Consider the following 57,671-nt stretch of genomic DNA (forward strand, 5'->3'; position numbering starts at 1 on the left):
AGAAGTGAAACGCCGTAGCGCCGATGGTAGTGTGGGGTCTCCCCATGCGAGAGTAGGGAACTGCCAGGCATCAAACAGAGAACCCCCGGTTAGCGCCGGGGGTTTTTTTATGCCTGCAACCCGGGCGGCCGCGTCAATCTTCCGGGTAATCATCTCTGCTACTACCTCAATTAGTCAGATACCTTTCTTTTGGCGCAGCCAATCCCGGATGAATACTGCTACCTGTTGTGGTTGGTTCAGATCCAGACAAGGCCTGAGAAGCGTTAATGGTACATCGCTGGCGATAGCCAGCGTGTGGTCATCAATCTCCATCACTTCATTATTTCCAGACTTATGGCGGTAAAGCAGGATTTTATCGACAGACTCATGCTTGAAACCTTCTACCAGAATTAAATCCAGCTTTGAACTATCCATTTTGCTGGCCAAAAAAAACAAGTCGGGTTCCTGTTGTTCTGGTGTCTCCGTCATCAATGCCCAGCGAGTATGACTGGCAACCAGTGTTTGATCGGCACCGGCTTTGCGCAGTTCATAGCTGTCTTTACCTGGTTTATCGATGTCCATATCGTGATGAGTGTGTTTGATGATCCCCACCCGGATCCCCATGGTGTTCAACAGAGGGATCAGTTGTTTCAGTAGTGTGGTTTTACCCGTACCGCTGTGAGCGGCAATAGCCAAAAGCGGGACATCAGTCATGTGCATTCCCCTGCCAGTGAGCGAGATCCTCTGGTGTATTGAGATTACGGAATGATAAAGGCTGATCGGCAAAAGAAACGGCTTTTGCCGCGACCTGCTCCAGGAATAACATCAGTTTTCGGTCACCGCGATTCAGATAGCTTTCCAGCTTTCCGGTCAGGGATGTGTGGATCAACAAAAGTGTCGGGTGCTCGCGTTCTCCATCGGTAGCATAGGCGGCGCAATGATTGTCACTGGATTGATTGCCACAGGATTGCCGCAGCCGTGAGACTAAATCGCAGGGTAATGCCGGTACATCACAAGGGGCGAATACCACCCATTCTGTGTTGGCGACACTTAGCCCGGTAAAAATGCCAGCCAAAGGACCGGAAAAATCACGATTAGTATCGCCGATCACCGGATAACCGCTTTGCTGATAACAAGCCTGATGGCGATTGGCGTTAATGAGCAGAGTATCAACCTGTGGTTTCAGACGAGCCAGAACATGTTGATAGAGCGGCTTACCTTCCAGCTCAATCAATCCCTTATCATTTCCGCCCATGCGGGATGACTGACCCCCAGCCAGAATCACACCTGTTATCATCGTATTGGTATCCGTAATGATTTAATGCGTTATTGTCGGAAAACTATGGCGTAAGGCCAAGACCTTTCCCCATACTAGATAAACAATCATCAATATTTGAGGTCATGATAATGAAGTGCCATCGTGTAAATGAATTGATTGAGTTACTGCATCCAGCCTGGCAAAAAGAGCCTGATTTGAATTTGGTGCAATTTTTACAAAAACTTGCACAGGAAGCCGGGTTTGAGGGGGCGCTTAGTGATTTGACTGATGATATCCTTATTTATCATCTTAAGTTACGTGACGCAGATAGCGCACAGCCTATCCCTGGCTTGCAGAAGGATTATGAAGAAGATTTCAAAACTGCATTACTGCGTGCCCGCGGCGTTATTAAGGATTAACGGCCAGGATTTGATGCCATGGAGCTATGCTTACCATGCATGATGCCGTATTCAATTTTCATACACTGTCGCCGGATGTCATCATGGACGCACTCTGGTCTGTGGGGATCCGCGTTGACTCCGGCCTGACAGCACTTAACAGCTATGAAAACCGGGTTTACCAGTTTAGCGATGAAGACAGTAAGCGTTATGTGGTGAAGTTTTATCGACCGCAACGTTGGGATGCTGCCCAGATTAATGAAGAGCATCGCTTTGCGGCTGAGTTGTCTGATGATGAAGTGCCGGTGGTTGCCCCGCTGGCCTTACAATGCAATACGCTGCATGTGCATGATGGTTTCTGGTTTGCCGTGTTCCCAAGCGTTGGTGGGCGTCAGTATGAAATGGACAATGATAACCAGTTGGAGGAAGTCGGGCGCTATCTGGGCCGAATTCATCAGACTGGTAGTCGAAATCTGTTCTCAACGCGTCCTACTATCGGGGTGCAGGAATACCTTGATGACCCACTGCTCACATTAACGGACAGCGCTCTGATCGCTGATGCGCAGAAAGCGCCCTTTCTGGCCGCGACAACCCGGCTTATCGAGGACGTGAAATTACACTGGCATACCCACTGGCAAGCCAGACGCCTGCATGGTGACTGCCATCCTGGGAATATTCTTTGGCGCGATGGTCCATTGTTTGTCGATCTGGATGATGCGCGTAATGGCCCGGCTGTTCAGGATCTGTGGATGTTGCTGCATGGTGAGCGTCAGGAGCAGCGTATTCAATTGGATATTTTGCTGGATGCTTACAGCGAATTTGCTTCGTTTGATGAGTCAGAATTGGCGCTGATTGAGCCGCTACGTGCCATGCGAATGGTCCATTATCTGGCCTGGGTGACCCGCCGCTGGCACGACCCGGCTTTTCCCCGTAGTTTTCCGTGGATGCAAGACGCTGATTTTTGGGCAAAGCAGACCGCTATTTTTACTGAACAGGTCAGGCTGTTGCAGGAACCACCGTTGCAGCTGGCGCCGATGTACTGACAATTATGGAGATAACCTTGATATGAAGAAAATATGGCTTGCGCTGGTTGGTGTGGTGTTGGCGTTCAGTGCGTCAGCTGCTGATTTTTCCGATGGTAAACAGTTCACTACCCTGGATAAACCGGTTCCCCAATCCCCTCAGGTGCTGGAATTCTTCTCATTCTACTGCCCACACTGCTACCAGTTTGCTCAGGTTTACCACATTCCTGAGGCTATTCAGAAAGCCTTACCGGCTGACGCTAAGTTGACCAAGTATCATGTCGACTTCCTGGGCCCATTGGGTAAAGAGTTGACCCAGGCGTGGGCGGTTGCGATTGCGCTGGGTGTGGAAGACAAAGTCAGTCCGTTGATGTTTAATGCTGTCCAGAAAACTCAGACGGTAAAAACGACTGAAGATATTCGTCAGGTCTTTGTGGCTGCGGGTGTAAAAGCTGAAGACTATGACAGTGCGTTGAATAGCTTCGTGGTGAAATCGTTGGTCGCACAACAGGAGAAAGCGGCTGCCGATTTGCAACTGCGTGGTGTACCGGCGGTATTTGTTAGCGGTAAATACATGGTGAAAAGCGACGGGCTTGATACCAGTTCTATGGACAGCTATGTCAAACAGTATGCTGATGTAGTGAAATTCCTGCTCTCTCAGAAATAAGCTTTCCGCTTTATCCATACGCCATACGCCATATGCCTTAACGCATATGGCGTTTTTATTTCCGTCTACTGCTAACGTCTGGACATTTCTGCTTACTGCCGGGCTTGGTGGTTTCATATCTATCCACATTAACAACAACGTTTTGATATAACTACAATATCAATGATTTTTTGTTAACGTATTGATTAATAATGAAATACATATAACAAACAATTCTGGTGATATCGCTGTTAATTATCTTTCAATTTCTATACACAAAGTTATCCACAGAATTTTTGCGAGACGTTGTGCAAAAAGCGTAATGAACGATCGTTAGTATTCGTCTCTGATTGCCAGCTATGGCATCCTTACCCCCATGGCAGAAAACAACGATCACGAAATATCATGGTTCAAATAGCAGAAAACCCTCTCATTCTGGTTGACGGTTCATCGTACCTTTACCGCGCTTACCACGCCTTCCCTCCCTTGACTAACGCTGCTGGCGAGCCGACCGGGGCGATGTACGGGGTGCTCAATATGCTGCGTAGTTTGTTGCAGCAGTATCATCCCAGCCATGTGGCGGTGGTGTTTGATGCGAAGGGGAAGACATTTCGTGATGACTTGTTTGAACACTACAAATCTCATCGCCCGCCGATGCCGGATGATCTGCGTGCGCAGATTGAACCATTACATCGTATGGTGAAAGCGATGGGGTTGCCGCTGCTTTCTGTTTCCGGTGTTGAGGCTGACGATGTGATTGGGACACTGGCACAACAGGCGGAGCGCGCTGGTAAACCTGTGTTGATCAGCACTGGCGATAAAGATATGGCCCAACTGGTGACGCCGCAGATAACCCTGATCAACACCATGAATAACACTATTCTGGGGCCGGATGAGGTGTGTGCCAAATATGGTATTCCTCCCTCTCTGATTATCGATTTTCTGGCGCTGATGGGGGATTCCTCCGACAATATTCCCGGCGTGCCTGGTGTGGGTGAGAAAACTGCGCAGGCATTACTGCAAGGTGTGGGTGGGCTGGATGCGCTCTATGGCAATCTGGATAAGATTGCTGGCCTGACCTTCCGTGGTGCTAAAACCATGGCTGCGAAACTCGAGCAGCATAAAGATGTGGCTTACCTTTCTTACCAGTTGGCAACGATTAAAACCGATGTCGAGCTGGAACTCGGTTGCGAACAACTGACGGTGAATGAGCCGGATGCAACGGAACTGCGTGAGTTATTCGCCCGTTATGAATTCAAACGCTGGCTGGCAGATGTGGAAGATGGCAAATGGTTGCAGGGCGGTAAAAAGAGTCCGGCTGCGGTGCCGTTTGTGAAACCAGACACTGAAGATGCACCTAAAGAGGCGTCCAGCGTATTGTCTCAGGATGGTTATGTGACCATTCTGGATGAGTCATACTTGCAGGACTGGATTGCCAGAATCAACGCGGCTGGTCTGTTTTCGTTTGATACCGAAACCGATGGCCTCGATACACTAACGGCTAATCTGGTGGGTATCTCTCTGGCTATCAAACCCGGTGAAGCCGCTTACCTGCCATTAGGTCATGATTACCTCGATGCGCCGACACAGTTGGATAGAGATACCGTGTTAGCGCGATTAAAACCACTGCTGGAAAATGAAGCCATCGGTAAGATCGGGCAAAACCTGAAGTTCGATAAAGGCGTGATGGCTCGTTACGGTATTGATCTGCGCGGGATTGTGTTTGATACCATGCTGGAGTCCTATGTGCTTGATAGTGTGGCGGGTCGGCACGATATGGATAGCCTGTCAGAGCGCTATCTGCAGCATAAGACCATCACCTTTGAAGAGATCGCTGGTAAGGGCAAGAACCAGTTAACCTTCAATCAGATCCCACTGGAGCAGGCGGCGGTCTATGCCGCGGAAGATGCTGACGTGACGTTGCGTTTGCATGAAACGTTATGGGCGAAGCTGGAGCCGCAACAGGATCTGTGCAAGGTATTCAAGAATATCGATATGCCGCTGGTGCCAGTGTTGTCTCGTATGGAACGCACCGGTGTGCTGATCGATACCACGATTCTGGCCGAACACTCGCAGGAGCTGACGCAACGTCTGGCGGAACTGGAAGTTCAGGCCCATGAGCTGGCGGGTGAGGCTTTCAATTTGGCTTCGCCTAAACAGTTAGGCGCCATTTTGTACGAAAAGATGCAGTTGCCGGTTATTAAGAAAACGCCGAAAGGCGCGCCTTCGACCAATGAAGAAGTGCTGGCTGAGCTGGCGCTGGATCATCCGCTACCGAAGTTAATTTTAGAACATCGTGAGTTGGCTAAACTGAAATCGACTTACACGGATAAGTTGCCGCAGATGATTAACCCGTTGACTAAACGGGTGCATACCTCTTATCACCAGGCGGTAACGGCTACGGGGCGTCTGTCCTCCAGTGATCCTAACTTGCAAAACATTCCCGTGCGTAATGAAGAAGGGCGCCGTATTCGTCAGGCGTTCATTGCTCCGCAAGGATACCAAATTCTGGCGGCTGACTACTCGCAGATAGAGTTACGCATTATGGCGCATCTGTCGCGGGATGCCGGATTACTGAAGGCGTTTTCCGAAGGTCTGGATATTCACCGTGCTACCGCTGCCGAAGTATTCGGTTTGCCGCTTGATAAAGTGACGACGGAACAGCGCCGCAGTGCCAAAGCCATCAACTTTGGCCTGATTTACGGTATGAGTGCTTTTGGTTTGTCCCGCCAGTTGGGCATTGCGCGTAATGAAGCGCAGAAATACATGAATCTCTATTTTGAGCGCTATCCAGGGGTACAGGAATACATGGAGCGCACTCGCCAGCAGGCGGCAGAGCAAGGGTATGTCTCCACGCTGGATGGCCGACGTCTCTACCTGCCGGATATTCATTCCCGTAATGCCATGAGCCGTAAAGCCGCAGAGCGGGCTGCTATCAACGCACCGATGCAGGGAACCGCCGCAGACATCATTAAAAAAGCGATGATTGCCATTGATGACTGGTTGCAGCAGGAAAAACCATTAGCGACGATGCTGATGCAGGTACACGATGAATTGGTGTTTGAAGTGCACCACTCTGTACTGGATGAGGTCAGTGCGAATATTCGTAACCTGATGGAAGGCTGCATGCAGTTGGATGTGCCATTACAGGTGGATATCGGTACCGGCAGTAACTGGGATCAGGCCCATTAATGTCTTCGGTGAAAAAACGGGGCTGACGTATTCGTGATTTATCGGGCGTTTAGCTGTAAATGCTGACAGAAATAGCGCTTTCCTTTTTCTGTTGGTTTTTTCGGCTGGGGTATGGTCCATTATGTAATTAAGCTACATGATTGTGTGACCTGGTTTGGGTTTGTTTAATTCATCGCCATTTTTTATGAAATTAAACAACAAAAAATGCTTTTTTCCAGAAAAGAAATGGAGTAGAGTTAAACACGTAGGGTACAGAGGTAAGATGTTCTATCTTTCAGACCTTTTACTTCACGTAATCGGATTTGGCTGAATGTTAGCCGCCCCGGTCAGGTTTCTGACCGGGGCGTTTTTTATTGTTCCGATAATAAACTTTCGGGATAACGAACGCTTATGCTACCGGCAAAAAAATTTACCGGTAGTGGAGTGGACAAGGATGGCATTTCAGAAAGCTCGCACGTTCTTGATGGAGACGTTACTGCTCAGACTCGGCAAGAGAGGACTCATCGGCGGGTGGTAATGTGCTGAACCAGTTATCTAATTTCTGACGTAATTTATCTACACCGGTTTTTTTCAGCGAAGAAAACGTCTCAACCTGAATATCTCCCATAAAGGGCAACACGGCTTCCCGCACCATGTTTAGCTGGGATTTCCGGGCTCCCTGGGCCAGTTTGTCTGCTTTAGTCAGTAACACCAGTACCGGCAACCCGACATCAACAGCCCATTCCAACATCTGCTGGTCCAGATCTTTGAGCGGATGACGGATATCCATTAATACCACCAGCCCTTTTAGACAGTTACGCTTTTGCAGATACTCGCCAAGCGCTCTCTGCCATTTGCGTTTCATTTCTTCTGGTACTTCGGCATAGCCGTAACCAGGCAAGTCGACCAGACGTACTCCCTCAGCGACTTCAAACAGGTTGATGAGCTGGGTACGCCCCGGCGTTTTACTGATACGGGCCAGGCTCTTTTGGTTGGTCAGCGTGTTGAGGGCGCTGGATTTTCCCGCATTGGAGCGGCCGGCAAACGCGACTTCAATACCGCTGTCGGCAGGAAGATGACGAATGTCCGGCGCGCTGGTGACAAAATGAGTCACATGATAGTTGTATTGCTGGGTCACAGTGTGCGTCTCTGTCTGGATCACGGTTTTATATAGCTGATTATACCTGTAACGGATGAGAAAGGCGGCGTTTATCTGTTTTGTACGGGTGTTAGCGCGGTAACAGACTGAAAAAATAAAACGGGTACAGAGCGCCTGGAGCACTTTTTTATTGGTATGCTTTCTGCTAGATTCCGCCGCAATTCTCCCTATATTTGCTCATCCGAACCTGAGATTGACGCTATGAAACAACCATCACAAGGGGCGGGACGCAAAGCTCCTGTTCCAAAGGCCAAAAGAAAAAGTCGCGAGCAGTTGGATCTTGAAGCTCGCGATCGCAAACGCCAGAAAAAACACCGTGGTCATGCTGCAGGCAGCCGCGCGCAGCCGTCTGGTGGTCATCAGCACAATGCCTCCTCTGGTCAAGGTAAAGACCCGCGTATTGGCAGTAAAAAGCCGGTAGCGCTGCTGCCGGAAAGCGCCGTTGCGCCGACCAAACCGGTAACTATGCCGAAAGAGAAACCGGTTCGCCTGTCACCACAGGAAGAGCTGGAGATGCTGGAAAATGATCCGCGTCTTGATGACCTGTTGGACAGGCTTGAGAAAGGTGAAACATTGCCAGCTAAAGAACAGTCCTGGCTGGATGAAACGCTGGATCGCATTGATATCCTGATGGAACAGCTGGGGATTAGCCTGGACGATGACGACGAAGATGAACAGCAGGAAGAAGATATGCTGCAACTGCTTCGTCGTGGTAATCCGAAAGACGGTTATTAATGTTAAAAGCGCTGTTTCTGCTCATAACCCTATTGGTTCTGTGTTTTTTGGGTGGCCTGTTGGTTAAACTGTGGTGTCTGTCGAAACGGAAAGGCAGATTACAGCGTGCCGTATTGGCTGGGCAGCATCGGTTGCCCCGGCGTCGTACGGCGAGGACCGGTTACAGGAAGGAGTGAGCTCTATGTCCGAACAGACTATCGACTGGGATTTATCCCTGATCCAGAAATATAACTATTCGGGGCCACGCTATACTTCCTACCCTACCGCGCTGGAATTCAGCGACAGCTATGACGACGCGGCGTTTGCCCAGGCGGTGGCCCGTTATCCCCACCGCCCGTTGTCGTTGTATCTGCATATCCCGTTTTGTCACCGCCTGTGCTACTTCTGTGGTTGCAATAAACTGGTAACCCGGCAACTGCATAAAGCCGATGAGTATCTCGATCGGCTGGCGCTGGAAATTCATCAACGCGCACCGTTATTTGCCAACCGCACGGTCACCCAAATGCATTGGGGCGGCGGAACGCCCACGTTCCTGAATAAAGCACAGATTAGTCGGCTGATGGCGCTGCTTCGCCAGCATTTCCATTTTTCTGAGCACGCCGAAATGTCGCTGGAAGTGGATCCGCGGGAAATTGAGCTGGATGTGCTCGATCATCTGCGCGCCGAAGGATTCAACCGCCTTAGCATGGGTGTGCAGGATTTCAATAAAGAGGTGCAACGGCTGGTTAACCGCGAGCAGGATGAAGCGTTCATTTTTGCGCTGATTGAGCGGGCCAAGACGTTAGGGTTTACCTCGACCAACATCGACCTGATTTATGGTCTGCCCAAACAAACGCCGGACAGTTTTGCGTTTACCTTACAACGGGTAGCCGAGCTACGCCCGGATCGCCTGAGCGTATTTAACTATGCCCATTTACCCAGTTTGTTTGCCGCACAGCGAAAAATTAAAGAAGCGGATCTGCCGGATGCGGAACAAAAACTGGCTATTTTGCAGCAGACCATTCAAAGCCTGACGGCAGCGGGTTATCAGTTTATCGGTATGGATCATTTCGCCCGGCCAGATGATGAACTGGCGGTAGCGCAGCGAGAAGGTAAATTGCACCGTAATTTCCAGGGGTATACCACACAAGGCGATACCGATTTGCTGGGGTTGGGCGTGTCTGCCATCAGTATGATTGGCGACAGTTATGCGCAGAACCAAAAAGAATTGAAGCTGTACTACGCAGATGTTGAACAACGTGGTCATGCATTGTGGCGCGGTTTGTCCCTGACTCGTGATGATTGTATTCGCCGTGATGTCATTAAAGCGCTGATTTGTCATTTCCAACTGGAGTTTGCGGCGATTGAGCAGGCCTATGACCTGTCATTTGGCGATTACTTCCGTGAGGACCTGGCATTGCTGGCACCGATGGCCCAGGATGGACTGGTAGAAATTCAGGCCGACGGTATTCGGGTGACGGCGAAAGGACGGCTGCTTATTCGTAATATTTGTATGTGTTTTGATGTGTATTTCCGCAACAAAATGCGTGAGCGCCAATTTTCCCGAGTCATTTAATTCCACCGGGTAATTCCTGCGGGAATCGAAAATGTGTTGGCCACCGAATCTGGCATGACCTTGTTATGGTAGATGGGAAGTGGTTAGAGATAAAAGAAAAGAGCCAGTCATATGACTGGCTCTTTTCTTATTGTGTCAGCGTGTGTTAGCTGAAGAAATTGATCAGTGCTGCGCACAACACGGCTGCAATCGCAGTTTGCGATGATGGACCCATCGCACTACTGATTTCAGCGCCGTGCGTTACGGCAGAAAAAATGGATTCCAGCATGGTTACCCTCTCCAGTCAGCGACATGATCATACTGCTGGCGCGGCGCAAGTAAAGTACAAAATATATCCATGGTGACGTAAATTGCAGATGTGTGGGTTTCATAACGCAACCCATCCGTGGGCGCTGTTCCTTGTGATGAATGGTAACGGGAAAAAGGCAGAGCGCCGTTATTCCATGCCCAGTTCCTTAAGCTTACGCGTCAGCGTGTTTCGCCCCCAGCCCAGCAGTCTTGCTGCTTCCTGTTTATGTCCTTGCGTATGGCGTAGCGCGGTTGTCAGTAGTGTGCGTTCCATTTCCGGTTGCGCTTCGGCCAACAGGTTTTGATGACCGGAACGCAGCGCACGGTCGGCCCACTGTGCCAGCAGCGTCGCCCAGCTATCAGGCATGACATGTACGGTAGCGTCTGGTGCTGTTGTTTCAAACAGCTCCGGTGGCAGATCCTGAATCAGCACTTCCTGTCCCGCTGCCATCACCGTCAGCCACCGGCAGGTATTTTCAAGCTGGCGCACGTTACCCGGCCAGGGTAGACGGGTGAGCGCCGCTTCAGTTTCCGGGTGCAGGTTTTTCGGTTCGACACCCAGTTCTTTAGCCGTTGCCTGCAGGAAGTAGCGCGCCAGACGTGGAATATCTTCCCGACGTTCACGTAGCGGCGGTAAATGAACACGAATCACGTTCAAACGATGGAACAAGTCTTCGCGAAATTTGCCTTCCTGAACCCGCAATTCCAGGTTCTGATGCGTGGCGGCGATAATGCGCACATCCACTTTCACGGCTGCATAGCCGCCGACACGATAAAACTGACCGTCAGCCAGTACACGCAACAGGCGGGTTTGCACATCCAGCGGCATGTCGCCGATTTCATCAAGGAACAGCGTTCCGCCATCTGCCTGCTCAAAACGCCCTTGCCGAATTTGGTTTGCACCGGTAAACGCGCCTTTTTCATGGCCGAACAGTTCTGATTCGATCAAATCCTTAGGGATTGCCGCCATATTCAGCGCGATAAAAGGGGCTTTGGCGCGTGGGCTGTGGCGGTGTAATGCATGGGCGACCAGCTCTTTACCGGTGCCGGATTCACCGTTGATCAGTACGCTTATTGATGAGCGTGAGAGGCGACCGATAATTCGAAACACATCCTGCATAGCCGGTGCTTCACCGATAATATCGGTGGTCGGCCCACTGATGGGCTGACTGCGTACCGGTTGCTGCTGTTCCAGGTAATGGCTGATGGCGCGTTCAACCAGCGCTACCGCTTCATCAATGTCGAACGGTTTGGGCAGATAATCGAAAGCCCCCTGCTGGTAAGCGCTAACCGCTGCGTCCAAATCGGAATGTGCGGTCATGATGATAACGGGCAGCATCGGGTGGCGCTGTTTGATTTGTTGCAGCAATGCCAGCCCGTCCATACCGGGCATACGGATATCGGACAGCAGGACATCCGGTGTTTGCGTGGTCAGCGCGTTTAACGCCTGGGTACCGTTATCAAAGGTTGCGCAGGTTAATCCCGCCCCGGTAAGCGCACGTTCAAGCACCCAACGGATGGAGCTATCGTCATCGACAATCCAGACTATCCCTCGTTGCATCGTGAACCTCACTGGCGAATGGGCAGATACACCGAGAATTCGGTATGACCTGGCCAACTGTTAAATTCAATTTTTCCGGAATGTTGGTCGATAAGGTTACGGGCAATCGACAAACCCAACCCGGTGCCGCCTTCACGACCACTCACCATGGGATAGAACAGCGTGTCTTGCAGATGGGCTGGCACGCCGGGGCCGTCGTCTTCGATATCGATACGGGCCACCAGACGGTAGCGTACGCCATGTAGCGTCAACTGAAACGCGGTACGGGTACGGATGGTGATGGTACCGCCTTCCTCTCCCAGCGCCTGCATGGCGTTACGAGTAATGTTCAGCAATACCTGTTCAATCTGATCCGGGTCGTGCATCAATTCCGGCAGGCTGGGGTCGTAGTCGCGCACCAGCGTCACGTTGTCGGCTTTTTCCATCGAGACTAACTGGAATACCCGTTCGGCGACCTGATGGATGCTCTGGGTGACATGCAACCCGGGCTGTTGCGGGCCGAGCAAACGGTCTACCAGATTACGCAGGCGGTCTGCCTGTTCGATAATGACTTTGGTGTATTCCATCAGCGCCGGGTCCGGCAGGGCTTTGGACAGCAACTGTGCCGCGCCACGCAGGCCGCCAAGTGGGTTCTTTATTTCATGCGCCAGACCGCGTACCAGATCGCGTGCCGCCTGTTGCTGGGCATGTTGTAGCTGTTCCTGACTGAGACGGCGCTGGTTATCCATCGGCGCCATTTCCAACAGGATAAAATCGTGCTGAATGCGCTGAGCTGTCAGCGACATAATATGTGCCCGACCATCTACCACGAGGGTGACTTCGTTATCGGTAAAACCTTGCCCAGAGTCGAGGCTTTCCCGCATCAGGTCGAGATTTAACGAAAAGTAACCGAGCAGATCCGGCAGGGGCGTTCCAGACAGCTTACGTGAACTTTGAGCCAGAAGTTGTTGCGCCGCTGGGTTTGAGTAGTGAATAGCCAGATCTTTATCCAGCAACAAGATGCTGTTTATTAAAGAATTAAGGATCTGCCCAGCATCGGGCAGCGTGCCTGTTGCCATAACGCAGACTCCCGCACTATTTTAGTGCACACTATTCTCGATTGTAGTTTAAGTCGCAACGGTAATATGTCTTGTGGAGAAAAAAGCCCATCCGAAGATGGGCTGAAAAGTTTCCACGGCAACAAAAATAAACATAAATAAAAAACAGCTATCTGACGGCAGTATGAACATCATTTTCTTCGTCCTGCCGTCAAGCGCGTAGGAGGTTACACGCTGTAGTACAGTTCGAACTCAACCGGGTGCGGCGTCATGCGAACGCGGTCGTTTTCAGCAGTACGCAGTTCGATGTAAGCATCGATAGCTTCGTCAGTGAATACGCCGCCACGGGTCAGGAACTCGCGGTCTGCGCTCAGCGCGTTCAACGCTTCTTCCAGAGAGCCTGCTACGGTTGGGATCTCTTTCGCTTCTTCCGGCGGCAGATCGTACAGGTTCTTGTCCATGGCATCGCCAGGGTGGATCTTGTTGATGATGCCGTCCAGACCAGCCATCAGCAGTGCAGCGAAGCACAGGTACGGGTTAGCCGCCGGGTCCGGGAAGCGCACTTCGATACGACGTGCTTTCGGGCTCGATACCACCGGAATACGGATGGAGGCAGAACGGTTACGGGCAGAGTAAGCCAGCATAACCGGCGCTTCGTAACCTGGGACCAGACGCTTGTAGGAGTTGGTGGTCGGGTTGGACAGCGCGTTGATTGCTTTAGCGTGTTTGATAACACCGCCGATGTAGTACAGCGCGGTTTCAGACAGGCCGCCGTATTTGTCGCCGGAGAACAGGTTAGTACCGTCTTTAGCCAGAGACATGTGGCAGTGCATGCCGGAACCGTTATCGCCGAACATCGGTTTCGGCATGAAGGTTGCGGTTTTGCCGAAAGCGTGTGCCACGTTGTGTACGACGTATTTGTAGATCTGGATTTCGTCGGCTTTCTTGGTCATGGTGTTGAAGCGGGTAGCCACTTCGTTCTGACCAGCGGTCGCGACTTCGTGGTGATGTGCTTCAACTACCAGGCCCATCTGCTCCATAGTCAGACACATGGCGGAACGCAGGTCCTGCGCAGAGTCTACCGGCGGAACTGGGAAGTAACCGCCTTTCACAGCCGGACGGTGGCCTTTGTTGCCTTCTTCGTATTTGGTGCTGGAGTTCCAGGCACCTTCGATGTCGTCGATAGCAACGTGAGAGCCGGAGATGCTGCTGCCGAAACGTACGTCGTCAAACAAGAAGAATTCCGGCTCTGGCCCGAACAGTACGGTATCAGCGATACCGGAAGAGCGCAGGAAGTCTTCAGCGCGTTTAGCGATGGAGCGCGGGTCGCGGTCATAACCCTGCATGGTGCCCGGTTCCAGAATGTCACAACGGATGATCAGAGTCGGTTCTTCGAAGAACGGATCCATAACCGCAGTAGTCGCGTCCGGCATTAACACCATGTCGGATTCGTTGATGCCTTTCCAGCCGCCAATCGAGGAACCATCAAACATTTTACCGTCTTCGAAGAAGTCAGCGTTAACCTGGTGGGCCGGAATAGTGACGTGCTGTTCTTTGCCTTTGGTATCCGTGAAGCGAAGGTCAACAAACTTCACTTCATGCTCATTCAGCATCGTCAAAACGTGTTCTACTGACATACTTGGTTCTCCCGATTGTGTCATTTATCGTCGTGGAACGAATATCGTTGTGGAATGATGTTGTTACCGTACAAAACATATAGCTAAAACTGTGCCAACTATTAAAGAATAGTTTGAAACAGCATTCCTGCTGGTTTTTTGTCTCCTCCTGAGCTGCACCAAGATAGTTAACTGCACCAAAACTGTGCACCATTTTGGTGTTATTGCACTTAATTGGTGCTCTGAGTTTGTGGGGTGCTGCTTTATTGCACCGTGAAAGGGATCACAGACCCGTAATTCGCAGGTTGTTTGTGGAAGATGATTGTGATCTTGTTCAGTCGCTCGATTAATACGTGTACAATAGCGCGCTATTTCTAAAATGCCTGAGGCAAAGCTGTGATCGAAAATTTGCGTAACATCGCTATTATTGCGCACGTTGACCATGGAAAAACAACCCTGGTTGATAAGTTGCTGCAACAGTCCGGTACGTTGGGTGAGCGTAATGACGCCACTGAACGTGTTATGGACTCCAATGATTTGGAAAAAGAGCGCGGAATTACCATCCTCGCTAAAAATACCGCCATCAACTGGAATGACTACCGCATCAATATCGTGGATACCCCAGGGCACGCCGACTTCGGCGGCGAGGTAGAACGCGTGATGTCCATGGTGGACTCTGTACTGCTGCTGGTAGACGCGATGGACGGCCCGATGCCGCAGACGCGTTTCGTGACCCAGAAAGCTTTTGCCTATGGCCTGAAGCCGATTGTTGTCATTAATAAGGTTGACCGTCCTGGCGCTCGTCCTGACTGGGTGGTCGATCAGGTATTCGACCTGTTTGTTAATCTGGGTGCTACCGACGAGCAGTTGGACTTCCCGATTGTTTATGCGTCCGCGCTGAACGGCATCGCCGGTCTGGACCATAACGATATGGCCGAAGACATGACCCCGCTGTTTGAAGCCATCGTGAAACACGTTGAAGCGCCGAATGTCGACCTCGACGGTCCGTTCCAGATGCAGATCTCCCAGCTGGACTACAACAACTATGTTGGCGTTATCGGTATCGGCCGTATTAAACGCGGCGTGGTGAAACCGAACCAGCAGGTCAGCATCATCGACAGCCAAGGCAAAGTACGCAACGGTAAAGTGAGCCAGGTGCTGGGCCACCTGGGTTTGCAGCGTATTGAAAGTTCACTGGCAGAAGCGGGCGATATCATTGCTATCACCGGTCTGGGTGAACTGAACATTTCCGACACTATCTGCGATACGTCCTGCGTGGAAGCGCTGCCGGCGCTGTCGGTAGACGAACCGACCGTGACCATGTATTTCTGCGTTAACACCTCGCCGTTCTGCGGCAAGGAAGGCAAATACGTCACGTCACGTCAGATTTTGGATCGTCTGCGTAAAGAGCTGGTGCACAACGTGGCGCTGCGTGTAGAAGAAACGGAAGATCCGGATGCGTTCCGTGTATCTGGCCGTGGTGAACTGCACCTGTCCGTTCTGATCGAAAACATGCGTCGTGAAGGTTTCGAACTGGCGGTATCCCGTCCGAAAGTTATCTTCCGTACCATCGATGGCCGCCGTCAGGAGCCGTTCGAGCAGGTGACCGTGGATATCGAAGAGCAGCATCAGGGCTCGGTGATGGAAGCGCTGGGTCTGCGTAAAGGCGAAATGCGTGACATGATCCCAGACGGCAAAGGTCGCGTACGTCTGGATTACGTGATCCCAAGCCGTGGCTTGATCGGCTTTCGTACCGAGTTCATGACCATGACCTCCGGTACCGGTCTGCTGTACTCCACCTTCAGTCACTATGATGACATCCGTCCGGGTGAAATCGGCCAGCGTCAGAACGGTGTGTTGATCTCCAACGGTCAGGGTAAAGCAGTTGCTTATGCGCTGTTTAGCTTGCAGGAGCGCGGTAAGCTGTTCCTGGGTCACGGCGCTGAAGTGTACGAAGGCCAGATCATCGGTATTCATACTCGTTCTAACGACCTGACTGTTAACTGTCTGACTGGTAAGAAGCTGACCAACATGCGTGCTTCCGGTACTGACGAAGCTACCGTACTGGTACCGCCGGTGAAAATGTCGCTGGAGCAGGCGCTGGAGTTCATTGATGACGATGAACTGGTTGAAGTGACGCCGACCTCGATTCGTTTGCGTAAACGTCACCTGACGGAAAACGATCGTCGTCGTGCTAACCGCTCTGCCAAAGAAGAATAATTCACTATCTTAGTGATACATCAGGTGGAATGCGGTACTTGACCGCGCTGCCTTGCGATAAGGCCCCTTTATGGGGCCTTTGTTTTTTAGACCGTTGTCCCCTGCCCTTGCGTCTGGCCCTCCTCCTTCATAACCTTATTATGATCCTGCTTATCCTCCCTATTCAGCACGGATTTTTCTCGCTACAGTGAAAACTCTACTGGCCTGTCTGGAGGACTCATGCTGTATATCTTTGACTTAGGTAACGTCGTAATCGATATCGACTTCAATCGTGTTCTGGGGGTGTGGAGCAATCTGAGCGGCGCACCGCTGGCGACCTTGCGTAAGCGTTTTGAGCTGGGACACACCGTTGAGCTGCACGAACGTGGTGAAATCAGCGATGAAGAATTTGCGTCGCGGTTGTGCCATGAGTTGGGGATGTCACTCAGTTTTGAGCAGTTTTCGACCGGTTGGCAGGCAATTTTCATCGGTGTGCGCAAAGATGTGATCGATATCATGCATCGGTTGCGGCAGGAAGGCCATCGCGTGGTAATACTCTCCAATACCAATCGCCTGCACTGTCAATTCTGGCCGGGCGAATACCCCGAAGTACAGCAAGCTGCCGACAGGCTTTATTTGTCTCAGGATATCGGTATGCGAAAACCCGAAGCGGCGATTTACCATCATGTGTTGCGCGAAGAGGGATTTGCAGCCAGTGATGCGCTCTTTTTTGATGACAATGCTGCCAATGTAGACGCGGCAAATGCACTGGGCATCCGTTCTATTCTGGTCAGTGATCGGCAGGTGGTGCCGGATTTTTTTGCCAGCCAGGTTTTTAAGCAGGAGTCGTAAGGCCGTTATGATCGCATTAATTCAGCGAGTCTCCTCCGCCAGTGTGGCGGTAGAAGGCGCGATAGTCGGGGAGATAAACCACGGGCTGTTGGTTTTACTGGGTGTAGAGCAGGGCGATGATGAACAAAAGGCAACCCGTTTATGTGAAAAGGTGATCGGCTATCGGATTTTCAGTGATGATAACGGCAAGATGAATGTGAATGTTCAGCAAGCGGGTGGCAGTGTGCTGGTGGTGTCGCAGTTTACGCTGGCGGCGGATACGCAAAAAGGAATGCGCCCCAGTTTTTCCCGTGGTGCCGCGCCGGCAGAGGCCGAGCGTCTGTATCAGTATTTTGTCGGTCAATGCCGTGAGCATGGCCTGACGACGGAAACCGGTCGTTTTGCTGCAGACATGCAGGTTTCTCTGGTGAACGACGGGCCTGTGACGTTTTGGCTGCAGGTATAGTTTAGCCACAGGTCTGGCCTGGTTGCCGGGTTAAGCAGCAATATTACGCTGCAAACTGCAATATGAGTATGCGTTGAGAAGGGGCGGTTATGTACTACCTGAGAGTACCGGAAAGCGCTGAAGAGCTGGACGCTTATTACCAGTTTCGCTGGGAAATGTTGCGTAAACCGCTGCATCAGCCACTTGGCTCCGAACGGGATGCCTATGATGCGCTGGCGCACCATCAAACCATTGTCGATGGGCAAGGTAATTTGGTGGCGGTTGGCCGTCTCTCAATCAATGCTGAAAATGAAGCATCGATACGATTTCTGGCGGTTCATCCGGATGTTCAGCGGAAAGGGCTTGGAACCCTGATGGCGATGGCGCTGGAGTCGGTGGCGCGTCAGGAAGGCGTAAAGCGGGTGGTATGTAGCGCCCGCGAGGATGCGATGGCGTTTTTTTCCCGCCTTGGTTTTGTGAATCAGGGTGAAATTACCACGCCGATGACCACACCGGTGCGCCATTTTCTGATGATTAAGCCGGTGGCAACGTTGGATGACATTCTGCATCGCCCAGACTGGTGTGGTCAGCTACAGCAGGCATGGTACAACCATATCCCGCTGAGTGAAAAAATGGGTGTACGCATCAGCCAGTACACCGGTCAGAAATTTATTACCACGATGCCGGAAACGGGGAACCAGAATCCGCACCATACGCTGTTTGCCGGTAGCATGTTTTCACTGGCGACCCTGACCGGGTGGGGGCTTATCTGGTTGCTGCTGCGCGAACGGCAACTTGGCGGCACCATTATTCTGGCGGATGCGCATATTCGCTACAGCACACCGGTAACCGGTCGTCCCAGCGCGGTGGCGGATTTAGGATCGCTGAGTGGTGATTTGGACCGGCTGGCTCGTGGCCGTAAAGCACGGGTTCAGTTACAGGTAGAACTGTTCGGCAATGATAAAAAAGGTGCCGTATTTGATGGTACCTACATTGTGTTGCCGCCAGATCAGAATGAATCGCTGGAGCAAGGCGGTTCCGCCATTCGTTAATGCAACGTCGACGATAAGCGATGACGACGAATATGAAACAGCCACCATGACGGTGGCTGTTTGTGTTTATGCGCCTTGGTGCTTACTGTGCGACAGGCGCTGTTGGTGTCGAGGCCGGTTCGGAGGATGCCGGGGAGGCGGCGGGCGCACTGTCCGCCACTGTTCCCTGATGCATTGCCTGATTGATGGGGTGTCCGGCGCTGTCTATACCTTGCAGCGTACCGCTGAGTGTTGGTTTAAGCGGGCTTGCCGCTTCCAGTCGACCATTCAGATGTAACTGCAGATTGGTGTTGCCGGTGGGGGCGTTGGCGGGTGTTGGCCAGCCCCAGCGCGTCAGAATATCAAATGCGACGGCTTTGCCGTTCAGGTCCAGCGTAAATGCTCGCGTGGGCTGCTGCGCGATCACCGCTTTGGCTTCCAGTAAGCCGGTTTGGGTAAACGCGCTCAGGTCTGTTAACGTGATTTGGTTGTCGTTAGCGTTTAACGCCAGTGAGGGACGACGAACATCCACCTTGTTGAAGGTGGCGTCACTGGCATTCAGGTTCAACGTGCCTTGCCACACACCCCACTGATGGTTACGTGCCAGCAGCAGATTATTGCCAAAGCCGTCCAGGGCGGTGAGCTGGAACGGGAACGCGGGGTTAATATCAATCAGCAGGTTGTGGTTGGCGCTGAATTTCCGTAGTTCCACTTCTGACAGCCAGTCAGGTAGCGTCTGTTGCCAGCGTTGGCGCCAGTCCTCCGGTAGTGTGTATTCCATGCCTGCCACCACCAGCTCATCGAGCGTCAGTCGTTGATTGCTGCGTTGCCAGTTGCCGCTGGTGCGTAGCAAGCCGCCTTCCCAACGGGTGGAGAACTGTTTGATGTTCACACCCTGTTTTGACAAGTCCAGACTGACGATCGGGTCAACCAGATGCATGTTGCCATTGACGATATCGGTGGCGTTGAATGACAACGAGCCGTCGTCACTCTGCCAGCTGTTTTGCCGGAATGTCACATTCTGCAGAGTGACGTCCAGATCAGTAAATGCCCAATTTTGTCCTTCGATGCGGGCATCAATCAGGTCAAAACGATTAACGGTGACGGCAGGCAGACGAGTGACAGGTTGCCAGAAATCCGCCATCGACTGTCGGGTTTGCAACCGGACATTGCTCAGTCGCAGATTATTGACCAGCCAACTGCCGTCCGCCGCTCGGGATGCATTTCCCGTCAGTTCCCCACGCGCCACGTCGGCACCGAAATTCTCCAGCGTCAGTTGCTGGTTGGCAAACTGACCTTGTACCAAGACCTTGCTGGCGGGCAGATCATTAAGCAATAAAGAGTGGGCGCTAAGCTGGAAAGCGGCTTTCTTACCCAAAAGGTAGCCGGGCTCCGGCTGCCACGGGGTTATCCCCCCGGTGACTTGCTCGCCTTTCAGACGCCAGTCGCCATCTTGTGCATGCAGCGCCATGGTTTTCAATTGCAGAACGTCGGCTTCAATCGGCAAGGTGAAATCGGTCTGTCCCAGATTGAGGGTACCGCCTTCCAGCACCAGACTGGAAAAATGACGAGGGTCGGTGATCTGGCGTACGCTGAACCCCACCGTGACACGTTGCGCGACCAGTGTTACCGGTTGGTTTTTGTGGCCGAAACTGACATCCAGCAATTGAATACTGCCGGGCGAAGACCACTCATGCGCCATCTTTCTGAATGACACGTGGTATTCGGTACGTTGATTAACCCACTGACTGATATGCCTGGCTCCCCATTCAGTCTGGGCCAGGACATACAGCACCACCACAGCCAGTAGCGCCAGTAACAGCAGTGTGAGAAGAAGTTTCCCGATAAATTTCATTGCTTAAGTCCGCGCCATTCGCAAGGGATGATCGTGTTATGCCGTAATTATCCAGTCATCTCAACAGGTAACTTATTACAGACAATAAATAAGGGCCGATGTTATACCCGTCATACTTCAAGTTACAGGTGCGTTGGCTGTGCTCAGTCACCCGAATCACTTACCTGAGTAAGCTCATCGGGACTCCTTCCCTTGCCGCGTTACAAGGCTCAATGAGCCTTGCCTTGAAGGGCCAACGCGTTTTGTCCTGAAACTCGAATTATTTAGGGTATACCGCCATCGGCCCTTATTATCACGTAAGAGGAAAAATTTCTGGAAGCGCGCTTTACTCTTTTTCGTGAGGGAACACCAGATTCAACACGATTGCTGTGATACCGCCCGCAGCAATGCCTGATGACAGCAGGGTTTTCAACCAGTCTGGTGCGAACTGCAAAATCAATGGCTGCTGGGAGACACCCAAACCAACAGCCAGCGACAGCGCGATAATCATAATAGCGCGACGATTAAGCGGCTCGCGGGAGACAATTCGTACCCCAGACGCGGCGATAGTTCCGAACATGACGATAGTTGCGCCACCCAGAACCGGCTCTGGAATATGCTGCACAAAACCGCTCACCGCCGGGAACAGCCCCAGTACGATCAGCATCAATGCTACAACGAAACCAACGTAGCGACTGGCAACCCCGGTCAGTTGAATCACGCCATTGTTTTGCCCAAAGCAGGAGTTGGGGAAGGTATTGAATACGGCAGACAGGCAAGAGTTCAGGCCGTTAGCCAGTACGCCGCCCTTCAGGCGCTTCATGTAGAGCGGGCCGCTGACCGGCTGCTCGGAGACGTCGGAAGTGGCGGTGATATCACCGATGGTTTCCAGCGAGGTCACCATGAATACCAGCATCAGCGGGATCAACAGATTCCAGTCAAAACCAAGGCCATAGTACAACGGGGTGGGGACGTTAATCAGCGAGTGGTTGGATGTGCCGGTACTTTCCGGCAGCATACCCATCAGCCAGGCGGCCAGATAACCGACGGCCATTGCGATAACCAGCGATGCCACGCGCAAATAAGGGTTACGCTGGCGGTTCAGGATGATAATCACCACCAGAACGACGGCTGCCAGCAGCAGGTTCTTCGGTGCCCCAAACGTGTGGTTACTCATGGCAGCAAAACCACCGCCGATTGATGTCAGGCCAACCTGAATCAGCGACAGGCCGATGATCATCACGACGATACCGGAAACCAGCGGTGTAATAATGCGGCGAGCCAGGTGCAAAACGCGTGACAGCAGAATTTCGGTGCAAGAGGCTACCATCAGCGTGCCGAAGAGCGCCGCCATCATCGTCGGTACATCCGCGCCACCGTTTTTCAGCGCCATACCGCCCATAATCAGCGGGGTAACAAAGTTGAAGCTGGTCCCCTGAATGGACAACAAGCCGGAGCCGACCGGTCCCCAGGTTTTGATTTGCAAAATAGAAGCCAGACCGGAAGCGAACAGCGACATGCTGATGATGTGCTGCGTATCCTGCGCTGGCAGGCCTAACGCCTGACAAATCAGTAACGCCGGGGTGATGACCGCAACAAACATCGCCAACAGGTGCTGGCAGGCGGCGAATAACGTCTGCGGTAAAGGAGGCCGGTCCTCCAGACGGTAAATCAGCTCGCTGTTTGCCGGGGTAACGGCGTCAGTCTGGGGTAGCTCGGTGGTGGAAAGACTCATGATAGCGGGGCGCTCCTGAACGGCAAAAAACGCATTTTAATCATCTGCTGTGTAAAAGCAATCGATTGCGGGATGGGATTTACTTATCGCCGGGAATCATCGCCGCAAACAGATAAACCCAACTGGGCACAATCCTTTTATTAAGGATAGGGGTAACAACAACGGGATAAAGGCAACGCAATAAAAACGCTTTCTACGTTATCAGGCGTTGGTATAACGGGTGCGTTCTGGCAGCCAGCGCTCGATCAGTGCTCTGGCATGTTCCGGGTAGTGCTCATGGATATGGCGCGAGACTCGTTGGACTTGCGGAATCAGTGCCTGATCGCGCAGTAAATCCGCTACTTTGAAAGCGGCGTTACCGGTCTGACGGGTGCCGAGCAGTTCGCCGGGCCCGCGAATTTCCAGATCGCGCTGGGCGATGACGAAGCCATCGTTGCTGTCGCGCAGAACCTGAAGCCGCATTTGCGCGGTTTTACTCAGTGGTGATTTGTACAGTAACACGCAGTGGGAGGCGATGGCACCACGGCCGACGCGGCCACGTAATTGATGCAATTGCGCCAGCCCCAGTCGTTCCGGGTTTTCGATGATCATCAGGCTGGCGTTCGGCACATCCACACCCACCTCAATCACGGTCGTAGCAACCAACAAATGTAGTTGATTGGCTTTGAATGCCTCCATGACGGCCTGTTTTTCCTTCGCTTTCATCCGGCCATGCACCAGACCAACCGCGAGGTCAGGTAACGCGGCTTTTAGCTCCTGGCAGGTCGCTTCAGCCGCTTGCGCTTCCAATAGTTCGGATTCTTCAATCAGGGTACAAACCCAGTATGCCTGCCGCCCCTCTTGCAGACAGGCATGGCGTACCCGCTCAATGATGTCGGCGCGGCGAGTGTCGGGAATAGCGACAGTGGTTACCGGTGTGCGGCCCGGTGGCAGCTCATCAATGACCGAGGTATCCAGGTCGGCATAGGCGGTCATCGCCAGTGTGCGGGGAATCGGTGTGGCAGTCATGATCAACTGGTGAGGGTGGAAGCCCTGCTCTTCGCCTTTTTCCCACAACGCCAGTCGCTGATGCACACCAAATCGGTGTTGTTCGTCGATAATCACCAACGCCAGGCCGCTGAACTGAACCTGTTGCTGAAAAATAGCGTGGGTGCCGATCACCATCGAAACCTGTCCGCTGGCGATAGCCTCCTGCTGGGCTTGCCGCGCTTTACCCTTTTGCTTGCCTGCGAGCCAGCCCACTTCAATACCCAGTGGCTCAAACCAGCGACGGAAGTTGGCGGCATGTTGCTCAGCCAGCAATTCCGTTGGTGCCATCAACGCCACCTGTTTGCCGTGAGCGATGGCCCGCAACGCCGCCAACGCCGCGACCAGTGTTTTACCGGAGCCGACATCGCCCTGCACCAGACGCATCATCGGAAATGGCTGATTCATATCCTGTTCGATTTCTGCCACGACCCGTTGTTGCGCGCCGGTAGGGCTGAACGGCAGCGCGGCCAGCAGTTGTTGCTTCAGGTCGTCTTTGGTATCCAGCGCCAGTGCCCGGTGGCGCTGTGCACCCGCGCGTACCGCCAGCATACTCAGGTGGTGTGCCAACAGCTCTTCCATGACCAGACGTTGCTGTGCCGGGTGTTTCCCTTGCTCCAGCTCCGCCAGCTTTACATCCGGTGGTGGGCGGTGCAGGGTGCGTAACGCATCTGGCAGGCTGATCAACCCGTGGCGCATTTCCTGGGGCAGAAGTTCGTCAATCGGATGGGTATCCAACAGTTTCAGCGCCTGGTCGGTCAGTTTACGCAGCGTTGCCTGCCGCACACCCTCGGTCGTGGGGTAAACCGGCGTCAGCGTTTCCTGCAGCTCGACCGTCGTGCTTTCGCCCTGCACCCGGTATTCGGGATGGATCATCTCGCCGCCCAGTTTGCCGCGTCGTACTTCCCCATAGGCCAGTACGCGCTGGCCCGGCGACAGGCTGTTTTTCATGGCGGCGTTGAAATTAAAGAAGCGTAGCGTGAGCATGCCGCTGCCGTCGCTGATTTGGCAGGTCAGCATCCGGCGTTGGCCAAAGGTGATATCGCTGCGCAACACATCGCCTTCTACCGTCGCGTACATGCCGGGCAACAAATCGTTAATGTGATAAAGATGGGTGCGGTCTTCGTAGCGAAGTGGCAGATGTAGCAGCAGATCCTGCACCGTCTCCAGACCAAGACGGGCCAGTTTTTCCGCCTGGCTGGCCCCGACGCCGGCAAGGGTGCTCAACGGCTGGGTATGCAGCAGGCGGCTATCCATTATTGCTCCGTGGATTGCATCGCCGCCCACCAGGGCGCATCGGCAATCACCTGGCCGGTCTGGTCAATATGTGGGCGCGGTAGCCCTTTGCGTTTGGCGACGCGGGCCAGTACCGGGTAACCCCCTTCAAACAGCAGGCGTTGTTGCTCTTCCTCATCCAAAGGGCTGTCTTCGCGCTGGTACATCCCTGCCAACTGACGCTGGCGTTGCGCTTCATACAGAATCAGGGCGGAAGCGACCGACACGTTCAGCGACTGCACCATACCGATCATAGGAATGATGATGTCCTGATCAGCAAGAGCCAACGCCTCGCCAGAGATACCGGTTTTTTCCTGTCCAAGCAGGATGCAGGTCGGGCGGGTGTAATCCACATCGCGGAAGTCGACTGCGTCGGCAGACAGATTGGTCGCCAGAATTTGCATGCCCTGCGTTTTCAAATGGCGGGCAGCATCCTGAATGGTACGGTGGGTTTTGACTTGAACCCAACTGTTGCTGCCTGCCGCGGTAGACACCAGGGTTTTCATGCGACTGGTGGGCCACACGGCATGCACCTGATGTACGCCAACGGCATCAGCGGTACGGATAACGGCGGATACGTTGTGAGGCTTATGTACCTGCTCCATGCACACGGTCAGATCAGGCTGACGGTTGTTAAGCATCTCGCGGATACGCGTATAACGTTCTGGGGTCATAACTGGCTAATTTCGGTTACGGTTGACTTTAATCACGTCCGGCATCACGCGGATCTTGCGCATAATATTCGCAAGATGGATACGGTCGCGTGTGGTGAGGCGGATAAAGGCGCTGTACACCCGGCCATCTCGTTCTTCGGTGTTGATACTCTGAATATTGGAGTTCGATGCGCTGATCGCCGCCGTCAGGTTGGCCAATGCCCCCTGATGGTTGAACATGTCGACCTTGATTTCGGTCATGAAATCTTGCTCGGTGACCTCATCCCACTCTACCGCCATGAATTTCTCAGGTTCTTTCTGGTAGCCACGGATGTTGCGGCAGGATTCATGATGAATCACCAGCCCTTTGCCGGGGCTGACATGCGCGATAATCGGGTCGCCAGGGATGGGGCGACAGCACTTAGCGAAGGTGATCAAGACGCCGTCGGCACCCTTGATTGGCAGTTTGCGAATGCCGGTCGTGCCGTTTTCAGCACGCTCTTCCAGCAGATTACGCGCTACCACCACGCTCATGGCATTACCCAGACCGATTTCCGCCAGCAGGTCATCCAGAGAAGCGAGCTTCATACGCTCCAGCTCTCGCTGAATGTTTTGCTCTGGAATGTCGGACAGTTTACGGCCGCTGCCCAATGCATGGTTAATCAGACGACGCCCCAGGCTGACAGAGTCGTCACGCTTGAGGTTTTTCAGCATCTGGCGAATCTTGGCGCGTGCTTTGGAACTGACGACAAAGTTGAGCCAGGCAGCGTTTGGACGAGCGCCCGGTGCGGTGATGATTTCGATGGTTTGCCCGCTGGACAACGCCTGAGACAGCGGATAAGGCTGGCGATCGACGCGAGCGCCGACGCAAGCGTGGCCGATATCGGTGTGTACCGCGTAAGCGAAGTCCACCGGTGTCGCACCGGCAGGCAGCTCGACAATGCGGCCTTCTGGCGTGAACACGTAAATTTCGTCTGGGAACAGGTCAGATTTAACGCTTTCGATGAATTCGAAAGAGCTCCCGGCGCTTTGCTGTAGTTCCAGCAGGCTTTGCATCCAGCGTTGAGCGCGCACCTGTGCCGTGGTACTGCTGCTTTCGCCTTCTTTGTAAGCCCAGTGCGCGGCAACCCCCATTTCTGCCATCTGGTCCATGTCCTCAGTACGGATCTGGACTTCAACTGGCACGCCATGTGGCCCGATAAGGGAAGTATGAAGCGACTGATAGCCGTTCGCTTTAGGGATGGCGATATAGTCTTTCACCCGGCCCGGGCGCGGTTTATATAAGCTGTGTACCTGCCCCAGCACGCGATAACAGGTATCGACTTCCCGCACGATTACCCGAAAGGCATAGATATCCATAATGGAATGGAAGCGCTGTTCTTTCAGGTGCATCTTGCAATAAATGGAGTACAGATGCTTTTCGCGGCCGCTGACGCGACAACTGATACCTGCTTCTTTCAAACGCCCTTCAATTTCGGAGAGGATCTTTTGAATCATCTCCTTACGGTTGCCGCGGGCGGCTTTCACCACCTCTTTAATGACCCGATAACGGTTGGGGTAGAGCGCTTCAAAGCCCAGCTCTTCGAGTTCGGTTTTCAGATGATGAATACCGAGACGGTGCGCGAGCGGACTATAGATTTCCAGCGTTTCCCGGGCGATGCGTCGACGTTTGTCTGGACGCAACGATCCCAGCGTTCGCATATTGTGGGTGCGGTCGGCCAGTTTGATCAGAATGACGCGAATATCCTGCACCATCGCCATGATCATTTTGCGGAAGTTTTCCGCCTGCGCCTCTTTCTTATCGCGGAATTTCAGCTTATCCAGCTTGGAGACGCCTTCCACCAGTTCAGCGACGCTTTTGCCGAACAGCTGTTCCATATCCTGATAGGTGGCGGGCGTATCTTCGATGACATCATGCAGCAAGGCGGCCATCAGCGTTTCATAGTCGAGACGCATTTCAGCCAAAATACAGGCTACTGCCACCGGATGCGTGATATAGGGCTCACCGCTGGAGCGTGTCTGGCCCTCGTGAGCGTCACGTGCAACGAGATAAGCCTGCTTGAGACGTTTTATCTGGTCTTCCGGCAGATAACGCTGAATCAGCAGATTGAGGCTTTCAAACAGATACAAGGGCGACTCACGACCGAATGCGAATTAACGACGACCTTCAGCGATGGCGGTAACTGCCTGAATTTCCGCTGCTTCCTGTTCCTGTTGTTCCTGGCGCTCACGGGTATCCAGAATCTGGCCGTTGATCAGGCCTTCTTCAATTTCGCGCAGGGCAATCACGGTGTACTTATCGTTTTCTTCCGGAACCAGTGGATCTTTGCCACCCACCTGGATCTGACGGGCGCGACGAGCGGCGACCAGCACCAGGTCAAAACGGTTACCAATTTTTTCTACAGCGTCCTGAACAGTTACGCGTGCCATAGTGTGTACTCCAGTGGGGAAATAAAATGACTGGGCATCATACTGAAAGTGCCGTCAGTCTGCCAATAGTTTGGTGATTAAAGCGTCATGTCGAACTTTCTGACGGCTCAGGCGCAGACGCTCAGCGCGAATAATGGTTTTCAGATCCAGTAATGCCAGATCGAAATCGTCATTCACAATAAGATAATCGTATTCGGCGTAGTGACTCATTTCTGCCACCGCCTGTTTCATCCGGCGGGCAATGACTTCTTCGCTGTCCTGGCCGCGCCCGCGCAGGCGACGTTCCAGTTCATCTTGTGAAGGCGGCAGAATGAAGACACTGCGGGCTTGCGGCATGCGTTCGCGAATCTGGCGTGCACCCTGCCAGTCAATGTCCAGAAAAACGTCAACGCCGGTGGAGAGCACCTGCTCGATAGCGGCGCGGGACGTACCGTAATAATTGCCGAAAACCTCAGCGTATTCCAGAAAGTCATCCGCTGCGATCATCTGCTGGAATTCATCAGTCGGCACGAAGAAATAGTGTTCACCGTGAACTTCACCCGGACGCATGGCGCGTGTGGTGTGCGAAATGGAAACCTGGGTGTCATAGAGCGGCTGTGTTTTCAACAGCGCATGAATCAAACTGGATTTCCCTGCACCACTGGGGGCGGAAACAATATACAACGTGCCTTGAGCCATAGTGAATTCTGCGTCTGATAAAGATGGAAGAAGAGATGCAACCAGTTGCGCGTTTTTCCGCATTATACACGCCGCTGTGTAGGCCGTCGCGTGGTGAAACACAGCCTGATACTCCACCTGTTATCTGTCACCCCACCTTTTTTTACTTTGCGGGCTGCTTTCCTGTTTTTCTGCCGCTTGCTGCAACGCGCCCAATACTGTGCGGCTTGCTTTGCATCACCTGATTTTTACGCTCGTATTTTCTGACTGTCTGCGGATTAATGCCTGGGTTTTCGCTCAGGGAGGAAAAGCGATGCGATATCGATACGCGTTGGCAGTCATGTTGTGGCTTGTGGCCTGCGGATTGGTAAAGGCGGAGCCTTGTCCGGCATGGTCTGCCGCACGGGCTGAACAGGAGGTAGACCAGTTGGGGCAACAACTGACGCAGTGGGACAAGGCCTATTATGAACGGGGTCAGAGCCTGATTGACGATCAGGTCTATGATCAACTGCGTCAAACGCTGGCAACCTGGCAGGTGTGTTTTCAGGCGGACGCCGACGGTTTTGCGGTTAGCCTGCCATCAAGTGGTAAGCAACCGCATCCGGTGGCGCATACCGGTCTGAAAAAACTGACTGAACCGGCGGAACTGAAACAGTGGATAGCTCAGCATCGTGACCTGTGGATACAACCTAAAATCGATGGTGTCGCGGTGACGCTGGTGTATGAACAAGGAAAATTGGTGAGCGCCATCAGTCGCGGCAATGGTCGTCAGGGTGAGGACTGGACAGATAAAGTGCGCCAGATGGATGCTGTGCCGCAGCAACTTTCCGACATGTATGGGCGTCTGGTATTGCAGGGGGAGCTGTATTTGTCAGTGACGGCGCATCGGCAACAGCAGACTGGCGGCATCAATGCGCGGGCTCAGGTCGCAGGTGAAATGCGACGAAAACAGCCGTCACCGTTGCTGTCTCGCCTTCGCGTGTTCATCTGGGCCTGGCCTGACGGCCCGGCAGACATGCCGACGAGGCTTGCAGCATTACGGGAACTGGGATTTGGGCTAACGGCAGACTACACCCAGCCCATTGCTTCCTTTGACGAGGCGGCGCGATGGCGGGAACGCTGGTATCAAGCGCCGCTGCCGTTTGTAACAGATGGTGTGGTATTGCATCAGTCGCAGGAACCCACCGGGCGTTACTGGCAGGATACGCCAGCTGAGTGGGCCATAGCCTGGAAATACCCGCTGGTGAATCGGGTAACGGAAGTGACCGGTGTTGATGTCGAGATCGGGCGTACTGGCAGAATGACGGTCGTGCTGCAGGTAAAGCCCATGATGCTGGATGACAAGAACGTGAGTCGGGTCAATCTCGGTTCGGTTTCCCGCTGGCGGCAGTGGGATGTATTACCGGGTGATCGGGTCAGCATCAGTCTGGCAGGATTGGGGATTCCCCGGCTGGACGCCGTGGTATGGCGCGGGGCGGTACGTGAGCCGATTAGCGTCCCGGCGGCGTCATCTTTTGATGTATTCAGTTGCTTGCAATGGAGTAAAGCGTGCCAGCCGCAGTTTCTGGCCCGACTGGTGTGGATGAGCGGACGTAATGGGCTGTCGCTCAGCGGTATCAGTGAGGGCACCTGGCGACGGCTGATACAGCAGGGTAAGGTCGTCGATGTCGTTTCCTGGCTGGCGCTTGAGCCTGCGCAACTGGCGGCAGGCGGTGATGTTGATAAACAATATGTAGAGCGGATTTATCGTCAGTTCCAGCGGGCGCGTCGCCAGCCGTTGCGTCAGTGGTTGCTGGCGTTAGGGTTGCCGTTGCCATCCAGTGCCAGACAGGCGTTGGATGGCGCTTCGTTCGAACAATTACAGCAACGATCTGTCGCACAATGGCAGCAATTTTCGGGGATTGGTGTGCGACGAGCGCAACGTATTCGGGATTTTCTGCACCACCCCGAGATAGTCCGTCAACTGACGTGGCTTAATGAGCAAGGCGTGAAATCATGACCGGAATAAGCGCGTTCAGGCGCGTATACGGCGTTTGGTTGCCGGGCCGGACACTTTGTCATCAACCTGTCGGCTTTTATAAAAAAGCCGATGAAAAAGGATTGACGCTATAGTAGGGGAGCAGTAATATGCGCCCCGCATTCGGTGAGTGGCGCAGCCTGGTAGCGCACTTCGTTCGGGACGAAGGGGTCGGAGGTTCGAATCCTCTCTCACCGACCATTTTTAAAACGATAAAACCCGGTTATCGTTGACATGAAACTCGCATCTTACCGATAGCGAGTTTTTTTGTTTTTGTCGTTTTATTTGGTGTTTTTTTCGTCGGTTTCTTTGCTTTTCAGACTTCACTATCCTGAACCTTATGGTAGACGCTATTTCTCTGTTACTTTTGTGTGAAGTACGCTGTTTTTTCCGCAGATAACCCGCCTGTTTTTTTATATAGTTTTTTGTTTTTATTCTATTTATAGCCAGTGGTAACGTATTTTTGTTGGCTTTCACCTTTATTTACATTAAGGCGGCCAGCTGTCCCATTTTCTCGCGAAAATGTGAGCTGTTTTAATCTGAATGTATCAATAAAAGGTGAAAAAAACGACACGGGAGAATGCCAGTCGGTTCGGCAATGGCCGACGTGGCTCGAAACCACCGTGTAGGTTGAACGAAGGGGGCGTTGCTGCTATCTCAACTGCGCCAGCGCCTTTTCGGCCTCGGCGCGACGCCCCTGGTCGGCAATTTCACGCCCCGGACGCGGCGCGACAGTCAGTGCGGTGGACAGGTATTGTCTGGCTTCGCTTTTGCGCCCGGCTTTCAGCAGAAAGTCGCCGTAAAAAAAGTTAGCGTCAATGCTGGTGGGGTTCATTTTCAAGGCGGTTTTGAGGTATCGCTCTGCTTTTTTATCGTCACCAAACCCGAGCGGCCAGCCCGGCACCTGATAATACAGTACCCCGAGGATAGTGTAAGCCGCGCCATTGAGTGCCTGTGGATCGATAACAATGGCTTGTTCCAGCAGGCTTTTGGCTTGCCCGGCCAGATTGAGCGCTTCCATACCGTCTTTAACGCCCGCCCAGCTACTCTCCACCATTGCTGATGAGATCAGGTAATCCGCGCGGTTGGGGTAATTTTCTGCCAGTTCCTGCGCCTGCTGGCTGAGTGTGGCGAAACAGGCTTCTTTCATGCTCGCTGGTGTTCTGTACTGGCAGACTGACCATTGCCGGTGAATATCCATCGACATATCGCCTGCATAGGCCATGCCGGTTGCCAGTAATCCGCTAAACAGTAGCACCATCGAACGCAGAGTCATGTACGATTTCCCTATTTTTTTGGCAATGTTATATAACGCTGGATAACGGCTAACTGGCGCCGGATGGCTTTATCCACCACGTTGGGCAACAGTGCATTGAGCGCCACAAACACTTTTTCAGGCCACCCCAGCCATTGGCGTAACCTTTCCCGCTCCAGCGCGTTAACCACGCGATCCGCTACCCAGTCAGGGCGGTCGCTGCGATAGCCCAGTTCCTGAATCAGCCTGCTGGCGGTGGAGGTATCGCCTTTGGCATCGACGGCCCTGGGAGCAAGGTGCAATACTTTAACGCCTTTTGATGACAGTTCGCGGTGCAGTGCCTCACTAAATCCGCGTAAAGCGAATTTGCTGGCGCAATAGACGCTGTATCCAGGGTAGCCTATCCCATCCAGCGTGGAGCCAATATTCATGATAATGCCGGGCGTGTTGATACAGCCGAGCAACGCATGGGTGAGCAGGATCGGTGCCTCGGTATTTAGCATGAGCTGTTGGCGAATCGTGTCGTGGCTTTGATCGTTAAACGAGCTAAAGGTCGAGGTGTCAGTATTGTTAATCAACACGTCCAGCCTGGCGTTTTCCGGAAAACACTCCGCCAGCGCGTCGAGATCCTGTTCGTTACAGAGGTCTGCCAGCAAAATATTGTGATGACCGGGATCAGGCAGTCTGCGCTGTAATGCCAGCAACGCCTGCTCGTTACGGCCCACCAAATATAATCTGGCACCTTTGGCGGCCAGTGCCAGTGCCAGGTCCTGACCCAGGTTGCTGCTGGCGCCAGTTAATAGAATACGTTTATTGTCGAGTTTCATAGCTTAGTGCTCCGTGAGGCTGCGCAGCATATCGCCGTACAGCCGATAAACCACATGAGCGGCGTGGATGATGGCGGCCTGATCGGCTGAGTCGTTAATGTTATCCATCAGTGTGGCAAAGCAAGGAAGCGGCGTCTGATTCGTCGGAGCCCGTGATGGCGATTGACCTGTGGTGCTGGTCGTAATGTTGAGATTGAGACCTTCCAGTACGTGCATCAGTCCGAAGATGCTCATGGGGTTGCCGCGCTGGATCTGATCGTAAAAGTAAGCGGCCATCAACTCGATCCACTCCGCGACCGCACGCTGACGCCAGGTATCCATTTCAACACCGCAGGCTCGAATTTTGCGGCGAAGCGACGCCTTGTAGCCATATTCGGCGTCGAGGTACGCCGTCAGTGCCTGACGTGCCCACTCCTGATGCTGGGGGACACGCCCGCTCGCGGCCATCAACAGTGGCACGGTATAACTGACGTGATGATAAATCTGCGTTAGAAACGCAACGTACATCTCCCCGGTAATGGTCCCCTGGCGGCAGGCGTGAATAACCGGCGCGGACATCATAAGCTGCTGCGAGGTACAGGTAGCGGATTGTAGTTGTTGGTAAAAGCTCATGTCTTACTCCTGAATGGCGCGTTGACAGTCGGAAAGCGGCCGCTAAGGATGCGATGGTGTCATGCTAGCGAGGGAGCATTAAGAGAGACTTAAGACGATTAAAAAATCGTTTTACTCGCGGATTTGACGTCAAAATCTGCAGGCGATGCGGATATCCCAAAGAGAAGGCTGACATCCGCTATACTGAGCGCCCGATACGTAATGACAGAAATGACACAACGGAGAAAAAGCATGTCGACATCGCGCCGTGCGCATCAACTGGCGATTCTGGTGGTGATGACCAGCGCCTCGTTGGTGGGGCTGGTTCAGGGGTATTCCATCCCGCTGGTGACGTTGAAACTCACGGCGCTGGGATACGGTTCTGCACTGACCGGCATGATGTCCGCACTACCGGCGATAGGCGTGTTTGTCTCTTCATGGGTCGCTGCACCGGTAGCGATGCGCCTGCCGGTTGGCCGGTTGCTGGCGTTGTCGACGTGGGGAATGGGGATAAGCCTGACGTTGTCGTTTTATCTCGATAATGTCGCGCTGCTGGCGGTTCCCCGTTTTATGATGGGGTTTTGCTGCGGCCTGATTATCGTCATTGGCGAATCCTGGGTCAGTGGCCATACCGCCGAGCATCGCCGTGGGGTACTGGTCGGGCTGTACGCTACCGCGTTTACCGGTCTGCAACTGCTGGGGCCGTTGCTGATCTCCCTGACAGGGCTGGATGACCCAACCGGGTTGTTGCTGATTCTGGCACTGCATGGCGCATGCCTGCTGATGGTGCCCGGTGCGTCATTTTCCCGGTTGGCGCTGAGCGCGCATCGGCAGCATAACCTGTTTTCTTTGTTACTGGCCGCCCCTGCACTGGCAATGGCGGTGTTTGCCTTCGCTTTTTTTGACGGCGCAGTCCTGTCAATGCTGCCACTGTACGGCATGGCGCACGGTTACGAGGAGTCGCTGGCCGTGCTGCTGGTCACCGTGCTGTTTATCGGCGATGCCTTATTGCAGGTGCCACTGGGCTGGATATCCGACAAGCTGGGTACGGTACGGGTACACCTTGCCTGTGGCGGGATGTTCGTGCTGATGCTGGCGGGTTTGCCGTTTAGCTACGGTACCGGCTGGGTGTGGGCGAACGTTTTTTTGCTGGGTGCCGTAGCGGGCAGTATTTATACCTTGTCGCTGGTGCGGGCGGGTAAGTGGTTCAGCGGCGTCGATTTGGTGGCGATCAACGCGCTGTTCGGTGTGCTGTGGGGTGTTGGCAGCTTCAGTGGGCCGCTGGTGAGCGGTTCGCTGATGCAGTGGTACGGCCGTGATGGGCTTATCGCGATTCTGGTGTTACTGGGATTACTGTTTCTGGCGGCTAACGCCTTGCCGACGATGACGACGCGCTACGCCGACAAAACAGCAAATCAGGAAGTGGCGGAGTAGTGCTGGGGGAGTGAATCACCGGAGGAGAAAATGGATCGTCTGGTAACGCTGGAAACCTTTGTCTGTGTGTACGAGTGCGGGTCTTTTTCTGCGGCGTCGTGCCGTCTGGGTATCGGCCAGCCAGCCATCTCTAAAGCTATCATGCAGCTTGAGCAGCAACTGGCCGTCAAATTGTTGTTGCGTTCCACCCGCGGCCTGACGCCCACGGAAGCCGGGCAGCAGTTTTATCGCCAGGTCGCTCCGGCACTGCGGCAATTGCAGGAGGCGAAGGATGCCGTGCGCGGTGGCAACGGCGAGCTGAGCGGCTATTTGCGGGTGTCGGCCCCTGTGACCTTTGCCCGCTTGCATGTCCTGCCTCATCTGCATGTGTTTTTGTCGCAGCATCCGAACCTGAAGGCTGACATCATTCTGGATGATCGTCCGGTGGATTTGATTGCTGAAGGTATTGATGTCGCGTTGCGAGTCGGTGACCTGAAAGACTCCGGATTGACCGCCCGAAAGATAGGGTCGGCACCGATGCGGTTGCTGGCAACACCGGCGTATTTCGCGGCCCACGGTACACCCACATCACCCGACGCATTGGAACACCATGATGCGGTTATCTACCTGCAAGATGAAGCGCCGGGTAGTGTTTGCTTCCAGAAGGGTGACCGGCAGCAAAGGGTGACGCTGTCCGGACGTATCCGTACTACGGCGGCGGAAGGCGTGCGGGAAGCGGTGCTGGCCGACAATGGGTTGACGGTAGCCTCGGCGTGGATGTTTGCGCCAGAGCTGGCGAACGGTGCGGTGGTCACCGCGCTGACCGACTGGCATATCGGTGTGAGGGATGTGTGGGCGGTTTACCCCGGCGGCCGGTTAACCTCAGCCCGTGCTCAGGCATTTACCGAGTTTGTGGCCCGCCATTTATCCGCGCCTGCCTGAGTCTTCCTTCATCCATTCCATTCTGGAATAACTATTATGGCAGATGGCTGTCTTCTGCGATGAAGTCGCTTTCCCTATTCTGAGCCTGCCCCCCATGCCGTACCGCATGATGTTGCCTGCGGCCTGAGGGGAAAATGACCGTCAGACAGGCAACCACGGAGATAACCATGAGCACATTATCGTACAGCGATGACACCGTAAGAACGGGGAAACCGCTGATTTTTGCGATGGCCGCCGCCAGCGGCGCGGCAGTCGCCAATATTTATTACAACCAGCCGATGCTTGGCCTTATCACCGCCAGTTTTCCTGGCAGCAGTGCGACATCCATGATCCCCACCGCCACCCAACTGGGTTACGCGTTGGGATTGCTGATGCTGGTACCGTTGGGGGATAAATTTGAGCGTCGGCGGCTGATTGTCTGGCAATTTTTACTGTTGGCATTGGCCTCGGTGCTGGCGGCGTTGGCACCATCGGCACCGGTGTTGCTGGCCGCGTCGGTATTGATTGGTGTGGGGGCGACGGTCGCTCAGCAGATTGTGCCGGTTGCCGCGACGATAGCGGGCGAAGGCCAGCGTGGGGCTGTGGTCGGTACGGTGATGAGCGGATTATTGAGCGGTATTTTGCTCAGCCGGACGCTGGCCGGGTTAGTGGCGGATGCTGCTGGCTGGCGCGCCATGTTCTGGCTGAGTGTGCCGCTGGCGTTGGCCGGTGCGGTGCTGATGGGGCGCATGTTACCCGTGTTGTCGTCATCATCCGTGTTGTCCTGGCGTTCGTTGATGCGTTCGCTGCTGACGTTGTGGCGTGCAGAGCCAATGTTGCGTCGTGCGACCTGGATTCAGGGCGCGCTATTCGCATCGTTTAGCGCATTCTGGAGCATTCTGGCGCTGTATCTTGCCAGCGGCAGCCATCCGCTCGGTGCGGCGGCGGCAGGTTTGTTTGGCGTCATCGGTGTAGCGGGGATTACGGCCGCCCCGGTGGCAGGACGGCTGGCAGACAGTATCGGCAGTCGGCCGGTGATTTTGCTGGGGGCGTTGCTGACGTTGCTGGCGTGGGGCGTTATCGGTTTGTGGGGAACGGTGGCGGGCCTGATTGTCGGCGTGGTGCTGCTGGACCTTGGGGTACAGAGCGCGTTGATTGCTCATCAACATGTGATTTATGGGCTTCAGCCTGCTGCGCGCGGTCGTATCAATACCTTGTTTATGGGCGGTATGTTTCTTGGTGGGGCGCTGGGGTCCAGTGGGGCGATGGCGGCCTGGCAGGCAGGCGGATGGTTACCGGTGACGTTGTTTGCTGGCGGGGTCGCGTTGTTGGCGCTGGTAGCCGCCAGCCGTCGTTAATCACGGGCGGGTCCCGCCCGTGATGGCCATACAGTACGACAATTACCGGTGGTACTGCAACGCGACACTGGTACGACAACGCGATACCGGTACGGCAACTTGAGGTATGGCGGGTTTTTACGGCGTGTAGCGCACTGGCAGCAGCGCGGTACGGTCCACCGCGTCGTTAAGGCGCTTCATCACCGCGTCATACGGGCACAGGGTGCCGATATCGGTTTTCTGACAGTCAGGCATCGAGAACTCGCTGCGTAACGGCGGGTGGCTGTCATCCAGCGCAGTCAGCCCACGAATCTGATCCAGCGATTGTGCCTGGAAATAGATACGCACAACACGCTGACCAGACTGCTGATTGCGCCAGCGTTCGAAGATAAGGCTACCTGCGGGCGGGATATTGCCGCGCGGATAGTCGCCCATCTGCCAGGTAAAGCCCAGCATCGTACGCAGTTTGGCGATGTTGGTGTCATGCGCCACATACAGCAGCCATTTGACATCTGGTGGGGCATCGGCCTGATGCCCGGTGTTGAGCGCCAGCGCTATCTGGTTCATCAGTACCGACGCACCGCGGCGAGCCACGTAGGGCAGATCGTTGGTGAAGTCGTAATTGGCGGTCAGAAGTGGCATCAGCGCTGCCACTTCTGCGGCGGTTTTAGCATGACCGAAGGCCACCTCACTGAGTGGATTATTGTTGCTGTAGGACAGCCGAATGGTCTCCGCCATATTGGCCAGCGCCCCAGGGCCGCGCAGAGAAATATTCCCTTTTTTATTCTCTTTCACTTCCCAGGGGGTGCTGAACGCCGGGCAGGGTTTATCCGGCAGGCAGACCGCCTGTTTCAGACGATCGATAGCCGGTTGCCATTGCGCCTGAATTTGTGCGGCGCTTTTGTCCTGCATCGCGTTTTGCAGGTCGGCTTTCACCTGTTGCTGATCGAGCTTCACGCCTGCCGTCTCGGCATGAAACAGCGGGTCGTTGTCTTCATCCTCAGGGCCTTGAATTGCCACACCACAACCGGGGAACACGCCGTCCATCAGCGCCATCGCGGTTTCCCGTGTGCGTTGTAGCGGACTGGCCCAGACGAACACATCGCCGGGAGCCGGACAAGCCTGACTCAGTAACCCATGCTGGCGCAGGTACTGCCCCTCGTAGTGCCCTTTTAACACCGCTGCCGCGTAGCCGTGGCCGGTCAGTTCGCCGTAATGGGTCAGCCAGGTCGGCCATTGGCGATCGGTGCCTTGCTGAATGGTTTTAACATTACCTTCAGTCGGTGGACGAACACCGTGGCGACTGACCTCCACCACTTTTTCCAGCGTCCAGCCTGACGACGTGGTTTCTGCCTGCGCCCCCAGCCAGGGAAGCGCCGAGAGCAGCAGCCCGGCGATGATCTTGCGTGTGAATACCATAATGAATCCTCAGGTACATGTTTTTTAGTCGCCACCAGCGTGACATGACGGCGGCAGCGGGAAACCTATTTTTCTATCTAATAAACAAGGATTTTCTTTCAATCTGTAAACAAAATTATGGCAGGAAAAATATCGCTGCCACTTTCGGGTCGGTCACGGAGCTGAAAGAAAAAAAGAAAACGCCGGGATGTGTCGGAAACCATGGCATCACAGCGTCAGGCGCATCGTGGTCAATGCCAGTCCCTGGCTGCCATACGGAGTCGTGGCCGTGGCGTGAAAGCCGAGCGACTGATAACAGCGCAGCGCACTGTGATTATGGCTAAACACAGAGAGCGACACCGTGTGGGCTTGATAGTGCTGTACTGCCCGGTGGATAGCCGCCCGCAGCATTTCTTGTGCCAGCCCACGGCCGCGGCAGGCCGGGTCGATAAATACCCGGCACAGGCGGCTGTGACCCGGCTCCACCTGATTTAGCTCGACGAACCCCACAATATCGCCCTGATGTTCGAACAGGTATGGCGCAAACTGGGGATGGGCCAGATGATCGGCAATCTGTGTAGCGGTAAGCGGAAATGAGTAGCTGGGGCCGCCCCACAGTAGATTCAGCCCGGCGCTGTCTATCCAGTGAATCAGCCGTGGGTAATCCGCCGGTGTAAAATCAATAAGAGGCATGAACGGCGTGTCCTTTGTGTTTGCTTACCGCGTGGCCGACTGGCGGCAGGCGGCACCAGCCTGCAGGTAGTGTGCCATTTCGTCTGGCGGCACCATGCCGCCGCCAGTGGCCCAGATAACATGCGTGCCTTGCTGACAACGCGGTGGTGTGAGCGGGGCACGCTGGCGGTAGCCCTGATCTTCCTGCAACAGACGCAGAAAGCCCGGCGCGCCTGCCAGTGCCGACGGCTCCAGCAGAATCTGCTGTGTGTCGTGCATGGTATGCAGCAATGCCAGCATCTCGTCATCCGTCAGCGTGTAGTAACCATCGATGAGTCGTTGCATGGCCTTGCCGACAAAACCGGAAGGACGACCGACCGCCAGCCCGTCGGCGGCGGTATGGTTACTGATGCCGAAATCCTGCACCGCCAGCTTATCGTGCAAACCAGTGTAAACGCCCATGAGCATGCAGGGCGATTCGGTGGGCTCGGCAAAAATACAGTGTACGTGATCGCCAAACGCCAGCTTCAACCCAAAGCTGATACCGCCGGGTGCACCGCCGACGCCGCACGGCAGGTAAACGAAGAGCGGATGATCGATGTCCACCACCCGGCCTTGTGCGGCAAACTGTGCTTTTAGCCGCTCGCCCGCTACGGCGTAGCCAAGAAACAGCGAGGTGGAGTTCTCATCGTCGATAAAGTGACACAGCGGGTCGGACTGGGCTTCCCGGCGGCCTTGTGCCACCGCCTGGCCATAATCGCCGTCGTATTCCACCACCCGCACACCGTGTGCGCGTAGCCGGTCTTTTTTCCACTGACGGGCGTCGGCGGACATATGTACGGTGGTATCAAACCCCAGTCGGGCGCTGGTGATGCCAATGGACATACCCAGATTGCCGGTGGAGCCGACAGCGACTTTATGGCGACGGAAATACTGTTGGCAGTCGTCGTCCAGTAAGCGACGATAGTCATCGTCTTCGCGCAACAAACCGTGGCCCAACGCCAGTTGTTCCGCATGGAACAGAACCTCGTAAATACCGCCGCGGGCTTTAACGGACCCAGCGACCGGCAAATGACTGTCCAGCTTCAGCAATACCGACGGCGGCGTATCCAAACCAGCCTGTCGGGCGACCGCCGCCGCGAATGTCGGCACCGCCACCAGCTCGGACTCGATGATGCCGCCACTGGCTTGCAATTCCGAAAAGGCGTGTTGCAGGAAGGGCGCAAACCGCTGTAACCGCTGACTGGCATCGGTCACGTCGGCGTGGGTGAGTGGCACATCACCCAACGCCTCATGTACGGATGCTGCTGCCGGGTTGAACCAACATACCGGCTGGCGACTCACCAGGGGGGCCAGTAGTGGAAAGTCATGGAACCATTGCTGCAACGTTTTACCGTGCAAGGCATCACCTGTCATCGTGGTCTCCTGTCTGCATCGTTTTTCCTACCCTGTTATTTATCATGCCTGCATTGACAGGGTTTTACCCGTCGGCATGGCGGCTGAGAGGCTGTTTTTATTATTTCCTTTATAATCATATGGATAGATTTTCTGGCTCTCTATACAGAATTTTTATACCCGCACAAACGGCTTTTACGACAAATTTACCGTCTGGCTCGTAATCTGATGACGTGTCCCCGGGCGGGGCGGCGTCAACCAAAGGCGGGTTGAACGTCGTGTCGGGGGCGAAATCATGGGCTTTGATACAGCTCAGATGCGCTGTGCGGCAGGTTCATTTCAGGGGGGAGTGAGCCTGCCATAGCGTGTCTCCTAACGCAGAGGACGTCACCATGAACGTCAACAGACTGGTGGCAGGCACACTACTCATGCTGCTGCCATTATACGGGCTGGCTATCGCACCTTATCCGGCTGATGGCAGCCATGCATTCACCGAGGCGCAGCGGGCGGAGATTCGTCGAATTGTGATGGAGTCTCTACTGGCGCACCCGGCCAATGGAACGACAAACACGTTGGAGACGATGAGCGGCGGCTGTGTGCCGTCACATCCGATGGCTGACAGTGATAAGCACAATCCGTGTATCGACATGCGGTGGCGGTGCCCGCCGCAGTAAGTGTGGCGGCAGTTTTTGTTGTTTTCAGTACTGGCTCAATGCCAGCGCAGCAGCGCCGAAAGCGGCGCTATGTTGTGTGGGTAGCGTGGAGAGGCTCACCGGCGGCAGCATGAGTGGTGCGTCATCGTCCGGCGCAGGTGCCTGCGCCATGACGGCGGCTTGCAAACCCACCATGAACGGGGTGGGCAAAGTCCCGCCCAGATAAAGGCTGGGTGGGTCGAGCAGCGCGGTGACGGCATAGAGTAGCTGATACAGTTCGCCCGCCGCACGTTGGACCCAGCGCACTCCGGCAGGCGAGTCTGCCAGAGTTTGCCAGTTGGCATCGGTCGTCGTGGCGGGCAACGACTCGCCTGCCGCTTGCAGGTAATCATGCAGATCGTCAAACGACGGGCGTGATTGCGCGCGTGTGCGCAGTGCGCCTATCTCACCGGCGTTACCCTGTCGGCCTCGGTGGAGCTCACCGTTGAAGATCAGGGCGCCGCCAATCCCTTTACCGATATACAGGTAAAAAAAGCTGTCATCCGGGGCGGCGGAACCAAAATGCAGTTCGCCGATGGCGGCGCAGTTGGCGTCGTTTTCCACCAACACCGGGCAGCCCAGCCGTTCACTCAATTGCCGGGCGATATCGACCCCGCGCCAGGCCGCCAGACCGGGGGCTATCCACACAGGCATGGCTCCGCCGTCAAAGCGGGCGGGCAGTGCCAGGCTGACAGCCAGCAGCCGTTCGCGTGCCTGTGGTATGGCATCAAGCTGGCTGTTAATCGCATTGGCCAGCGTATCCGCGACTGACGCCACCCGCCGAAAATCACCACGCAGAGTGGTGTGTGCCACGGCTTGCCCGGCGTAATCCATCAGAATCAGGCAAATCAGGTCGTATTCCGCGTACACCCCCAGCACATAGCCTGCCTGAGCCGCTGGTCGCAGGTTGATTTGTGGCGGGCCACGCCGCCCCTGAGCCCGGTCGCTCTCTTCCAGCAGGCCAAGGTTGAGCATGTCTCTGGTCATCATACTGACGGCGGCGGTCGTCAGGCCGCTGGCGGCGGCCAGGGCGCTGCGTGACAGGCTGCCAGAGCGGCGCAGCAACCCCAGCAGCTTGCGGTGGGTGGTGGTGAGTTCTCGCTTTTCCATGGGTATCCGTTGTCCCGGTTCTGTCCGGTTTCCTTCATACGTCTGCAATATAATTAAGCTACTTAATTAATTCGTCAACCCCAATAACAGGATGGTACCCGTGCGTAAACTTGTCTCGTTATCCCTGACAGCGTTACTGGTGAGCGGGCTAATGGCCCACACGGCGGTAGCGGATGTTATCAAACTCAAGCTCTGGACCCTGAATGACAGAAACGCGCCGATGCGCACCGTCAATATCGAAGAGGCGGCGGCGGTGCTCAACCAGCAATTCGCCGATGCGGGTGTGGATCGCAAAATAGTTATCGATTCCCATGCCAGCGCGGTACAAGGCTGGGATGATCTGGCGCTGGATACGCTGAAAGCCTTCGGTGTGAATCAGGGGCCGGATATTGTGCTGCTGCCGCACGAGTGGATTGGCGAGTTCGCCCGCAATGGTTACGCCATGCCGATGGATGGGCAAATCAAAGCCAACCCGTGGGTGTACGCCGATATTCTGCCGGTATTGTGGGAGGCGATGAAGTATCAGGGCAAGGTGTACGGCATACCGCAGGATGCGGAAATCCGCATGTTTTTCTATAACAAGGACATGCTGCGCAAGATTGGCAAAGACGAAACGTTTATCGATAGCCTGCCTGCCCGTGTCGACAGCGGCGATTTCACGCTGGATGACCTGACGGCGCTGGCCAAAGAGGTGGTCGACCGTCAGGTAGCGCCAATCGGCATGTTGCACCGCCCGAATGTCGGTATCGATTACCTGATGGTGTTTGCCGCGTGCGGTGCCAGATTTATGGGTGAGAAGACTGGCAAACTGTTATTTGCGAAAAAAGAAACCCAGGCAGCCCTCAGCTGGTATGCCCGCAATGTCGCAGCGGGTGTCACGCCGACCGATAACACCGCCATGAGCTGGGACGCTATCCAGACGGCGTTCAAGCAGGAAAAAGCCTTCCTGTTCCATCAAGGGATTTGGGCGATGGCCTGGCAAGTGAACGATAGCTTTGGCCCGGCGTGGCCTGCCGATAAAGCGGGATACACCCACAAGATTGGCTGGATTGCCGCTCCGGCGTTGGTGAGAGGCGGTAAACCTGCCAACCTGTCGCACCCTATCGCTTACGTGGTCAGCAACAAGAGCCAGTATAAGGATCTGGCGGCGCAGTTGGTGGCTATCGCCAGCCTGCCTTACTACAACAATCGCCACGACATCAGCTCCTATCACACCGCTATCAGCCACGCTCAGGCCGCCATGCCGCAGTACACCGATAACTGGGCGCTGAGTGAAGCCGGCAAGATGATGAAAAATATTACCTTCGTGCCGAATCACGCCCGATTTGGCGACTACAACCGCGTGCTGTTTAAAGGCTTGCAGGCGGTGGAAACCAAACGGATGACGCCAGCGCAGGCGGTGGACTTTATTGCCGACGAACTGGAAACCCAGTTGGGCAAGGATGTGGAAATCGTCGATAGCCTGCATTGATGGCAGGCATCGTGGGCGCGAGTGTTATCCACGTTGATGAACGAGGTGGTGTATGTCTGTGACGTTGTCGAACCGCACGGCTGGGGTACATCCGGCGCATTGGCTGGCCCCGGCCATCTCGGTGCTGGCGGTGTTTTTTGTCGCGCCGATGCTGCTCAATGTGGTGATTGCGTTTAGCGATATGGGCAGCAACGTGCAGATAAGCGCCTTTGGTACCGACAACCTGATGCGGTTGCTGGTGTCGGACAAGCGCCTGCCCGCTATCTTGCTGACCACACTGGTGTATGTGGTCAGTACGCTGCTGTTGTTCAACCTGGGGCTGGGGATTGTGCTGGCGATTGCCACCACGGCGGTGCCGCCTGCGTTGGGAGCATTGTTTCGCGGTATCTGGTTTTTGCCGCGTATTTCCCCCTCGGTGTTGTACGCGCTGTTGTGGATTTGGGCGGCGGACCCGTCGCCCCACAGCCTGATCAATCAGGTGGTGGTCGGCTTATTCGGGCTGCCGCCGCTCAACCTGCGTAATGACCATCCGATGGTGTTGATTGTGGTGGCTAACGGTCTGGTGGGGGCGTCTTTTGCCATGGTGATCCTTGCTTCCACCATTCGCGCTATTCCGGCTCACCTGTGGCATGCCGCACGTGTTGATGGTGCTGGCGAGTGGTCGGTGATTCGTCATGTGGTGCTGCCAGCGTTAAAAAGCCCGGTGTGCTTTATTGCGCTGTATCAGGCGCTGTCGCTGATGGTGACCTACGAGTACATCTTGCTGATTACCGGCGGTGGCCCGGTGTACGACACCACCACCTATGCCCTTTATATCTACCGGCGGGCGTTCGAGTCCGGTGCTTATGGTTATGGCGCGATGCTGGCGCTGGGGTTGATGGTCTTCGGTGGGCTGCTGACGCTGTTGCAGTGGCGGATGATGAACATGCGTGCGCAGTTTTCTCCGCCACGTATTGAGGTGATGCGATGACGACGATGAACGCGGTTGACTGGACGCGTCAGGCGGCGCGTTCACGCTGGAATCGGGTGGGATTTCTGGCGAGCGTGGTGCTGTTTCTGACGCTGGTATCGATACCGATTGTGACGCCGTATCTGTGGTTGTTGGCTATCTCGTTTACCCATCGGGATGGTGGTAGCGAGTATCAGGTGCTGTGGCGATTACTGACGATTGCCGCGCTGGCCTACGCCTTGTTGTTGGCGATCGCCTGGCGGGCGCGTACCGAACAGCATGCCCGCCGTTTGCGCTGGCTGGTTGGTCTGGCGGCATTACTGGTGTGCGGTTTGTGGGTCGCCCCCGAACTGACATTCCACAACTACCGTTTTTTATGGAACCCGGATGTGCAGGCCACCGGTGTACAGAGTGGTACGTTGCCGTCTGTCTGGACGGCGTTGGGCAATTCGCTGCTGTTTGCGACCGGCCATACGGTGTTGGTGACTGTACTGGCGGTACCAGCCGCCTATGCCTTATCCCGGCTTGGCTTTCGACGGCGCGAAGGGGTACTGAAAGCCTTGTTATTACTACACGCTTTTCCGGTGATGGCGCTGACGGTGGCGATTTTTATTCAGCTTTACTGGATGGGGCTGCTCAACAGTCTGTGGGGGGTGATGCTGGTGATGTGCGCCCTTGAGCTGCCGTTCGCCATTTTCGTGATGAAGAATTTTTTCGACGGCGTGTCGTGGGATATCGAAATGAGCGCCATTACCGACGGTGCCAGTCGTTTTCAGGCATTCCGGCTGGTGGTGTTGCCACAGGTGACCGGCGGCATCATCGCTATCGCCACCTTTGCCTTTTTGCGCGGCTGGGAGGAGTACATTTTTGTGCGCACCCTGCTGATTGACAGCAGCAGGATGACCATGAGCCTGTACCTGTTCTGGGCATCACAAGACAGTATGGGCGCAGATTCCGGGCTGATTGCTGCCGTCGGCGTCGTCTATATCCTGCCGGTACTGGCGTTGTACCTGTTAACCCAACAATACCTGACGCAGATGAGCGTTGGCGGAATTAAAGGCTGAATGATGGCAGAGATTGTGCTTGATGGTGTAACCAAAGCCTGGGGCGATACGCCGGTGTTGCACCCGGTGAATCTGACGCTGGCTGATGGCGAGTTTGTGGCGATCCTCGGGCCATCGGGGTGTGGTAAATCCACCACCTTATTTTTGCTGGCCGGGCTGTATGCGCCGACACAAGGACAGATTCTGTTCGACGGTCAGCGGGTTAATGGCGTTGATGCGCGTGATCGCAATGTTGGCGTGGTGTTCCAGTCTTACGCGCTCTACCCGCATCTGAATGTGTACGACAACATTGCGTTCCCGCTGCGTTTTAAACCCGACGAGCGTGCCGGGCGTGACCAGCGGGTGCGGGAAGCGGCCGCACTGGTGCAGGTATCGGAACTGCTGGATCGCAAACCATCGGCACTGTCCGGTGGTCAGCAACAGCGGGTGGCGCTGGCGCGCGCGCTGGTAAAACGGCCGTCGCTGCTATTACTGGATGAACCGCTATCCAACCTTGATGCCACCTTGCGTATGACAATGCGTACCGAACTGAAAGCGATTCATGCCCGTTCGCGCGCCACCACATTGATGGTCACCCATGACCAGCTGGAGGCGATGACGCTCGCCAGCCGCATTATCTGTATGAATCAAGGGCGGGTGGAGCAAATCGGCACCCCGCAACAGCTCTATCGCCAGCCCGCTAATACCTTTGTCGCCAGCTTTATCGGCTCGCCGCCGATTTGTCTGCTGCCGGGGTACGTCAGTGGACATCAGTTGACGGTGGGTGAGGTCGGTTGGGAACTGTCATCGGCGTATCAGGGGGCCGTGACGCTCGGTATCCGACCGGAAGACGTCACGCTGAAGCCTGCGGCTCCCGGGCTGTTGATGGGGCGTATCGAACACGTTGAACCGATGGGTCGGGAAATCCTCTACCGCCTGCACACCTCGCTTGGCCCCTTGCAGGCGTTGATAGCCGGTTCAATAGCGCAGTATGACGCGGGGATGTGCGTCGGAGTATCGCTGTCGGCAGACACGCTGCTGCTGTTTGGTGCCGACGGTAATCGGCTTTGTGATGTCGGTGTGGTGCTGCCCGCCGATGACTTTCCCGCCTGCCGGACGGCAGGTTAATCTCCTTCTCTACCAACAGGTTGCCTCATGCTCATTGTCAGCTATAACATTCAATACGGTCTTGGCCGCGATGGCCGTTACGATCTGGCTCGCATTGCCGACGAAGTGCGCGGTGCGGATATCATCTGTATGCAGGAAGTAGAACGCTTCTGGCAACGCTCCGGTATGACGGACCAACCGGCGGAACTGGCCGCGTTGCTGGGTGAGTATCACTGGGTGTATGGCGCTAATCTGGATATGGACGCGAGTACGGTGGCCGAGGATGGCCAGGTTCTCAACCGCCGTCGCCAGTTTGGTACCCTGACGTTGTCGCGCAGGCCGATCCTGTCCAGCCGCAACTTCCCATTGCCGAAATTCGGTACACTCACCCAGCATTCGATTCAGCAAGGCGTGCTGGAAACGGTGGTCGACACCGATGGCGGGGCGATCCGCGTTTATAACACCCACCTCAGTCACCTGTGTACCGAGACACGCTTACCACAGGTAGATGCGATGTTGGGGATTTTTGCCCGCGCCCCGGAGGAAGGCGGTGCCTGGTGCGGTGGTCATCCTGACCCGACGGCTGGCTGGACCGAAGGCCGCATGCCGGTGATGCCACAGGAGATGATCCTGATGGGCGATTTGAACTGCCTGCCGGACAGCGACGAATACCGCCATTTGGTGGGGCCGGTGTCGCCGCATCACGGTCGGTTGGTCTGTCATCGCGGGCTGATGGATGCCTGGGTTGCGGCAGGCCAGTTGGAGAGTAGCGGCTCTACCCACCCGAATGTCGGCGGCCGGATCGATCATTGCCTGCTGACGCCTTCACTGGGGCTGACGGTACGCCGTTGCTGGGTCGATACGGAGAATCAGGGTTCCGATCACCACCCACTGTGGGTTGAACTGCAATAACCGCTAAGCAGGCCATCTGCCTGTTTTCCGCGCAGATGGCCTGCTGTAAAGGTGATGTTTTTAAGCGGAGTGATGGAGGGAGGCGTGGCGTGATGATGGGGATTTACCCCAATGCCTGCGCACAGGCCCAGGCGGAGCTCCAGGCCCACTGGAAGTTATAGCCGCCAAGCCAGCCGGTGACGTCCACCACCTCGCCGATAAAGTACAATCCGGGGCATTTGCTGGCTTCCATCGTTTTTGACGACAGTTCGCGGGTATCGACCCCGCCGAGCGTGACTTCCGCCGTGCGATAACCTTCGGTACCGTTAGGCTGTACCCGCCACTGTTGTAGCGTCGCTTCCACCTCGGCCTGTTGCGACTTGTTGAGCTGCTTTAAGGTGACATCCGGTAGTTGCCCCAATGCTTGCAGGCATTCCACCAGTCGTTTCGGCAGCCATTGCGACAACGTATTTTTCAGGCTCTGGTTCGGGTGGGCCTGACGCTCAGCGTTCAGACATTGCGCCAGATCATGCGTGGGCAACAGATTGATGGTGACAAATTCTCCCGGCTGCCAGTAGCTGGACAGTTGCAGAATGGCCGGGCCGGACAAGCCGCGGTGGGTAAACAGGATATTTTCGCGGAAGGTGGTACCGTTTGTGGCGCTGACCACCGCCGGTACTGACACGCCCGAGAGCGTTTGTAATTGCTCCAACAATGGCTTGTGCAGGGTAAACGGCACCAGTGCGGCGCGAGTCGGCAACACGTTGAGGCCAAATTGTGCCGCCAGTTGATAACCGAATGGTGTGGCCCCCAGACCGGGCATCGACAGCCCGCCGGTGGCGATAACCAGCGCAGGTGCCTGGACCACACCGGTATTGAGCTTCACCTGGAACAGCGCGTTTTTTTCTACCGATAGCACCTCGCTGCGCAGGCGCAGCGTCACGTTACCGGCATCGCACTCTTTCATTAGCATATCGACAATGTGCTGTGCGGAATCGTCGCAGAACAACTGGCCGAGCGTTTTTTCGTGATACGCGATGCCGTGGCGGCTAACCAGGCTGATGAAATCCCATTGGGTATAGCGGGCGAGGGCAGATTTACAGAAGTGTGGGTTGTGCGACAGGTAAGCCGCCGGTTCGGCGTACAGATTGGTAAAGTTGCAGCGTCCACCGCCGGACATCAGAATTTTGCGGCCCGGTTTTTTACCATTGTCCACCAGCAGCACACGTAACCCTCTCTGGCCTGCCTGTGCCGCGCAAAATAGCCCGGCTGCTCCCGCACCAATGATGATGACGTCAAACTGTTCCACATTACTCTCCCGCTCTTGCGCCGGTGATATCCGGGGGGCCGATTATAGGGGATGTCTCTTCGTCGGTCATCTGCCTGCAGGTGCCTGACGCCAGTGGTGACCGTGGGACGGTGCCTTTACCAGTAACAGAATATGTAGAGGGGTGAAATCAATAATGCATTGATTTTAATTAGCTAAATCAAAATCACCGGTAGAAGTAGCGTAATTTAAGTCAAAATAATGTCATATTTTGCTTTTCCCGTTTCAGCTTGTCACCGATAATGCGCCGCGTTCATGACCACTACATGGCCTAACACTTATGTTACATTTATTTGCCGGGCTTGATTTCCACACCGGTCTGATGCTGGTTCTCGCCTTGCTATTTGTTCTGTTCTACGAAGCTATCAACGGCTTTCACGATACCGCCAACGCGGTAGCCACTGTTATCTATACCCGTGCGATGCGTGCCCAACTGGCGGTTGTCATGGCCGGTGTTTTCAATTTCCTTGGGGTATTGCTGGGGGGACTGAGTGTGGCGTATGCCATCGTCCACCTGCTGCCAACCGATTTGCTGCTGAACGTCAGTTCCACCCACGGGCTGGCGATGGTGTTCTCCATGCTGTTGGCGGCGATCATTTGGAACCTGGGGACCTGGTACTTTGGTTTACCGGCTTCCAGTTCCCACACCCTGATTGGTGCCATCATCGGTATTGGTTTAACCAACGCGCTGGTGAGCCACACCTCGGTGGTGGATGCACTCAATATTCCCAAAATGGTCAGTATTTTCCTGTCGCTGCTGGTATCACCGGTGGTCGGCATGATCATCGCCGGGTTGATGGTGTATCTGCTGCGTCGTTACTGGAGCGGTAATCAGAAGCGCCAGCGGATTCACCTGACACCGGTTGAGCGTGAAAAACAAGATGGCAAACGTAAGCCACCGTTCTGGACCCGTACTGCGCTGATCCTGTCTGCGGTAGGGGTGAGTTTCTCTCACGGCGCTAACGACGGTCAAAAAGGCATTGGCCTTATCATGTTGGTGCTGATTGGCGTGGCACCTGCCGGGTTTGTGCTGAATATGAGTGCCTCCGGTTATGACATTAGCCGTACCCGCGACGCGGTGGTGAATCTGCAAACCTACTATCAGTCTCATCAGGCGGCATTGGCTCATGTGATTGATTTGTCTCAGCCGGTCATCCCGGCACCGGAAAATGTGATCCCTTCCACCGGCAATAAACCGGATTTTCACTGCGATACCTCGCGTGCGTTGATTGCTGTCGACCGCGCACTGACGCTGCTGAATAATGTGAAGAGTTATGATGATCTGGCCGCAGACGATCGCGCCCGTGCTCGTCGCCTGCTGATGTGCATTTCCGATACGCTGGATCGCGTCGTCAAACTGCCGGAAACCTCGGCTGATGACAGGCGTCTGCTTAATAATCTGCGCGGTGACCTGCTCCATACTGTGGAGTACGCTCCGCTGTGGATTGTTGTTGCGGTAGCGCTGGCGTTGTCGCTCGGTACCATGGTGGGTTGGAAGCGCGTGGCGGTCACTATCGGTGAGAAGATCGGTAAAAAAGGCATGACCTATGCGCAGGGCGTCTCGGCGCAGGTAACGGCGGCGGTGTCCATCGGTATCGCCAGTTATACCGGCATGCCAGTTTCCACCACTCACGTGCTCTCGTCCGCGGTGGCGGGAACCATGATTGTCGATGGCGGCGGTGTGCAGGGGAAAACGGTGAAAAACATTATGCTGGCCTGGGTGTTTACCCTGCCGGTGTCGATGGTGCTGTCCGGGGTTCTGTACTGGCTGGCGCTGAAGGTTATCTGACGGGCGATATGCCACCACGGTATCGCATCGTTAAATCACATCGTTATCACCAAATAAGAAAGGCGGCCACCCGGTCGCCTTTCTGCTTTCAGTGTTGCGTTATTTAAGGGTTGATAGGGGTACACGACCGGTTGAGGCGTCCGCCACCGCTGTTGTCGTTCACCTCAGTGCCACATGACAAGGCCGATAAGGCTCACTACCACCAGCCCGCATAAGGCCGAGGTCAGCAGGAACTGACCCCGCACTCGTGCGCAGCGACGGATGAATTCCGGATCGTGATGGTCAAGATAACGTTGTGCGTAGATATAGCGAACCAGCCGTAATTGCTTGCTGGGCTGCCCGTGGGAGGTGAAAAAACCGCCTCCGTCCACATACTGGTACAGTAGCGGATCACAGTCTCTCAGAATCAGCAGCAGCACTCGCAACGAAGAATAATATCGCGCCATATTGATGACACAGACGACACATAAAGCCCAGAAAAGCGCAAATGTACTAATCATCATGCTTCCCTCCCGGATTATGACCCTCCAGATGCGGGTAGGCGTCGGGTCCTGCTGACGTCACATCTGTGGGTATTTATGCCACACGTTATTCACGCGATGTTATGGGGCTGCCAGACCATGGCGAGTTGCCCAGGTATTCTTCTTCACCTCGATATCCCTGTCTGGAAAAGAACCTGAAAAGTCCCTCTCCAGTTTCATTGTAGAAGAGCCTGACGCTTTTTTTCCATACCTTGCGCAAGGTTCCTGATAGCTAAAAACATCATGACTTCTTTTGATCTGGCGCGGTTTTCTCTGCCATAGACCTTGTTTTTTTCAGCTACACTTTACGCACGGGCGAGAGGCTTCCCCCTGCATACCTCAATGATTCGTGTTACAGGAACCACTACACCTGCAACGTGAAACATGACGGGTATAGCGTGAAGTATGACGGGTATAAAGAGTTATCGGCGCAAATGGGTGGTCACTTCAGGGTAAGTGGTTATCCGCCGTCGCAGAACCGTTACAAAATGTGTGGCGTTGTGATCCGTTGAACATAACCCGGAATTGAGGGGGTGTTATGCTCATGACTGCCATAGGTTGTCAGACTGGCAGGAGAAATATCTGCTGACCCATCAGTTAGTCATTAGGAAGGAGCTTAATCATGGCTTACAAACACATCCTTATTGCGGTTGACTTGTCACCGGAAAGTAAGGTGTTAGTGGAAAAAGCGGTCTCCATGGCGCGGCCGTATGATGCCAAAGTCTCTTTGATCCATGTTGACGTGAATTACTCCGATCTCTACACCGGGCTTATTGATGTCAATCTGGGCGATATGCAGCAACGCATTTCCGAGGAAACCCAGAATGCCCTGAAAGACCTGGCGGACGGTGCCGGTTATCCTATTTCGGAAACCCTGAGCGGCAGCGGTGATCTGGGTCAGGTGCTGGTCGATGCGATTCGCAAGTATGATGTTGATCTGGTGTTGTGTGGTCATCATCAGGATTTCTGGAGCAAATTGATGTCGTCCGCGCGTCAGTTGATCAATACGGTACACATCGACATGCTGATTGTGCCGCTGCGTGATGAAGAGGTGTAAGCAGCACAAACGGTGCTGATGCGCGCAGATAGACGACGATAGACCAAACCAACGATAAGGGCATAGCGATGACTATGCCCTTATTTGTTATGGAGGTTTGTTATTGGGCAATGGTATTGAGCAATGGCGATGATGAAAACGTTATCCTGAGCCTAATGGATACGGAACACCTGCACCAGTTGCGCCAGTTGCCGGGCCTGATCTTCCAGAGAGGCCGCGGCCGCCGTTGCCTGTTGTACCAGTGCGGCGTTCTGTTGGGTAACGCCGTCCATTTCATGCACCGCCTGCGTTACCTGACTGATGCCGCGTGATTGTTCATCGGAGGCGGCGACAATCTCGCTCATGATATCGTTGACCGAGGTGACGGCGGCCAGCATGTCCCGCATGGTTTTCCCGGCATTCTCCACCATACTGACCCCATGACCGACCCGTTCGGCAGATTCACCAATCAGCGCCGTGATATCCTTGACGGCATCCGCGCTGCGTTGGGCCAGGCTACGTACCTCGCCTGCCACTACCGCGAAACCACGACCCTGTTCGCCAGCGCGGGCGGCTTCCACCGCCGCATTGAGCGCCAGAATATTGGTCTGAAAGGCAATGCTGCTGATGATGGTGGTAATTTCGCTGATTTTCTTCGAACTGTCGTCAATGCTACCCATCACGCTTACCACCTGACCGACTATCTCATCACCGCGCTGGGCAATGTGCGCCGCGTTTTGTGTCAGCCGGGTAGCGCTGTGGGCGTTATCGGCGTTTTGCTTCACGGTGGCGGTGATTTGCTCCATGCTGGCGGCGGTCTCTTCCAGCGCCGCGGCCTGCTGTTCGGTGCGGGAAGCCAGGTCGACGTTACCGGCTGAAATTTCTGCGGCACCGTGGCTGACGGATTCGCTGGTGGACATCAGTTGCTCCACAATATTGCGTAACTGCTGCTGCATTTCCGACATCGCATAGAAGATGCTGCTGGTGTCTTTAGGTTGCACCGGAATGTGGAATGTCAGGTCACCTTGTGCCACCGCCAGGGCGATTCGCGCGGCCTCCGTCGGCTCACCGCCTATAGGGCGCAACACCTTGCGGGTGAAGATAACGCTAATCACCCCGGAGACGACCAGAATACTCAATAGCGTCATGAACGCGCCGATGTAGCGTAACCGTACGGATTCCGCCATGACCACCTGCTCGGGTACCGTGACGCCCAACATCCACGGCGTGCCGGTATTGCCGATAGTAATCGGCAGGTAGGCATTCATCATCTCTTTCTGGGTGAAGGAACTCATGCGGTTGGAAACAAACGGGGTTCCTGACTGGATGCTCTCCAGCAGTTTCGGGTCGCCTTCCAGTTTTTTGGTAATGCGACTGGCGTCCGGGTGGGCGATATAGTTTCCATTGGATGAAAACATCATGGCGTAACCGGCACCGCCAAACGGCTTAATGTCGTTGACCATTTTTTGCAGTGTGGCCAGCGAGAAGTCCGCAGTGACCGAACCGTAAAACTTACCGTCAATCATGATAGGTACTGCAATGGACGTGAGCAAAACATCAACCCCGTTATAGGGGTAGCTGTAAGGCTCCAGGATCACTTCCTTTTGCAGCTTTCGCGGCAACAGGTAGTAATCACCGCTGCCGGGGGTTTCGTAATCGGTCAGGTTGTGCAGCGCCACCTGACCGGCGTTATCGCGGTCCACATAGCGAACAAACCGGCCTTTCGGGTCTTGATCTGGTTGGCTGGCGTATTGTGCATCTTTTCCGTCAAAGGCATTTGGCTCAAACGCTAGCGACATAGACAGTAGTTCAGGGTGATTTTTGAGTGCGTTTTTCAGCATTTGTTCCGCTGTAGCGCGGTCTGTCGAGCCGGACTCACGTAGGCTGACAACGCTTTGCACCAGATTTCGTGCGGCAAACAATGCCACATCAATGCGATTCTGTACTGAATAGGTGCTGGCCGTTGCAGTTTGTTCCAGCACTTGCTGGACACTGGTTTTTTGTTGTTGGCCTGACTGCCACAGCAAAAAACCAATAGTGATGGCAAATCCTGCGGTAATGATGATGACAGTGGTGACAAGCACCAGCGCTCGGGTAGAAAGGGATTTTTTTCTTGTCAGCGCATCATTTCTTTTCAGCATATCAATAGTACTGACCGAAGAAACCGCAGAGGAAGCATAGGAAACCAACGGGTTAGGCATAGCAGTACTCCACTGTATAGCGTCATTAATGAATTAAATAAATAACAGCGGGAATGAATACAACTGGATACGGAGATTATTTTTTCTGTATTCAGAATTAGCATCGACCATAGTGTGCGTTTCTTTAATCGCACAATGATGACACGTCAGTGGATTTTCTGGCTTCGTCCGGTTAAATCGCGTTAGCATGCGGGCAATGAGGTTGATTATTGGGGATTATTCATGGCGATAAAACTGATTGCGATTGATATGGACGGCACGTTGCTGACGCCGGAAAACCATATTTCGCCTGCGGTAAAACAAGCGATTACGGCTGCCCGTGAAAAGGGTGTGTATGTAGCGCTGGCGACCGGACGCCCGTTCATTGGTATCGAGCGCTATTTGCAACAACTGGCGTTGCAGCAGGACGGACATTACTGCATCACCAACAATGGCGCGTTAGTGCAGAGCACATTGACGGGTGAGTGCGTGGCACAAACGACGTTGAGCTTTGAGGATTATCTCTATTTTGAAGCGCTGTCACGCGAGCTGGGGGTGCATTTCCACGCGCTTGATTTCAATTATGTCTATACCGCCAACAAAGACATTAGCGCCTACACCGTGCATGAGTCTCACCTGACCAGCATGCCACTGAAATACCGTGCGGTAGAGGAAATGGACCGCAACCTGCGTTTTCCAAAAGTGATGATGATCGATGAGCCAGAGGTGCTGGATGCCGCTATCGCCCGTATTCCACCGCAGGATTTCGCACGTTATACCATCATGAAAAGCGCGGCGTTCTATCTGGAGATTCTGGATAAGCGCGTGAATAAAGGCGAAGGGGTCAAAATGCTGGCGCAGCACCTCGGCCTGGAGCGTGATGAAGTGATGGCGTTGGGCGATCAGGAAAACGATTTGGCGATGATCGAGTTTGCTGGTCTGGGTGTAGCGATGGGCAATGCGATTGATAGCGTCAAAGCGGTGAGCCAGTTCGTTACCCGCTCTAATCGTGAAGATGGCGTGGCTTACGCGATTGAGAAGTTTGTGTTGAACGTTTGACCCCCGGCGCAGGCGGGCCAAACGTTCAGGAGTGTGCGGATCAGTCGTTAAAGAACGTCTGCTTGATGGCTAGCTCGACGCCGCGCACTTCCGCCAGCCCTTTCAGCCGCCCAATGGCAGAGTAACCGGGGTTGGTTTTCTTCTTCAGGTCATCCAGCATCTGGTGGCCGTGGTCGGGGCGCATCGGGATAGAGCGGGTGTTGCCCTGCTGACGGCGATGGTATTCTTCCGCCAGAATTGCTTTCACCACCTTCACCATGTCCACGTCACCATTCAGGTGGGCTGCTTCGTGGAAACTTTTCGGGTTGTCTTCACGGCAGGTAGCACGTAAATGGGTGAAATGGATGCGATCAGCGAAGGTTTCGATCATTTTCACCAGATCGTTGTCTGCCCGCACACCGTAAGACCCGGTACACATGGTAAAGCCATTATGGATGCTGTCCACGGTCTCTTTCAGCCACTGCATGTCCTCAATGGTGGAGACGATGCGGGGCAGGCCGAGAATCGGACGCGGTGGATCGTCCGGGTGTACCGCCAGCACGATACCGGCTTCTTCCGCCACGGGCACGATTGCCCGCAGGAATTCCGCCATGTGCTCACGCAGTTTCGCTTTATCGATACCGTCGTACTGCGCCAGTTGGGCACGGAACTGCTCCAGCGTATAGCCTTCTTCAGCACCCGGCAGACCGGCGATAATATTGCGGGTCAGCTTGTCTTTGTCAGCGTCGGTCATGGCGGCGAAATACGCGGCAGCCTGACGTTGTTCTTCATCGGTATAGTCGGCAGCGGCACCGTCACGTTTTAGCAAGTGCAGCTCAAACGCCGCGAAAGCGGTGTGATCAAAACGCAGCGCCCGGGAGCCGTCCGGCAGCGGGTATTCCAGATCGGTACGGGTCCAGTCCAGCACCGGCATGAAGTTGTAGCACACGGTATCGATACCGCAGGCACCCAGATTGCGCAGCGACTGCTGGTAATTGGCGATATAACGCCGGTAGTCGCCGGTCTGGGTTTTGATGGATTCGTGCACCGGCACGCTTTCCACCACTGACCAGGTCAGCCCTTTTTCCGCCAGCAACGCCTGACGTTGCTTAATCTCTTCAATGCTCCACACTTCCCCATTGGGGATGTGGTGCAGGGCGGTGACAATACCGGTCGCGCCCGCCTGGCGGGCATCATCCAGCGACACCGGATCGTTGGGGCCGTACCAGCGCCAGGTGTGTTCCATAATGTAGCTCCTTAAGCTATATACCCGGCATACTTCAAGTTGCAGATGCGTTGGCTTTCTTACTCGGCCCATCAATGGGCCTCGCCCTACGGGCCGCAGCAAGCAGCGTTCAAATCGGCGAGTGCCGATTTGTCACTCACCCCAGTCACTTACTGATGTAAGCTCCTGGGGATTCGCTGCGTCGCCGCGTTACAAGGCTCTTGGCGAGCCTTGCCCTGTCGGGCCAACGTACTACGTTGTTCAACACGCGAGCGTGTTGTCCTGCAACTCGAATTATTTTGGGTATAGATTGGGAAATAGTGAATATTAGATGGTCGGTCTGGTGGCCTGACCGCCTGACCAGCTCACTATTCACCACCTGTAGTGATATTTCTGTGATTTAGATCACGTAAACATCAGGCAGACGGTGCAATGACGCGCAAGCGCCAGACCGGGGCATTTAATTTTCTGACGTTTTGACGGCTATGGTAAGCTGCGGGCTATTGTTGGCATAACATGTTGGCATCACATCGGTTTACAGGACACGACGGACGGGGGATCTGGAGGGGATATGGTATTACCCACACTGAAAGTTGAGCGGTTGTATCGACAGATTTCCACACTGCTGATTAACTGCATCAGAAATGGTCAGTTTGCGGCCGGGCAATTGTTGCCTTCGGAGCGTGAGCTGGCGAAACAACTGGGGGTGAGCCGATCGTCCATCCGTGAGGCGTTGATTGCGCTGGAGATTACCGGTTGGGTAGAAATCCGTACCGGCAATGGCGTTTACGTTAACGATCCGCTGCCGGAAGCGCCGTCCGTTGTGTTGCCAGAAGACGAGTTCAGCCTGCGGGCGTTTATTCAGGCCCGTCAGGTCTACGAGGCGATGATGGCGGAACTGGCGGCGGTACATGCCACCGACGAA

General features: G+C 54.6%; 50 protein-coding genes and 1 tRNA gene (1 of these 51 running past the window's edge). 26 read left to right on the forward strand and 25 right to left on the reverse strand.

What is annotated here, in order from left to right; translation table 11 throughout:
- Positions 1 to 174: 174 nt before the first annotated feature.
- On the reverse strand, positions 175 to 693 hold the full coding sequence (mobB, locus tag FAZ14_RS16990; protein ID WP_038926581.1) for a molybdopterin-guanine dinucleotide biosynthesis protein MobB: 519 nt from the start codon (positions 691 to 693) through the stop codon (positions 175 to 177).
- Positions 686 to 1,276 carry a molybdenum cofactor guanylyltransferase MobA gene (mobA, locus tag FAZ14_RS16995; RefSeq protein WP_016942701.1) on the reverse strand — a complete coding sequence of 197 codons (591 nt, stop codon included), beginning with the start codon at positions 1,274 to 1,276 and terminating at the stop codon, positions 686 to 688. The genes mobB and mobA overlap by 8 nt, the downstream gene beginning before the upstream one ends.
- A gap of 110 nt (positions 1,277 to 1,386) precedes the next feature.
- Between mobA and FAZ14_RS17000 the strand changes: the two genes are divergently transcribed.
- From FAZ14_RS17000 to spfP, 5 genes are all read left to right on the forward strand, one after another.
- Entirely contained in the window at positions 1,387 to 1,656 is a 270-nt protein-coding gene (locus FAZ14_RS17000; RefSeq protein ID WP_016942702.1) for a YihD family protein, read from the forward strand.
- Between the two features lie 35 nt (positions 1,657 to 1,691).
- Positions 1,692 to 2,678 (forward strand): serine/threonine protein kinase, encoded by a 987-nt coding sequence (locus FAZ14_RS17005; protein ID WP_153508921.1) that lies wholly within the window; start codon positions 1,692 to 1,694, stop codon positions 2,676 to 2,678.
- Between the two features lie 22 nt (positions 2,679 to 2,700).
- Complete coding sequence (gene dsbA / locus FAZ14_RS17010) at positions 2,701 to 3,324, forward strand: thiol:disulfide interchange protein DsbA (RefSeq protein ID WP_016942704.1); 624 nt, start codon at positions 2,701 to 2,703, stop codon at positions 3,322 to 3,324.
- Positions 3,325 to 3,708: 384 nt separating this feature from the next.
- A complete protein-coding gene (gene polA / locus FAZ14_RS17015; protein ID WP_153508922.1) occupies positions 3,709 to 6,495 on the forward strand; it encodes a DNA polymerase I in 2,787 nt (928 codons plus the stop codon).
- 262 nt (positions 6,496 to 6,757) lie between these two features.
- Positions 6,758 to 6,805, forward strand: a complete 48-nt coding sequence (spfP, locus tag FAZ14_RS20525; protein ID WP_071892919.1) for a small protein SpfP — start codon at positions 6,758 to 6,760, stop codon at positions 6,803 to 6,805.
- A gap of 162 nt (positions 6,806 to 6,967) precedes the next feature.
- Here spfP and yihA read toward each other — a convergent pair whose 3' ends face one another.
- Positions 6,968 to 7,612: a ribosome biogenesis GTP-binding protein YihA/YsxC gene (gene yihA / locus FAZ14_RS17020; RefSeq protein ID WP_153508923.1), complete on the reverse strand. Its 645-nt coding sequence runs from the start codon at positions 7,610 to 7,612 to the stop codon at positions 6,968 to 6,970.
- Between the two features lie 222 nt (positions 7,613 to 7,834).
- On the opposite strand from yihA, the gene yihI reads away from it, so the two are divergent.
- Both yihI and hemN read left to right on the forward strand, forming a co-directional pair.
- The gene (gene yihI, locus FAZ14_RS17025; RefSeq protein WP_016942707.1) at positions 7,835 to 8,368 is read left to right on the forward strand and encodes a Der GTPase-activating protein YihI; all 534 of its coding nucleotides are present in this window, start codon (positions 7,835 to 7,837) and stop codon (positions 8,366 to 8,368) included.
- Positions 8,369 to 8,549: 181 nt separating this feature from the next.
- The gene (hemN, locus tag FAZ14_RS17030; protein WP_016942708.1) at positions 8,550 to 9,923 is read left to right on the forward strand and encodes an oxygen-independent coproporphyrinogen III oxidase; all 1,374 of its coding nucleotides are present in this window, start codon (positions 8,550 to 8,552) and stop codon (positions 9,921 to 9,923) included.
- Between the two features lie 145 nt (positions 9,924 to 10,068).
- On the opposite strand, the gene FAZ14_RS17035 is transcribed toward hemN, so the two are convergent.
- The 4 genes from FAZ14_RS17035 to glnA all read right to left on the reverse strand — a co-directional run bounded on the left by FAZ14_RS17035 (position 10,069) and on the right by glnA (position 14,446).
- A complete protein-coding gene (locus FAZ14_RS17035) occupies positions 10,069 to 10,191 on the reverse strand; it encodes a YshB family small membrane protein (RefSeq protein WP_012886722.1) in 123 nt (40 codons plus the stop codon).
- Positions 10,192 to 10,359: 168 nt separating this feature from the next.
- Positions 10,360 to 11,772 (reverse strand): nitrogen regulation protein NR(I), encoded by a 1,413-nt coding sequence (gene glnG / locus FAZ14_RS17040; RefSeq protein WP_012886721.1) that lies wholly within the window; start codon positions 11,770 to 11,772, stop codon positions 10,360 to 10,362.
- Between the two features lie 8 nt (positions 11,773 to 11,780).
- Positions 11,781 to 12,830, reverse strand: a complete 1,050-nt coding sequence (gene glnL, locus FAZ14_RS17045) for a nitrogen regulation protein NR(II) (RefSeq protein ID WP_016942709.1) — start codon at positions 12,828 to 12,830, stop codon at positions 11,781 to 11,783.
- A 206-nt stretch (positions 12,831 to 13,036) separates the two neighbouring features.
- A complete protein-coding gene (glnA, locus tag FAZ14_RS17050; RefSeq protein WP_016942710.1) occupies positions 13,037 to 14,446 on the reverse strand; it encodes a glutamate--ammonia ligase in 1,410 nt (469 codons plus the stop codon).
- Between the two features lie 375 nt (positions 14,447 to 14,821).
- On the opposite strand from glnA, the gene typA reads away from it, so the two are divergent.
- From typA to fabY, 4 genes are all read left to right on the forward strand, one after another.
- Positions 14,822 to 16,645: a ribosome-dependent GTPase TypA gene (gene typA / locus FAZ14_RS17055; protein WP_016942711.1), complete on the forward strand. Its 1,824-nt coding sequence runs from the start codon at positions 14,822 to 14,824 to the stop codon at positions 16,643 to 16,645.
- 219 nt (positions 16,646 to 16,864) lie between these two features.
- Entirely contained in the window at positions 16,865 to 17,476 is a 612-nt protein-coding gene (yihX, locus tag FAZ14_RS17060) for a glucose-1-phosphatase (RefSeq protein WP_016942712.1), read from the forward strand.
- Positions 17,477 to 17,483: 7 nt separating this feature from the next.
- Positions 17,484 to 17,921, forward strand: coding sequence for a D-aminoacyl-tRNA deacylase (gene dtd, locus FAZ14_RS17065; RefSeq protein ID WP_153508924.1), 438 nt, complete (start codon positions 17,484 to 17,486; stop codon positions 17,919 to 17,921).
- Between the two features lie 89 nt (positions 17,922 to 18,010).
- Entirely contained in the window at positions 18,011 to 18,952 is a 942-nt protein-coding gene (fabY, locus tag FAZ14_RS17070) for a fatty acid biosynthesis protein FabY (RefSeq protein WP_012886714.1), read from the forward strand.
- A gap of 82 nt (positions 18,953 to 19,034) precedes the next feature.
- Here the strand turns inward: fabY and FAZ14_RS17075 are convergent, their stop codons facing one another.
- The 7 genes from FAZ14_RS17075 to gmk form a co-directional block, all read right to left on the reverse strand.
- Complete coding sequence (locus tag FAZ14_RS17075; RefSeq protein WP_153508925.1) at positions 19,035 to 20,786, reverse strand: AsmA family protein; 1,752 nt, start codon at positions 20,784 to 20,786, stop codon at positions 19,035 to 19,037.
- Between the two features lie 325 nt (positions 20,787 to 21,111).
- Complete coding sequence (locus FAZ14_RS17080) at positions 21,112 to 22,500, reverse strand: nucleobase:cation symporter-2 family protein (RefSeq protein WP_016942715.1); 1,389 nt, start codon at positions 22,498 to 22,500, stop codon at positions 21,112 to 21,114.
- A gap of 201 nt (positions 22,501 to 22,701) precedes the next feature.
- Complete coding sequence (gene recG, locus FAZ14_RS17085; protein ID WP_153508926.1) at positions 22,702 to 24,783, reverse strand: ATP-dependent DNA helicase RecG; 2,082 nt, start codon at positions 24,781 to 24,783, stop codon at positions 22,702 to 22,704.
- A complete protein-coding gene (gene trmH, locus FAZ14_RS17090) occupies positions 24,783 to 25,475 on the reverse strand; it encodes a tRNA (guanosine(18)-2'-O)-methyltransferase TrmH (protein ID WP_012886710.1) in 693 nt (230 codons plus the stop codon). Before trmH ends, recG begins: the two co-directional genes overlap by 1 nt.
- 6 nt (positions 25,476 to 25,481) lie before the next feature.
- The gene (gene spoT / locus FAZ14_RS17095; RefSeq protein ID WP_016942718.1) at positions 25,482 to 27,584 is read right to left on the reverse strand and encodes a bifunctional GTP diphosphokinase/guanosine-3',5'-bis pyrophosphate 3'-pyrophosphohydrolase; all 2,103 of its coding nucleotides are present in this window, start codon (positions 27,582 to 27,584) and stop codon (positions 25,482 to 25,484) included.
- 24 nt (positions 27,585 to 27,608) lie between these two features.
- Positions 27,609 to 27,884: a DNA-directed RNA polymerase subunit omega gene (rpoZ, locus tag FAZ14_RS17100; RefSeq protein WP_012886708.1), complete on the reverse strand. Its 276-nt coding sequence runs from the start codon at positions 27,882 to 27,884 to the stop codon at positions 27,609 to 27,611.
- A gap of 54 nt (positions 27,885 to 27,938) precedes the next feature.
- Positions 27,939 to 28,562: a guanylate kinase gene (gmk, locus tag FAZ14_RS17105; protein ID WP_038925663.1), complete on the reverse strand. Its 624-nt coding sequence runs from the start codon at positions 28,560 to 28,562 to the stop codon at positions 27,939 to 27,941.
- 292 nt (positions 28,563 to 28,854) lie between these two features.
- Between gmk and ligB the strand changes: the two genes are divergently transcribed.
- Both ligB and FAZ14_RS17115 read left to right on the forward strand, forming a co-directional pair.
- Complete coding sequence (gene ligB / locus FAZ14_RS17110; protein ID WP_016942720.1) at positions 28,855 to 30,540, forward strand: NAD-dependent DNA ligase LigB; 1,686 nt, start codon at positions 28,855 to 28,857, stop codon at positions 30,538 to 30,540.
- A 142-nt stretch (positions 30,541 to 30,682) separates the two neighbouring features.
- Positions 30,683 to 30,759 (forward strand) — tRNA-Pro (locus tag FAZ14_RS17115).
- A 451-nt stretch (positions 30,760 to 31,210) separates the two neighbouring features.
- On the opposite strand, the gene FAZ14_RS17120 is transcribed toward FAZ14_RS17115, so the two are convergent.
- From FAZ14_RS17120 to FAZ14_RS17130, 3 genes are read right to left on the reverse strand one after another with little or no spacing between them, the layout of a single operon-like run.
- On the reverse strand, positions 31,211 to 31,834 hold the full coding sequence (locus FAZ14_RS17120) for a tetratricopeptide repeat protein (protein ID WP_038925665.1): 624 nt from the start codon (positions 31,832 to 31,834) through the stop codon (positions 31,211 to 31,213).
- An 11-nt stretch (positions 31,835 to 31,845) separates the two neighbouring features.
- Positions 31,846 to 32,640: an SDR family oxidoreductase gene (locus tag FAZ14_RS17125; RefSeq protein WP_038925666.1), complete on the reverse strand. Its 795-nt coding sequence runs from the start codon at positions 32,638 to 32,640 to the stop codon at positions 31,846 to 31,848.
- Positions 32,641 to 32,643: 3 nt separating this feature from the next.
- Positions 32,644 to 33,252 carry an iron-containing redox enzyme family protein gene (locus FAZ14_RS17130; protein ID WP_016942723.1) on the reverse strand — a complete coding sequence of 203 codons (609 nt, stop codon included), beginning with the start codon at positions 33,250 to 33,252 and terminating at the stop codon, positions 32,644 to 32,646.
- A 231-nt stretch (positions 33,253 to 33,483) separates the two neighbouring features.
- On the opposite strand from FAZ14_RS17130, the gene FAZ14_RS17135 reads away from it, so the two are divergent.
- The 3 genes from FAZ14_RS17135 to FAZ14_RS17145 all read left to right on the forward strand — a co-directional run bounded on the left by FAZ14_RS17135 (position 33,484) and on the right by FAZ14_RS17145 (position 36,923).
- Positions 33,484 to 34,665, forward strand: a complete 1,182-nt coding sequence (locus FAZ14_RS17135; RefSeq protein ID WP_016942724.1) for an MFS transporter — start codon at positions 33,484 to 33,486, stop codon at positions 34,663 to 34,665.
- A 30-nt stretch (positions 34,666 to 34,695) separates the two neighbouring features.
- A complete protein-coding gene (locus FAZ14_RS17140) occupies positions 34,696 to 35,586 on the forward strand; it encodes a LysR family transcriptional regulator (protein WP_153508927.1) in 891 nt (296 codons plus the stop codon).
- Positions 35,587 to 35,753: 167 nt separating this feature from the next.
- Positions 35,754 to 36,923, forward strand: coding sequence for an MFS transporter (locus tag FAZ14_RS17145; RefSeq protein ID WP_033581453.1), 1,170 nt, complete (start codon positions 35,754 to 35,756; stop codon positions 36,921 to 36,923).
- A gap of 117 nt (positions 36,924 to 37,040) precedes the next feature.
- On the opposite strand, the gene FAZ14_RS17150 is transcribed toward FAZ14_RS17145, so the two are convergent.
- The 3 genes from FAZ14_RS17150 to FAZ14_RS17160 form a co-directional block, all read right to left on the reverse strand.
- Positions 37,041 to 38,321, reverse strand: coding sequence for a histidine-type phosphatase (locus FAZ14_RS17150; protein ID WP_016942726.1), 1,281 nt, complete (start codon positions 38,319 to 38,321; stop codon positions 37,041 to 37,043).
- A gap of 207 nt (positions 38,322 to 38,528) precedes the next feature.
- Positions 38,529 to 38,993 carry a GNAT family N-acetyltransferase gene (locus FAZ14_RS17155; protein WP_038925667.1) on the reverse strand — a complete coding sequence of 155 codons (465 nt, stop codon included), beginning with the start codon at positions 38,991 to 38,993 and terminating at the stop codon, positions 38,529 to 38,531.
- Positions 38,994 to 39,017: 24 nt separating this feature from the next.
- Positions 39,018 to 40,388, reverse strand: coding sequence for a D-serine ammonia-lyase (locus FAZ14_RS17160; RefSeq protein WP_153508928.1), 1,371 nt, complete (start codon positions 40,386 to 40,388; stop codon positions 39,018 to 39,020).
- A gap of 371 nt (positions 40,389 to 40,759) precedes the next feature.
- Between FAZ14_RS17160 and FAZ14_RS17165 the strand changes: the two genes are divergently transcribed.
- On the forward strand, positions 40,760 to 41,041 hold the full coding sequence (locus FAZ14_RS17165) for a hypothetical protein (RefSeq protein ID WP_016942729.1): 282 nt from the start codon (positions 40,760 to 40,762) through the stop codon (positions 41,039 to 41,041).
- Between the two features lie 24 nt (positions 41,042 to 41,065).
- Here FAZ14_RS17165 and FAZ14_RS17170 read toward each other — a convergent pair whose 3' ends face one another.
- A complete protein-coding gene (locus FAZ14_RS17170; RefSeq protein ID WP_153508929.1) occupies positions 41,066 to 42,169 on the reverse strand; it encodes an ROK family transcriptional regulator in 1,104 nt (367 codons plus the stop codon).
- A gap of 100 nt (positions 42,170 to 42,269) precedes the next feature.
- Here FAZ14_RS17170 and FAZ14_RS17175 point away from each other — a divergent pair, with 100 nt between their 5' ends.
- The 5 genes from FAZ14_RS17175 to FAZ14_RS17195 are packed head-to-tail and all read left to right on the forward strand — an operon-like array spanning position 42,270 to position 47,651.
- On the forward strand, positions 42,270 to 43,640 hold the full coding sequence (locus FAZ14_RS17175) for an extracellular solute-binding protein (RefSeq protein ID WP_153508930.1): 1,371 nt from the start codon (positions 42,270 to 42,272) through the stop codon (positions 43,638 to 43,640).
- 52 nt (positions 43,641 to 43,692) lie between these two features.
- The gene (locus FAZ14_RS17180) at positions 43,693 to 44,610 is read left to right on the forward strand and encodes a carbohydrate ABC transporter permease (protein ID WP_050567054.1); all 918 of its coding nucleotides are present in this window, start codon (positions 43,693 to 43,695) and stop codon (positions 44,608 to 44,610) included.
- On the forward strand, positions 44,607 to 45,653 hold the full coding sequence (locus FAZ14_RS17185; RefSeq protein WP_038925672.1) for a carbohydrate ABC transporter permease: 1,047 nt from the start codon (positions 44,607 to 44,609) through the stop codon (positions 45,651 to 45,653). Before FAZ14_RS17180 ends, FAZ14_RS17185 begins: the two co-directional genes overlap by 4 nt.
- Positions 45,654 to 45,656: 3 nt before the next feature.
- A complete protein-coding gene (locus tag FAZ14_RS17190; RefSeq protein ID WP_038925727.1) occupies positions 45,657 to 46,760 on the forward strand; it encodes an ABC transporter ATP-binding protein in 1,104 nt (367 codons plus the stop codon).
- Positions 46,761 to 46,787: 27 nt separating this feature from the next.
- Positions 46,788 to 47,651, forward strand: a complete 864-nt coding sequence (locus FAZ14_RS17195; protein WP_038925673.1) for an endonuclease/exonuclease/phosphatase family protein — start codon at positions 46,788 to 46,790, stop codon at positions 47,649 to 47,651.
- Between the two features lie 103 nt (positions 47,652 to 47,754).
- Here the strand turns inward: FAZ14_RS17195 and FAZ14_RS17200 are convergent, their stop codons facing one another.
- Positions 47,755 to 48,939: a BaiN/RdsA family NAD(P)/FAD-dependent oxidoreductase gene (locus FAZ14_RS17200; protein WP_153508931.1), complete on the reverse strand. Its 1,185-nt coding sequence runs from the start codon at positions 48,937 to 48,939 to the stop codon at positions 47,755 to 47,757.
- Between the two features lie 298 nt (positions 48,940 to 49,237).
- Here FAZ14_RS17200 and pitA point away from each other — a divergent pair, with 298 nt between their 5' ends.
- The gene (gene pitA, locus FAZ14_RS17205) at positions 49,238 to 50,746 is read left to right on the forward strand and encodes an inorganic phosphate transporter PitA (RefSeq protein ID WP_016942738.1); all 1,509 of its coding nucleotides are present in this window, start codon (positions 49,238 to 49,240) and stop codon (positions 50,744 to 50,746) included.
- A 164-nt stretch (positions 50,747 to 50,910) separates the two neighbouring features.
- On the opposite strand, the gene uspB is transcribed toward pitA, so the two are convergent.
- Positions 50,911 to 51,246 carry a universal stress protein UspB gene (gene uspB / locus FAZ14_RS17210; protein WP_029456503.1) on the reverse strand — a complete coding sequence of 112 codons (336 nt, stop codon included), beginning with the start codon at positions 51,244 to 51,246 and terminating at the stop codon, positions 50,911 to 50,913.
- Positions 51,247 to 51,889: 643 nt separating this feature from the next.
- On the opposite strand from uspB, the gene uspA reads away from it, so the two are divergent.
- Positions 51,890 to 52,324, forward strand: coding sequence for a universal stress protein UspA (gene uspA / locus FAZ14_RS17215; protein WP_012886684.1), 435 nt, complete (start codon positions 51,890 to 51,892; stop codon positions 52,322 to 52,324).
- A 152-nt stretch (positions 52,325 to 52,476) separates the two neighbouring features.
- Here uspA and FAZ14_RS17220 read toward each other — a convergent pair whose 3' ends face one another.
- Entirely contained in the window at positions 52,477 to 54,504 is a 2,028-nt protein-coding gene (locus FAZ14_RS17220) for a methyl-accepting chemotaxis protein (RefSeq protein WP_153508932.1), read from the reverse strand.
- Positions 54,505 to 54,726: 222 nt separating this feature from the next.
- Here FAZ14_RS17220 and yidA point away from each other — a divergent pair, with 222 nt between their 5' ends.
- The gene (yidA, locus tag FAZ14_RS17225; protein ID WP_038906056.1) at positions 54,727 to 55,542 is read left to right on the forward strand and encodes a sugar-phosphatase; all 816 of its coding nucleotides are present in this window, start codon (positions 54,727 to 54,729) and stop codon (positions 55,540 to 55,542) included.
- A 40-nt stretch (positions 55,543 to 55,582) separates the two neighbouring features.
- Here yidA and uxuA read toward each other — a convergent pair whose 3' ends face one another.
- Entirely contained in the window at positions 55,583 to 56,767 is a 1,185-nt protein-coding gene (gene uxuA / locus FAZ14_RS17230) for a mannonate dehydratase (protein ID WP_153508933.1), read from the reverse strand.
- A 550-nt stretch (positions 56,768 to 57,317) separates the two neighbouring features.
- On the opposite strand from uxuA, the gene FAZ14_RS17235 reads away from it, so the two are divergent.
- Positions 57,318 to 57,671 carry the 5' portion of a FadR/GntR family transcriptional regulator gene (locus FAZ14_RS17235; RefSeq protein WP_016942743.1) on the forward strand. The gene runs 342 nt beyond the window's last position, so only the first 354 of its 696 coding nucleotides appear in the window; it begins with the start codon at positions 57,318 to 57,320; its stop codon lies beyond the right edge, outside the window.

Source organism: Dickeya oryzae (genome assembly GCF_009372235.1).
In the GTDB taxonomy this organism is placed as follows: domain Bacteria; phylum Pseudomonadota; class Gammaproteobacteria; order Enterobacterales; family Enterobacteriaceae; genus Dickeya; species Dickeya oryzae.

What these genes read in the sequence shown, in the direction of transcription:
- mobA (WP_016942701.1), bottom strand. Translation starts at nt 1,276, where the DNA reads ATGATAACAGGTGTGATTCTGGCTGGGGGTCAGTCATCCCGCATGGGC.
- FAZ14_RS17170 (WP_153508929.1), bottom strand. Translation starts at nt 42,169, where the DNA reads ATGGAAAAGCGAGAACTCACCACCACCCACCGCAAGCTGCTGGGGTTG.
- FAZ14_RS17155 (WP_038925667.1), bottom strand. Translation starts at nt 38,993, where the DNA reads ATGCCTCTTATTGATTTTACACCGGCGGATTACCCACGGCTGATTCAC.
- FAZ14_RS17135 (WP_016942724.1), top strand. Translation starts at nt 33,484, where the DNA reads ATGTCGACATCGCGCCGTGCGCATCAACTGGCGATTCTGGTGGTGATG.
- FAZ14_RS17195 (WP_038925673.1), top strand. Translation starts at nt 46,788, where the DNA reads ATGCTCATTGTCAGCTATAACATTCAATACGGTCTTGGCCGCGATGGC.
- FAZ14_RS17120 (WP_038925665.1), bottom strand. Translation starts at nt 31,834, where the DNA reads ATGACTCTGCGTTCGATGGTGCTACTGTTTAGCGGATTACTGGCAACC.
- FAZ14_RS17075 (WP_153508925.1), bottom strand. Translation starts at nt 20,786, where the DNA reads ATGAAATTTATCGGGAAACTTCTTCTCACACTGCTGTTACTGGCGCTA.
- hemN (WP_016942708.1), top strand. Translation starts at nt 8,550, where the DNA reads ATGTCCGAACAGACTATCGACTGGGATTTATCCCTGATCCAGAAATAT.
- FAZ14_RS17140 (WP_153508927.1), top strand. Translation starts at nt 34,696, where the DNA reads ATGGATCGTCTGGTAACGCTGGAAACCTTTGTCTGTGTGTACGAGTGC.
- uxuA (WP_153508933.1), bottom strand. Translation starts at nt 56,767, where the DNA reads ATGGAACACACCTGGCGCTGGTACGGCCCCAACGATCCGGTGTCGCTG.
- mobB (WP_038926581.1), bottom strand. Translation starts at nt 693, where the DNA reads ATGACTGATGTCCCGCTTTTGGCTATTGCCGCTCACAGCGGTACGGGT.
- FAZ14_RS17000 (WP_016942702.1), top strand. Translation starts at nt 1,387, where the DNA reads ATGAAGTGCCATCGTGTAAATGAATTGATTGAGTTACTGCATCCAGCC.
- glnL (WP_016942709.1), bottom strand. Translation starts at nt 12,830, where the DNA reads ATGGCAACAGGCACGCTGCCCGATGCTGGGCAGATCCTTAATTCTTTA.
- fabY (WP_012886714.1), top strand. Translation starts at nt 18,011, where the DNA reads ATGTACTACCTGAGAGTACCGGAAAGCGCTGAAGAGCTGGACGCTTAT.
- glnA (WP_016942710.1), bottom strand. Translation starts at nt 14,446, where the DNA reads ATGTCAGTAGAACACGTTTTGACGATGCTGAATGAGCATGAAGTGAAG.
- yihX (WP_016942712.1), top strand. Translation starts at nt 16,865, where the DNA reads ATGCTGTATATCTTTGACTTAGGTAACGTCGTAATCGATATCGACTTC.
- polA (WP_153508922.1), top strand. Translation starts at nt 3,709, where the DNA reads ATGGTTCAAATAGCAGAAAACCCTCTCATTCTGGTTGACGGTTCATCG.
- gmk (WP_038925663.1), bottom strand. Translation starts at nt 28,562, where the DNA reads ATGGCTCAAGGCACGTTGTATATTGTTTCCGCCCCCAGTGGTGCAGGG.
- FAZ14_RS17150 (WP_016942726.1), bottom strand. Translation starts at nt 38,321, where the DNA reads ATGGTATTCACACGCAAGATCATCGCCGGGCTGCTGCTCTCGGCGCTT.
- FAZ14_RS17180 (WP_050567054.1), top strand. Translation starts at nt 43,693, where the DNA reads ATGTCTGTGACGTTGTCGAACCGCACGGCTGGGGTACATCCGGCGCAT.
- glnG (WP_012886721.1), bottom strand. Translation starts at nt 11,772, where the DNA reads ATGCAACGAGGGATAGTCTGGATTGTCGATGACGATAGCTCCATCCGT.
- dsbA (WP_016942704.1), top strand. Translation starts at nt 2,701, where the DNA reads ATGAAGAAAATATGGCTTGCGCTGGTTGGTGTGGTGTTGGCGTTCAGT.
- FAZ14_RS17080 (WP_016942715.1), bottom strand. Translation starts at nt 22,500, where the DNA reads ATGAGTCTTTCCACCACCGAGCTACCCCAGACTGACGCCGTTACCCCG.
- ligB (WP_016942720.1), top strand. Translation starts at nt 28,855, where the DNA reads ATGCGATATCGATACGCGTTGGCAGTCATGTTGTGGCTTGTGGCCTGC.
- dtd (WP_153508924.1), top strand. Translation starts at nt 17,484, where the DNA reads ATGATCGCATTAATTCAGCGAGTCTCCTCCGCCAGTGTGGCGGTAGAA.
- FAZ14_RS17185 (WP_038925672.1), top strand. Translation starts at nt 44,607, where the DNA reads ATGACGACGATGAACGCGGTTGACTGGACGCGTCAGGCGGCGCGTTCA.
- FAZ14_RS17005 (WP_153508921.1), top strand. Translation starts at nt 1,692, where the DNA reads ATGCATGATGCCGTATTCAATTTTCATACACTGTCGCCGGATGTCATC.
- FAZ14_RS17220 (WP_153508932.1), bottom strand. Translation starts at nt 54,504, where the DNA reads ATGCCTAACCCGTTGGTTTCCTATGCTTCCTCTGCGGTTTCTTCGGTC.
- pitA (WP_016942738.1), top strand. Translation starts at nt 49,238, where the DNA reads ATGTTACATTTATTTGCCGGGCTTGATTTCCACACCGGTCTGATGCTG.
- rpoZ (WP_012886708.1), bottom strand. Translation starts at nt 27,884, where the DNA reads ATGGCACGCGTAACTGTTCAGGACGCTGTAGAAAAAATTGGTAACCGT.
- FAZ14_RS17125 (WP_038925666.1), bottom strand. Translation starts at nt 32,640, where the DNA reads ATGAAACTCGACAATAAACGTATTCTATTAACTGGCGCCAGCAGCAAC.
- FAZ14_RS17160 (WP_153508928.1), bottom strand. Translation starts at nt 40,388, where the DNA reads ATGACAGGTGATGCCTTGCACGGTAAAACGTTGCAGCAATGGTTCCAT.
- recG (WP_153508926.1), bottom strand. Translation starts at nt 24,783, where the DNA reads ATGGATAGCCGCCTGCTGCATACCCAGCCGTTGAGCACCCTTGCCGGC.
- FAZ14_RS17190 (WP_038925727.1), top strand. Translation starts at nt 45,657, where the DNA reads ATGGCAGAGATTGTGCTTGATGGTGTAACCAAAGCCTGGGGCGATACG.
- uspB (WP_029456503.1), bottom strand. Translation starts at nt 51,246, where the DNA reads ATGATTAGTACATTTGCGCTTTTCTGGGCTTTATGTGTCGTCTGTGTC.
- FAZ14_RS17145 (WP_033581453.1), top strand. Translation starts at nt 35,754, where the DNA reads ATGAGCACATTATCGTACAGCGATGACACCGTAAGAACGGGGAAACCG.
- trmH (WP_012886710.1), bottom strand. Translation starts at nt 25,475, where the DNA reads ATGACCCCAGAACGTTATACGCGTATCCGCGAGATGCTTAACAACCGT.
- FAZ14_RS17130 (WP_016942723.1), bottom strand. Translation starts at nt 33,252, where the DNA reads ATGAGCTTTTACCAACAACTACAATCCGCTACCTGTACCTCGCAGCAG.
- FAZ14_RS17035 (WP_012886722.1), bottom strand. Translation starts at nt 10,191, where the DNA reads ATGCTGGAATCCATTTTTTCTGCCGTAACGCACGGCGCTGAAATCAGT.
- yihI (WP_016942707.1), top strand. Translation starts at nt 7,835, where the DNA reads ATGAAACAACCATCACAAGGGGCGGGACGCAAAGCTCCTGTTCCAAAG.
- FAZ14_RS17165 (WP_016942729.1), top strand. Translation starts at nt 40,760, where the DNA reads ATGAACGTCAACAGACTGGTGGCAGGCACACTACTCATGCTGCTGCCA.
- yidA (WP_038906056.1), top strand. Translation starts at nt 54,727, where the DNA reads ATGGCGATAAAACTGATTGCGATTGATATGGACGGCACGTTGCTGACG.
- uspA (WP_012886684.1), top strand. Translation starts at nt 51,890, where the DNA reads ATGGCTTACAAACACATCCTTATTGCGGTTGACTTGTCACCGGAAAGT.